We start from the raw sequence: 57671 nt of genomic DNA, 5'->3' as shown, positions 1-57671 counted from the left end.
GGTAGGCATCCTTATAATCGGATAAAGCCTGCTTCATCAAGTCGCTGCCAATTCCTTGGCGCTGATAGCTAGGCAAAACAATCAAATCCTGGACAAAAACGGATGAAAAACCGTCTCCAACTAGACGTACTAAACCAACGATTTCCTCACCATCACGGGCAAGATAAGTCGCTAGCGAATGAGACAGGGCCTGTTCCAACATCTGTGGCTGATTGGTATAGTTTGTCCAACCAACTGCCTGATAGAGATGTAAAACGTCATCAATTGAAACAGATGTTTCTTTTGTAATCTTAATCATAGCAAACCTTTCTAACATTCTCTAAGAGATTTCAACTGATGGCCTTCTTCATCAAAATTCTCAGATTTTAACCACGCTTCCAAACGAGCTTTGACTTTGGGCCAGTCCTTATCAATCATAGACAGCCAATCCGTATCCCTAGTACGCCCTTTATAAATGACTGCCTGACGGAAGGTTCCCTCGTAGATAAAACCCAAACGTTCTGCTGCTTTTCTAGAAGGTAGATTTAGTGCATCACATTTCCACTCATAACGGCGATAGTTGAGCTCTTCAAAAACATAACGAGCTAGCAAATAGTGGGCTTCTGTTCCCATTCTTGTCTGTTTGAGAGCCGGCGAAAAGGTCACTGCGCCAACTTCAACCACGCGATTAGCTTGGTCAATACGCATGAGAGAAAAAGTCCCCAGCGCCTTTCCAGTCACTTTATCGATAATCGTATAATAGAAGCGATCCTTGCGCTCAATCATCTTCTTTAAAGCGACGATTAACTCTTCTAGATTAGCCACAGGTGTTTGAAAAAGGTAGGTCCACATGTCACGAGGGCTATCTGGACCATAAACAGCTAACAAATCCTCCGCATGCTTTTCCACTGAAAGAGCTTCTAGAATCGTATACTGTCCTTCTATCCGTACAAGCGAGGGTAAATCTCCAGGTGTATTATCTACAGGTTCACCAATCATCTGACCATATTCATTTACTGACATATCTTTCTCCTTGTATCACACTTATAAGTTTAAAGATGTGAATAGTATATCACATCTCACAGGTAATCTACAAAAAATCCTCCAGAACTTAGCTCTGAAGGACTTTTAAATTTATTTTGTTACGATATTTACAAGCTTGTTAGGTACACTAATCACTTTCACGATGTCCTTACCGTCAATTTCTGCTTTGACTTTTTCATCAGCCAGAGCGATTTCTTGCAATTCTTCGCGAGAAAGGTCTTTGGCTACCATCAATTTGGCACGGACTTTTCCTTTGATTTGAACGACGATTTCGACTTCGTCTTCAACCAATTTGCTTTCGTCCCATGTTGGCCAAGCTACGTAAGAGATAGACTCACCTGTTGCTGCGACTGTTTGCCAGAGTTCTTCTGCCAAGTGAGGTGCAAATGGTGCGATCAATTGGATAAAGCCTTTGGCGTAGTCTACATAGAGTTTGTCTTCCTTGTTAGCTGCGTTGACAAAGACCATGAGTTGGGCGATGGCTGTGTTGAATTTCATAGACTCGATTTGCTCTGTAACAGATTTAACGGTTTCGTTGTAAACCTTGTCAAGAGCGCCATTGTTTTCCGCAACAATTTCTTTACTTGTAATCAAACGGTAAACACGGTCAAGGAATTTACGGCTTCCTTCCAATCCTTCTTCAGACCAAGCGATGGAAGCATCGAGTGGTCCCATGAACATTTCATAGACACGAAGGGTATCCGCACCGTATTGTTCCACCACATCATCTGGGTTGACAACGTTCTTGAGGGATTTAGACATCTTGGCTGGTGCTTGCTCCAACTCTTCCCCTGTTTCCACATGGAAGAAGGAACCGTCACGTTTTTCAACCTTGTCAGTTGCCACAAGTGCGCCACGGTGGTCGCGGTAGCTTGTTCCCAAGATCATTCCTTGGTTAAAGAGTTTTTGGAATGGCTCCTTAGTTGGAACAACACCGAGGTCATAGAGGAATTTGTGCCAGAAACGAGCATAAAGCAAGTGAAGAACGGCATGCTCCGCACCACCCACATAGATATCTACTGGCAACCATTGTTTGAGAAGGTCCTCATCAGCCAATTTCTCAGTATTGTGTGGGTCAATATAGCGGAGGTAGTACCAGCTTGAACCAGCCCATTGTGGCATGGTATTGGTCTCACGACGACCTTTGACACCATCCTCACGAGTCACTTCCAGCCAGTCTGTCAAGTTGGCCAATGGGCTTTCACCAGTACCTGAAGGGCGGATATCCTTGGTGACTGGCAAGACAAGTGGCAATTCACTTTCTGGAACGGCTGTTGAAGTTCCGTCTTCCCAATGAATGATCGGGATTGGTTCACCCCAGTAACGTTGACGGCTAAAGAGCCAGTCACGAAGACGGTAGGTAACTTTCTCTTGACCACAGCCTACTTCTTCCAACCAAGCCACGATTTTAGAAATAGCGTCTTCTTTGTTCAATCCATCTAAGAAGTCAGAATTAACATGAAGTCCATCTTCTGTGTAGGCAGCCTCTTCAACGTTTCCACCTTCAAGCACTTCTACGATTGGAAGGTCAAATTGTTTGGCAAATTCCCAGTCACGTTGGTCGTGGGCAGGAACAGCCATTACCGCACCTGTCCCGTAACTAGCAAGAACATAGTCCGCAATCCAGATTGGAATTTCCTTGCCATTAACAGGGTTGATGGCATAAGCACCAGTCCAAACTCCTGTTTTTTCCTTAGCAAGGTCTGTACGAGCCAGGTCAGATTTCAAGCTAGCTTGGTGTTTGTAGTCAGCCACAGCTTGAGCCTGCTCTGGGCTTGTAATAGCGTCAACCAAGTCATGCTCAGGAGCCAAAACAGTGAAGGTCGCACCAAAAAGGGTATCAGGACGTGTTGTAAAGACAGTAAATTCCTTGTCAGTCCCTTTCACTTTGAAGGTTACATTGGCACCAGTTGATTTACCAATCCAGTTGCGTTGCATATCCTTGATAGATTCTGGCCAGTCAAGGTCATCCAAGTCATTGAGCAAGCGCTCTGCATAGGCAGTGATTTTAAGCATCCATTGGCGCATTGGTTTACGGACAACTGGATAGCCACCACGCTCAGAAGTTCCATCAGGAAGGACTTCTTCGTTGGCGATAGCTGTACCCAATTCTTCAACCCAGTTTACTGGCACTTCTGCTTCATAAGCCAAACCTTTTTCGTAAAGCTTGGTGAAAATCCATTGCGTCCACTTGTAGTAGTTCGGATCTGTAGTATTAACTTCACGATCCCAGTCGTAAGAGAAGCCAAGCGCATTGATTTGGCGTTTGAAGTTAGCAATGTTTTCTGCCGTGAATTCCGCTGGGTCATTTCCTGTATCCATAGCGTATTGCTCTGCAGGCAAACCAAAAGCATCCCAGCCCATTGGGTGAAGGACATTGTAGCCTTGCGCACGTTTGAAACGGCTGAGGATATCAGTCGCTGTGTAGCCTTCTGGGTGTCCTACGTGAAGACCCGCTCCAGATGGGTAAGGGAACATATCAAGCGCATAAAACTTCGGTTTTGAAGCGTCTGTTCCTGTCTTAAAAGTGTGATGGTCAGCCCAGTATTTTTGCCACTTAGGCTCGATTTCTTTATGATTGTAAAAACTCATAGCGTCTCTCCAATTTTCGTGATGCTCCTATTATACCATTTTTAGGGGAAATATTGTTTCTCTTTTCGTGATTTTATTGTTTTGACCTATGAACACTAGACTATTTTACAAATAAATTCTAAAAATTCTCTAATATATATAATTTATCATTCAATTAATTCTTCATAAATAATATAGATGCAAGATGGGGCTTTTTATGGTAGAATATAGGAAAGTGCTTTCTCAGAAGGAGGGAAATATGGACAAACAAACCATCGCTATTTTAGGGCCTGGTTCTTGGGGTACTGCCTTGTCACAAGTTCTTAATGACAACGGACACCAAGTGCGTATCTGGGGAAATATTCCTGATCAAATTGACGAAATCAATACACAACATACTAACAAACGCTATTTTAAGGATATTGTATTAGACGATAAAATTGTGGCCTATCATGATTTGGCAGAAGTCTTGAAGGGCGTTGACGCTATCTTGTTCGTAGTTCCAACTAAGGTGACAAGATTGGTAGCTCAACAGGTGGCTGCTGTTTTGGACCATAAAGTTGTTATTATGCATGCTTCAAAAGGTCTCGAGCCAAATAGCCACAAACGCCTTTCAACCATTCTAGAAGAAGAAATCCCTGAAGAGTTGCGTAGTGAAATTGTGGTTGTATCTGGTCCTAGCCATGCGGAAGAAACGATTGTACGCGACATCACCTTGATTACGGCCGCCTCTAAAAATTTACAAACTGCTCAATATGTTCAAAAACTCTTTAGCAACCACTACTTCCGCCTTTATACCAATACGGATGTTATCGGAGTAGAAACAGCTGGTGCTCTTAAAAATATCATCGCTGTTGGTGCAGGCGCCCTTCATGGACTTGGATTTGGAGACAATGCTAAAGCTGCTATTATCACGCGCGGCCTTGCAGAAATCACTCGTCTGGGGGTTAAACTTGGAGCAAATCCATTAACTTACAGTGGTCTTTCTGGAGTTGGGGATTTAATCGTTACCGGAACTTCTGTCCACTCACGTAACTGGCGCGCTGGAGATGCTCTGGGGCGCGGAGAAGCCTTAGCAGATATCGAAGCTAACATGGGAATGGTGATTGAAGGAATTTCAACAACCAAAGCTGCTTACGAATTAGCACAAGAACTAGGAGTTTATATGCCTATTACCCAAGCCATTTACCAAGTTATTTATGAAAATATAAATATTAAAGATGCTGTTTCTGAACTCATGAGCAATGAGTTCAAGGCAGAAAACGAGTGGTCTTAAACCACAGTTAGAAAGGAATATCATGATGCAAAAAGTTAGAAAAGCCGTTATCCCTGCTGCGGGACTTGGAACTCGTTTCCTACCTGCAACTAAAGCTTTGGCCAAAGAAATGTTGCCAATCGTGGACAAACCAACCATCCAGTTCATCGTCGAAGAAGCTCTCAAGTCTGGAATTGAAGACATTCTTGTGGTAACAGGAAAGTCAAAACGCTCTATCGAAGATCACTTTGACTCAAACTTTGAGTTGGAATACAACCTCAAGGAAAAAGGAAAAACCGACCTTTTGAAACTAGTTGACGAAACAACTGGCATGCGCCTTCACTTCATCCGTCAAACACACCCACGTGGACTTGGAGATGCCGTCTTACAAGCCAAAGCTTTCGTCGGGAATGAACCATTTGTGGTTATGCTTGGAGATGACCTCATGGATATCACAGATGACAAGGCTGTTCCACTGACCAAGCAACTCATGAACGATTATGAGAAGACTCATGCTTCTACTATCGCCGTCATGCCTGTCCCACATGAAGAAGTTTCTTCATACGGAGTCATCGCTCCTCAAGGTGAAGGAAAGGACGGTCTTTACAGCGTTGAAACCTTCGTTGAAAAGCCAGCACCTGAAGACGCACCAAGTGATCTAGCCATTATTGGCCGTTATCTCCTCACACCTGAGATTTTCGGCATCCTCGAAAGTCAAAAACCTGGTGCGGGAAATGAAATCCAACTAACAGATGCTATCGATACACTCAACAAAACTCAACGAGTATTTGCTCGCGAGTTTAAAGGCTCACGTTACGACGTCGGAGATAAGTTTGGGTTTATGAAGACTTCCATCGAATACGCTCTTAAACATCCACAAGTCAAAGACCACTTGAAGGACTACTTGATTGATCTAGGAAAAGAACTTTCAGGAGAAAAATAAACAATTTGTCAAACAGTCAGATTTAGCTCAAATCTGGCTTTTTTCAATGTCTAAATTTCGAACTCCAATCCCTATCCAAAGCCCTGTTCTAAGCCTAATTTCTTGCAATAATTGCTTTTATGGTATAATAATAATAAAGAGTGAGGAATTCTATGAACAAACATGTAACAAGAATCAAACAAAAAGGACTGGCCTTACTTCGGTCTCTAAAATTAACAGTTTCTAAAATGAATGCAAAGAAAAAGAGTGGAAAAAACTCTAAGCAGAAAAAGAAAACTCAAACACCATTCGATATTTGGACTCTATTGACCAATATCTTACTTGGTATAAAGGCAACTTTTAACACACTTTTCATCCTAGCTTTTATTGGCGGTCTCCTTGGAACAGGGGTTGCCTTGGGTTATGCTGTTTCTCTCTTTGATCAAGTTAGTGTCCCTCAAACGGAGGATTTGATCAAGCAGGTCAATAATATTTCATCCATCTCTGAAATTCGCTATGCAGATGGTTCCATGATTAGCGCTATTGAAAGCGATCTACTTCGCACATCTGTGTCATCAGATGACATCTCAGATAATCTCAAGCAAGCTATCGTTGCAACCGAGGATGAACACTTTGCAGAGCACAACGGTGTTGTTCCTAAAGCGGTTATTCGCGCCAGTCTAGGAAAATTCATCGGACTTGGTTCTTCCAGTGGAGGATCTACCCTAACACAACAGCTCATCAAACAACAAGTGGTTGGTGATGCTCCTACACTTGCTCGTAAAGCCAGTGAAATCGTGGATGCCTTGGCCTTAGAAAGAGCCATGAGCAAGGACGAAATCCTAACAACCTATCTCAACGTTGCTCCTTTTGGTCGTAACAATAAAGGTCAAAATATCGCAGGTGCTCAACAAGCTGCCAAAGGGATTTTTGGGGTGGATGCAAGCAAACTAACCATTCCTCAAGCGGCTTTCCTAGCAGGTTTACCACAAAGCCCTATTTCCTACTCACCTTATGAATCTACTGGTGAGATGAAGAGCGAAGAAGATATTAAACTCGGTATTAAGCGCTCAAAAGATGTTCTCTACAATATGTATCGAACAGGAGTCCTCAGCCAGGAAGACTATGAAACCTACAAGGCTTATGACATTAAGCAAGATTTCTTGCCATCAGAAAATGCTAGCGTTACCTCTAAAGGCTTCCTCTACTTCACTGCACTCGATGAGGCTACCAAGATTATGTATGATTATCTGGTGCAAAAGGACAATGTTTCTGACCAAGAACTACAGAACGAATCTATCCGAAAATCTTATCAAGAATTGGCTGAAAAAGAAATCCAAAACGGTGGTTACCGAATTACAACTACCATCGATAAAACGATTCATACTGCTATGCAAAATGCCGTAACAAACTACGGATACCTTCTAAATGATAGCTCGGGCCAACCTGAAGTTGGGAATGTCTTGATGGACAATCAAACTGGGGCGATTTTAGGTTTTGTAGGTGGACGAGATTATCAGACCAATCAAAACAATCACGCCTTCGATACCAAACGTTCCCCTGCCTCCACTACCAAGCCACTCTTGGCCTACGGTATTGCTATCGACCAAGGGCTTATGGGAAGTGCTAGCATCCTCTCTAACTATCCAACAAACTTCTCTAACGGAACTCCGATCATGCATGTCAACAGTCCTGGAACAGCCATGATAGACCTTAAAGAAGCTCTAAACTATTCTTGGAACATCCCAGCCTACTGGACCTACCGAATGCTCCGTGAAAAAGGGGTTGATGTCCGTTCTTATATGGAAAAAATGGGCTATGAAATCCCAGAATATGGTATTGAAAGTCTTCCTATGGGAGGAGGAATTGAGGTTACTGTAGCCCAGCATACCAATGGATACCAAACACTCGCTAATAATGGTACCTATCATAAGAAATACATGATCTCAAAAATTGAGAAAACGAGTGGTGAGGTTCTCTATGAACATCAGGCTAAACCCATCCAAGTATACTCTAAAGCTACCGCAACCATTATGCAGAGTTTGCTAAGAGATGTGCTTTCATCTCGAGTTACTACAAGCTTCCAAACGGATCTGGCTTCCATCAATTCCAGTCTAGCAGGTGCTGACTGGATCGGAAAAACTGGTACAACCAATGAAGAAGGAGATATGTGGCTCATGGTCTCTACTCCAAAATTAACCCTAGGAGGCTGGGTTGGACATGATGACAACAGTTCTCTAGCCCAGGGAGCTTACTACCGCAATGCAAAATATATGGCTCATCTGGTAAATGCCATTCAGCAAGCAGCCCCTTCTGCTTGGGGTTCAGAACGTTTCAAACTCGATTCAAGTGTCACTTCATCACAAGTCCTCAAATCAACTGGTCAAAAGCCAGGAAAGGTGACTATTAATGGAAAAGAAATTAATCTGAGCGGAGAAACGGTGACTAGCTACTGGGCAAACCAAGCTGGTGCTCCGACTACCACTTATAAATTCGCTATTGGTGGAAGCGATTCAGACTACCAAAGTGCTTGGAACACCATTTTAGGAAGTCTGCCTAAAGCATCTTCTTCCTCATCAAACAATAGCAGTAACAATAGCAGTAACAATAATAATAACAACAATAATAATCGTAATAATACTTCTAATAGTAACGGGAACAGTAATAGTAGCTCTAGTTCCAATAACAGAAGTAGCAATCAACGGCGCTAACTAAACAGCACAATTATTGAGAGTGGGAAAGAAATGATTTTTCTCCACTCTCTTTTTTCTTTCTTCGTTTCATGGTACAATAGCAACATGAATAAATATCAAAAGAATATTTTTAAGGGAACCATTTATTCTCTCCTATCTGGCTTGATCTGGGGGATCTGTGGAATCTTAGGAGAGTACTTTTTTTCACATTATCAAGTCTCTTCAGGGTGGATTACTTCTATGCGTCTACTCGTCGCAGGTAGTTTCGTAATCATCTTATCTAGCCTTAAACTCCGGTTCCAGCTTTTCGATATCTGGAGAAATCGAAACAACTACCTTCCTTTTCTCGCCTATGCTATCTTAGGGATCTTCTCCGTACAATTTTTCTTTTATCTCTGTGTGGAGTACTCCAACGCTACAACTGCAACCATCCTACAATTTATCAGTCCTGTCTTCATTCTTATCTACAACCGCATTATCTACAAGAAAAAAGCTTCTAAAAAAGCGATCTTCTATGTTCTGACTGCTATGCTTGGGGTCTTTTTGATGGCTACCAAAGGCGATTTGTCTAAGCTATCCATCACTCCTCTTGCTTTACTGACTGGACTTCTCAGTGCCCTAGGCGTCATGTTCAATGTCATCTTACCCCAACGTTTCGCTAAAAAATACGGTTTTGTGCCAACTGTTGGCTGGGGAATGATTATCGCTGGACTTTTTAGTAATTTTCTCTACCCCGTTTATAAGATTAGCTTCCAGGTTGATGCCATCAGTATCTGTATTTGTTTGACCATTGCCTTTTTGGGAACTGCCTTTGCCTTTTTCCTATCGATGAAGGCCGTCTCTCTCGTTTCCCCATTGGTGGTCTCGGTCGTTAGCGCAAGCGAACCTCTATCCTCTGCTATCCTCAGTGTCCTTTTCCTTGGCATGGTTCTGGATGGTTTCTTGGTACTAGCCATGATTTTGATTATCATCCCAATGATCTTTCTATCCATTGAAGAATCAAAAAACAAAATGAAAGAACCTTCTTTTAACACTTAAGGCTTCAAAATTAAAGCCTTTTTTGGTAGAATAGTAAGCATTACAAAGAGTGAGGAGACACCTATGACTGCTACAAAAATGAATGCTCAAGAAATTATCCAATTTATCGCAAATGCTGAGAAAAAGACATGTGTAAAAGTGACCTTTGAGGGGCAACTTGTTGGAGCTATCCCTGCTTCTGTTATCAAGCTCGGAAATGTCCTCTTTGGAGACTGGAAAGATATCGCACCTCTTCTTGAAGGACTAACAGAAAACAAGGACTATGTTGTTGAACAAGATGCTCGTAACTCAGCTGTACCTCTCCTTGATAAACGTGATATCAATGCTCGTATCGAGCCAGGCGCTATCATCCGTGACCAGGTTGAGATTGGTGACAATGCTGTTATCATGATGGGAGCGGTTATCAATATCGGTGCTGAAATCGGTGCTGGTACTATGATTGATATGGGAGCTATTCTTGGCGGACGTGCTATTGTCGGTAAAAATAGCCACGTTGGTGCAGGTGCTGTTCTTGCAGGTGTTATCGAGCCAGCTAGTGCCGAGCCTGTCCGTGTCGGTGACAATGTACTCATCGGTGCTAACGCTGTGGTTATCGAAGGTGTTCAAATCGGTAGCGGTTCTGTTGTTGCAGCAGGTGCCATCGTTACTCAAGATGTTCCAGAAAATGTTGTGGTAGCTGGTGTTCCGGCTCGTATCATCAAAAAAATCGATAGCCAAACCCAACAAAAAACAGCGCTAGAAGATGCGCTTCGCACCTTGTAATTAGTAACAGAGGCGGAAATATTTCCAGCCTCTTTATCGTATCAATAGAAGGAAATTAGATATGTTAGATTTAATTCAAACTCGACGCGATCTTCACCAAATTCCTGAGATTGGTTTAGAAGAATTCAAGACTCACGCTTATTTACTCAATGTCATTGAGAAATTAACAGCTGACAAGGATTTTGTTCAGATTCGTACTTGGCGAACAGGTATTTTAGTTTACTTGCAGGGAAGTCACCCAGAACGTACCATTGGTTGGCGGACAGACATCGACGGACTCCCAATCGTTGAACAAACAGGCCTTGCCTTTGCCTCTCAGCACCCAGAACGTATGCATGCTTGTGGACATGATTTTCACATGACCATTGCCCTAGGAAGTCTCGAACGTGCTCTAGAAAACCAACCTAAAAACAATCTCCTCTTTCTCTTCCAACCTGCCGAGGAAAATGAAGCAGGTGGCATGCTCATGTATGAAGATGATGCTTTTGGCGACTGGTTGCCTGACCAATTCTATGGACTCCATGTTCGTCCAGACTTAAAAGTTGGACAGATTGCGACCAATACCCATACACTCTTTGCTGGAACATGTGAAGTCAAGATTCGCTTCAAGGGTAAAGGTGGTCACGCCGCCTTTCCACATCAAGCAAACGACGCTCTGGTTGCAGCTAGCTATTTTGTGACCCAAGTCCAGTCGGTTGTCAGCCGTAATGTCGATCCTATCGAGGGAGCTGTCGTCACTTTCGGTGTTTTTCAAGCTGGTACAACCAATAATGTCATCGCTGATACGGCCTTCTTACATGGAACGATTCGAGCTCTTACACACAGCATGAGCCTCTTGGTGCAAAAACGTGTCAAAGCCATTGCTGAAGGTGTCGCAGCTGCTTTTGATATGGATGTGGAAGTTGAACTCAAACAGGGAGGTTACCTACCAGTCGAAAACAATCCTGAATTAGCTCGAGAATTGATGACCTTCTTTGAGGAAAAAGAAGGAATTGAACTAATCGATATTGAGCCTGCTATGACAGGGGAGGACTTTGGTTATCTTCTATCAAAGGTTCCTGGAGTCATGTTCTGGCTTGGAATTGATAGTCCCTATGCTCTTCACCATCCAAAGATGAGTCCTAAGGAAGAAGCTCTGGCTGTCGGTGTCGAGGCTGTATCAAGCTTTTTAGCCAAGAAAGCTACGGAGTAAACGATGAAAAAAAACTTACGCAAGCAGGTCTTGCAAGAACTCAAATCTCTATCAGCCGAAGAAAAGGAAGTCATGGACGCTTGGTTGACTGAGCAACTACTTCTACATCCCTTCTATAAGGAAGCAAAAACCATCGCCACTTACCTGTCTTTTCCTCATGAATTTCAGACAGCTAGACTGATCGAACAAGCTCAAAAAGATGGGAAGACACTCCTCATTCCCAAAACTTATCCACAAGGGAAAATGGACTTTGTTCTATATGAACCAGAGAAACTCGAGAGAAATTCTTTTGGACTTCTTGAACCTCAAGGAGACTTCACAAACCAGGAACCCTCTCAGATTGACCTGATTCATGTTCCTGGTTTGGCTTTCAATCCTTCTGCTTATCGGATTGGCTACGGTGGTGGTTATTATGATCGCTACTTAGAGCATTTCCTAGGCCACACCATCAGTACACTTTATCCTTGTCAGATTCAGGACTTCCAGCCTGATTCACATGATATTCCCGTTGAGGAGGTACTTATCTATGAAAGAGATTTTTGATCGTCGGTATCCTGTCACGAGCTTCTTTCTTCTCGTGACAAGCCTGGTTTTTATACTCATGTTTTTAACCAGTGGTTTTAACTACACAAGTGCAGCCACCTTGTATAAATTCGGAGCTGTTTATCCCCCAGCAATCAAGGCCATGCCTGAACAAGTCTGGCGCTTATTCTCGGCAACCTTTGTCCATATTGGCTTGGAGCACTTTTTAGTCAATATGCTATCCCTCTACTTCTTAGGACGTCAGATGGAACAAATCTTTGGCTCTAAACAGTTTTTCTTTTTCTACCTTCTATCCGGTATGATGGGAAATCTCTTTGTCCTAGTTTTTAGTCCCAATGCTATAACTGCAGGTGCTTCAACTGCCCTCTACGGTATGTTTGCCTCAATTGTTGTTCTCCGATATGCTTCACGCAATCCCTACCTCCAACAACTTGGTCAATCCTATCTCTCCCTCTTGGTCATCAACCTAGTAGGAAGTATCTTAATGCCTGGCATCAGCCTTGCTGGACATGTCGGGGGAGCTGTCGGCGGTGCATTACTAGCTATCGTCTTCCCAGTTCGAGGAGAACGAAAGATTTACAGCCCAGGCCAACGTGGTCTAGCAACCCTAGCTTTCATTGCTTTGTCAGCTTTACTACTTTTTATCGGACTATTATAAAACAAGAAAAACCATTGGAAAAACTCGAAAAGAATTGAGGTCCAATGGTTTTTTTGAATCTATTTGAAAAGTAGCTTAAAACCCATTATTGTCGCTGAGTTCTTTGAACCAGTGGCCTGATTTTTTCAGGCGACGTTCTTGTGTTTTTAAGTCTAGCTCGACCAAACCATAACGGTTTTTATAGCTATTGAGCCATGACCAACAATCGATAAAGGTCCAGATCAAGTAGCCTTTACAGTTGGCGCCGTCTTCAATAGCACGATGAAGTTCACGAAGATGACCTTTGACAAAGTCGATACGGTAATCATCCTGGATTATTCCATTTTCACGGAATTTGTCTTCACCTTCAACACCCATCCCATTCTCTGTCAGCATCCACTCAATATTACCGTAGTTTTCCTTGATGTTTTGGGCAATGTCATAAATCCCTTGCTCGTAGATTTCCCAACCGCGGTGCGGATTGATCTTACGACCAGGCATGACATAAGGCTCATAGAAATGCTCAGGCAAGAGTGGGCTGTCAGGATGCTTAGCAAAACGCGGCGCCATGACACGCAAAGGTTGGTAATAATTCACTCCTAGGAAATCAACGGTGTTCTCACGAATGAGTTCCAACTCTTCGGCTGTGTATTCTGGTAACAAGTCATGCTCAGACAAAATTTCCACTAACTCTTCTGGATAAGCTCCCAAGACAGATGGATCTAGGAAAGATTGAGCTTGGAAGAGATCCGCAATACGAGCAGCCTTCACGTCGGCAGGATGTTGACTACGTGGATAGGCTGGTGTCAAGTTGAGGACGATCCCAATCTTAGAACCAGGCAAGACCTCATGGCAGGCTTTGACCGCAAGAGTGCTGGCTAGCTGGGTATGATAGGCAACCTTAACTGCCGCTTTGGCATCTACCTTATGAGGGTAATGGGCATCATAGAAATAGCCAAACTCTACAGGAACGATAGGCTCATTGAAGGTAATCCACTGGTCAACCAAGTCTCCATAAGTTTCAAAACAGAAACGAGCATAGTCTTCATAGGCCTTGATGGTTGCCTTATTTTCCCAACCATCCCCATCTTCTTGAAGGGCAAAAGGCAGGTCAAAGTGATAAAGATTGACTAAGAGGCGAATACCCTTGGCCTTGATGACTTCAAATACATGACGGTAGAAAGCCACACCTTGAGGGTTGACTTCCCCACGTCCCTGTGGGAAAATACGAGACCACTGGATAGAAGTTCGAAAGGCTGTGTGGCCAGTTTCTAACAAAAGTTCGATATCCTTTTCCCAGTTTTCATAGAAGGTCGACGTTTTGTCTGGCCCAATCCCATTGTAATAGCGATTTGGCTCTACTTGAAACCAATAATCCCAGAGATTATCTCCCTTGTCGTCACCAGGCACTCGTCCTTCTGTCTGTGGTCCAGATGTTGAGGAACCCCAGACAAAATCCTTTGGAAATTTTAGCATAGCTCTACCTCTTTATTTACTCTTTTGATGTTTATTTTATCTCATTATAAAGAAAAAACAAGGCAAAAACTAGTTACATTTTTGTCTTGTTTTTCTTCTGATTATAGATTTTATTTGTTTGTTAGGATTTCAAGGGTTTCAAGCAAGCTATCTGCGTGAACTTCAATAGTATCTCCTGTCGCCTTGATCTTCACTTCTACGATACCATCAGCTGCTTTCTTACCAACAGTGATACGGATTGGAAGACCAATCAAGTCGCTATCGCTGAATTTAACTCCGACACGTTCGTTACGGTCATCTGTCAAGACTTCGTAGCCTTTGTTGACCAAGGCTTCTTCGATACGATTAGTCAATTCAAGACTTGCTTCATCCTTGACATTAACTGGAATCAAGTGAACATCAAATGGTGCCAATTCTTTAGGGAAATTGATACCCCAAGCGTAACGGTATTCACCTTTAGGAGTTTTGTTAACAAAGAGGCGAGCGTGTTGTTCCATAACTGCTGAAAGGAGACGGCTGACACCGATACCGTAGCAGCCCATGATGATTGGCACAGCACGACCATTTTCATCCAAGACATCTGCTCCCATGCTTGCTGAGTAACGAGTTCCGAGTTTGAAGATGTGACCAATCTCGATACCACGCGCAAAGTTGAGAACACCTTGTCCGTCAGGAGAAATTTCACCCTCACGCACTTCACGGATGTCCACATACTCAGCAGTGAAGTCACGACCTGGGTTTACACCAGTCAAGTGGTAGCCATCTTCGTTGGCACCAACAACAGCATTGCGGCTATCTTGTACCTTGCGGTCTGCGATAATCTTGACATTTTCTGGAAGACCTACTGGGCCAAGTGAACCAAAGTCCGCTCCCAACAATTCTTTCACTTCTGCCTCAGTTGCAGGTTCCAAGAAATCTGCTCCAAGGTAGTTTTTCAATTTGACTTCATTGAGCTGGTCATTGCCGACAAGTAGTGCCACAACCGGCTCCTCATCTGCGATATAAACCAAGGTCTTGATTGTTTGCTCTTCAGAGACATTCAAGAAAGTTGCGACTTCATCAATCGATTTGACACCTGGTGTTTCCACGCGAGCCACTTCAACTTCAGTCACAACACGATTGCTTGGTTTGTACTCGTTGGTTGCCATTTCCAAGTTAGCTGCATAGCTTGATTCACTTGAGTAGGCAATTGTATCTTCACCAGAAACCATCCATTTGAGCAATTCTGCCTTGATTTCTTCTTGCACTTCTGCAGGAATCTCGTCAAATGATGCGACAGACTTATCTAAAACTACCCAACGGTCAAGATCTGTACGAGCAGGTGTGATGGCCATAAATTCTTGGCTATCCTTACCACCCATAGCTCCACCGTCACCGATGATGGCTTTAAAGTCCAAACCACTACGAGTGAAGATACGCTCATAGGCTGCCTTGTACTCATCATAAGTTACATCCAAGCTATCGTAGTTAGCGTGGAAGCTATAACCATCTTTCATGATGAATTCACGCGTACGAAGAAGTCCATTACGTGGACGTTTTTCATCACGATACTTAGGCTGGATTTGATACAAGTTCAAAGGTAATTGCTTGTAAGACTTGACAGAATCACGGACAATAGCTGTGAAAGTTTCTTCGTGAGTTGGACCCAAGATAAAGTCTGACTTCTCACGGTTTTTCAATTTGTACAAGTCCTCACCGTAGGTTTCATAACGGCCAGATTCACGCCAAAGATCTGCACTAAGAAGGGCTGGAGCCAACATCTCAACCGCACCAATCTTGTCAAACTCTTGACGCATGATCTTCTTAGCTTTTTCGATAACACGGTTAGCAAGTGGTAGGTATGAGTAAACACCTGCTGATACTTGACGAACATAACCAGCACGCAACATAAGGGCGTGACTGATAACTTGAGCATCGCTTGGCATTTCGCGAAGCGTTGGGATAAGCATTTTACTTTGTTTCATAATGACTCCTCTATTTCTTAAAAGAAGGTACGCATGATGTCGTTCCATGTCACGGCGAGCATCAAGACGACCATAATGACAACTCCAACCAGAGTGACATAGGTTTCAATTTCTTGTTTTAGTGGTTTGCGACGAATAGCTTCGATGATATTAAGCACGATTTTTCCACCGTCGAGCGCAGGAATCGGAATCAGATTGAAAATCCCGATATTGATGGAAATCATAGCCAAGAAGTACAAGACATTTTCCAGTCCGTTCTTGGCAGCATCGCTACTTGCCTTAAAGATAGCAACGGGACCGCCTAGTTTATTCAAATCTGGTTGGAAGATCAAGCTTTTCAAAGCATTGAGGATGCGCAAAGCTGAATCAGCTGCAGTTGTAAATCCACCCATAAACATAGACCAAATATCAGATTTGAGTCTGGGTTGAACACCCAAGATATAGCGCCCTTGGCTTTCTTCAGGTGTCACACTCACTTGTTTTTCAGTTCCATTTTCAGAGACTGTCACATCCAAAACGGGCGCTGTTTTGTCCTTGGTTTCTGCATCAACCGCCTGGATCAAGTCTGACCAGTTTGAAATCTCATAACTTCCAACCTTAGTGATTTGGGCCGTATTTTCAACTCCAACCTTAGCCAAAGCGCTATCTGGAATAATACTGAAATTGTTCGTTTGCGTATCACGAACGCCACCTTGCATAAAAATCAAAATCCAGAAGACGATAACTCCTAAGATAAAGTTATTCATAGGACCAGCAAAGTTGGTAATCAATTTGCCCCAGACAGTCGCATTCTGATATTGGACGTCTAAGGGAGCGATACGAACTTCCGTTCCATCAGCTTCCACAATGGTCGCATCATGATCTACTGAGAAAGTCTTTTCCTCTTCTAAGACCAAGCCTCTAATAAAGAGTTTATCCTCAAAATCAAACTGAGTGACCTGCATAGGCAGAGCTGTCTGGTCAACCTTTTTACCAGAGAGATTGATGCGTTTGACCTTACCATCCGCTGCCAATGTTAGGCTTGCAGGAGTTCCAGTCTTAATTTCTGTCGTATCTTCACCCCAACCTGCCATCCGAACGTAACCACCAAGTGGCAGGAGACGAATGGTATAAGCAGTTCCATCTTTTCCGATGTGGGCAAAGATTTTGGGACCCATACCGATGGCAAACTCACGAACCAAAATTCCAGATTTCTTAGCAAAGTAAAAATGTCCGAATTCGTGAACCACTACGATAATCCCAAAGACCAGGATAAATGTTAGTAATCCTATCATTTAATTTCTATTTACCTTTCCTTAAAATAAGCCAAAGAGGTGCATAATAGGGAAGACAGCCAGCATGCAATCAAAACGATCCAATACCCCACCATGACCTGGGATAAACTTACCTGAGTCTTTGACACCAAAGTGACGTTTCATTGCACTTTCAATCAAATCACCCAACTGACCAGCTATACTAAAGAAAATAGCAAAGACCATCATTTTGTAAATCCCATAAGGTAAAGCAACGGTACTATCAACTAGCATAAAAATCAAAGTCACTAGCATAGCAGCCAAGATACCTCCCATAGCACCCTCTATGGTCTTGTTAGGGGAAACTCTCGGAGCTAGTTTTCTCTTACCAAACTTCATTCCTACTAGATAGGCTCCACTATCGGTTGCCCAGACCATACACAGTCCCAAAAGCGCCTTATCCAAACCTGCAATACGAGCATCGACCAAAGCATTAAAGCCAAAACCAACATAAAAACTCATGGCAATCGGAAAAACAGCATCCTCAATAGTATAGTTCTTGCTGAAGACTGTTGCCCCTAGTAAAATCAGTATCACGACACTATAAGCAACAACGTTCCCATCCACAGGCAAAAACTTCAGGTAGTTTTCCAAAGGAATAGTCAGAAAAAAGGTTGCTAGTAAAGTCAAGAGTCCTTCAGGCGTCATGGTATTTAAACCCTTCATGCGCAGTAACTCATGTACTCCCAACATAGCCACAATCCCCATGGCAATCTGGAGCCATAAGCCACCAATCGCCAAGATTGGGATAAAGATAGCCAAGGCCAAGATAGCAAAAAGGGTTCTCTTTTGTAAATCCTGTATCATAATATCTCCTAAACTCCTCCAAAACGACGGTTGCGACGATTGTACTCGATGATAGCTTCTTTCAAGGCTTCCTCATCAAAGTCAGGCCACAAGACATCCGTGAAATAGAGCTCGCTATAAGCAGCCTGCCATGGCAAGAAATTACTCAAACGAAGTTCACCGCTGGTCCGAATAATCAAGTCAGGATCACGCAATACTTTTGGCAAATGACCCGTAAAGAGATATTCCCCAATCAACTCCTCGGTGATATCACCAGGATTGATCTTAGCATCTAAAACATCCTGTGCAATCAACTTGACCGCTTGTGTAATCTCAGCTCGTCCACCATAATTAAGGGCAAAATTAAGAATCAATCCTGTATTTAACTTAGTCAGCTCTTCTGCCTTTTTAAGAGCATCAAAAGTCTGCTTCGGCAAACGATCAGTCTCCCCAATCATTTGAATTTTCATGTTCTTCTGATGCAATTCAGGAACAAACTTATCATAGAATTCAACTGGCAGGTTCATGATAAATTTGACTTCCTGATCTGGACGGGTCCAGTTTTCAGTTGAAAAGGCATAGACTGTCAAGGCTTTGACGCCCATATCACTAGCAGCAATAGCTACCGTTCTCAAAGCATCCATCCCAGCCTTATGCCCAAAGACACGCGGCTGCATCCGTTTTTTAGCCCAACGGCCATTCCCATCCATGATAACACCGATGTGGTCTGGCACCATTGTGGGAGCTTCTGTTGCTTTATCTTTTTTTAAAAATCCAAACATGATTGTATCCCTATTCAAAAATCTATCGTTTCATTATACCATATTTTTCAATTTTCTTCTATTATCGTCTATCATTCTACGGTGAAATTTCCCATATATCTCCTATATTTCCAGTATATCAAGCCTTGCATTTCCTAAAGAAAGTTGATACAATAAAACCATAGAGATTCGATCCTTGTTCAGCCACAGGGATTTTTTATTGAAAGGATTTTATCATGTCAAAGACACTCCAACGTAAAAAACAATTGAGAAACAACCTACGTCGCTCAGGTGCATTTTCAAGCACTGTAAACAAGGTTGTCGAAGAAACAAAAAAAGTTGTAAAACATGCTGAAAAAGCAGCAAGCGATGCAGGTAAAGCTGTCTCTAAAAAGGTTGAAAAAACTGTAGAAGCAACCAAAGAGCAAGCTCAAAAAGTTGCTACTTCTGTAGAAGATTTCGCAGCTAACCTAGGGGGACTTTCAGTTGACCGCGCTAAGACTTTCTACGATGAAGGTATCAAGTCTGCTGCTGACTTCAAAAACTGGACAGAAAAAGAACTCCTTGCCTTGAAGGGAATCGGTCCAGCTACTATCAAGAAATTAAAAGAAAACGGCATCAAGTTCAAGTAATCTTTCTTGTTCCTTGCTTTTCCGTCAAAAACTTGTTAAAATAAAGCCATTAGAGGTGTTTTGAGTCCCACATTTTACAGAAAGTGGCGGTGCTGAGAAGTCCACAAATGTGTCAAAACTGGTTGCTAATGGATGAAATTAAAAATTGAAATATAAATCTTTTTGTTTCCTTTTAGGACTAGACAGCGAGTTGCAGGCTGTACTCAAGTACGGCAAGACGAGCTAACGACGTCATAAAAGAGAAACAAGAAGATTAAAGTTGCGGGCATCTGCCCGAAATTGGGTGGTACCGCGGATTAACACATTCGTCCCTGTCAGATTGATGGCAGGGGCGATTTTTATTTTAGACCCCTAGCCAAAGGAGGTTGTCATGAAACAATCTTTTAACACCAGCAAGCTCTACTATGGTTTTCCTATCTTCATCTTGGGATATCAGGACAAGAACTTTGGGCACAATATCACGACCTGCAGTTCCTCTTATAGCCTGGGAGATTGGCTGGTCATCGGTGTTGGCGCTGAGGAAAATGCGGCTGACCAGATTAAGCATTATCAACAGTTTACCGTAAACATCCCTGATGAAAACTTCATGCTCGAAATGGAGCAGGCTGGTTTTATCAGCCATCGGGAAAAGTTAAAACGCCTAGGGCTTGACTACGAAATTTCTGTACGGACTCAGGCCCCGATTTTAGAGGCATGTCCAGTCGTATTGGACTGTCAGGTGGATCGGATTATCGAGGAAGATGGCATCTGCCATATCTTTGCCAAGATTCTCGAGCGACTGGCTGATCCAGAGCTCTTGGACGATAAAGAGCATTTTAAAAATGACCGCTTTGCCCCAACTTACTTTATGGGGGACGGTCATCAACGCGTTTACCGTTATCTGGATGACCGAGTCGATCCCATGGGAAGCTTCATCAAAAAAGCGAGGAAGAATAATGACAAGAGCTGAACTGCCAGAACAAATCGAAACGGAGCGTCTGGTCTTACGAGTCCGTACCGTGGCGGATGCCGAGGTTATCTTTGACTATGCTAGTCGTCCAGAGGTTTCTTACCCAGCAGGCTTCCCACCCGTCAAGAGCTTGGAAGATGAGATTTATTATCTAGAGCATATCCTTCCTGAGCGCAACAAAAAAGAAAATCTCCCAGCTGGCTATGGGATTGTGGTCAAAGGGACTGATAAGATTATTGGGTCTGTCGATTTCCCCCGTCGTTACGAAGACGATGTACTGGAGATTGGCTATATCTTGCACCCATACTATTGGGGGCACGGTTATGTTCCCGAAGCAGCGCGTGCCTTGATTGATCTGGCTTTTAAAGAATTGGGTCTTCACAAGATTGAGCTGACTTGTTTTGGCTATAATGTCCAAAGTCAACGTGTCGCTGAGAAGCTTGGTTTCACCCTCGAAGCTCGCATCCGAGACAGAAAGGATGCTCAAGGAAACCGCTGTGACAGTCTCATATATGGCTTGCTGAAGAGTGAATGGGAGGTAATTTGATGCATCTTTTCATCATTGGGGCTCCGGCTTCTGGGAAAATGACGATTGGTCAAGAGTTATCTCGACTGACAGATGCTACCCTCTTTTATAACCATCAAGCCATCGATTTTGCACTAGAAATCTATCAGGACTTTACAGAGGAAATGTGGGAATTTGTTCGTGGAATCACCTTTTCTTTCCTTGGAGCAAGTGCAAGAAATCAGCGATCAGTAATTTTAACTGACGTAATTGATTTTTCAAATCAGTACCAGCTGATGTATTTAAAGCAAATTCAGGATTTATTGGATAACTTTCATCAAGAGATTCTGTTTGTTGAATTGGAAACAAGTCTTGAAGAGCGTTTACGTCGAAATCGAACGGAGAACCGGTTGAAGCACAAGCCCTTGAAACGGCATATTGAGATATCTGAAAGAGAAATTTTAGAGACCGCTGAAACACTTCAATTAAATTTCCAACATCAACCGAATGAGTTGCACCACTACCTTAAAATAAATAATACGAATCTGTCTGCAGAAGAAGCTGCTAAGCAGATTCAAGAAAAAATGAAAACAATAGAGAAAGGACACACACATGTCTAAAGAACTTTCACCTAAATACAATCCAGCCGAGGTTGAGGCTGGTCGTTACCAAAAATGGCTTGACGCTGATGTTTTCAAGCCTTCAGGAGATCAAAAGGCTAAGCCTTATTCAATCGTGATTCCACCACCAAACGTAACTGGTAAACTTCACCTTGGTCACGCTTGGGATACGACTTTGCAGGATATCATCATCCGTCAAAAACGAATGCAAGGTTTTGACACCCTTTGGCTTCCAGGTATGGACCACGCGGGGATTGCCACTCAGGCTAAGGTTGAGGAGCGCTTGCGTGGTGAGGGTATTAGCCGTTATGACCTGGGTCGTGAAAAATTCCTCGATAAGGTTTGGGAATGGAAAGACGAATATGCCACTACCATCAAGGAACAATGGGGCAAGATGGGGCTCTCTGTAGACTACTCTCGTGAGCGTTTCACCCTTGACGAAGGTTTGTCAAAAGCCGTTCGCAAGGTCTTTGTGGACCTTTACAAGAAAGGCTGGATCTACCGTGGTGAGTTTATCATCAACTGGGATCCAGCAGCTCGCACAGCCCTTTCTGATATCGAAGTTATCCACAAGGACGTCGAAGGTGCCTTCTACCACATGAACTACATGCTAGAAGACGGCTCACGCGCCCTTGAAGTTGCCACTACTCGTCCTGAGACTATGTTTGGGGACGTTGCCGTTGCGGTCAATCCAGAAGACCCACGCTACAAGGACTTGATCGGTAAAAATGTCGTCCTTCCAATCGCTAATAAATCAATTCCAATCGTTGGAGATGAGCACGCTGATCCTGAGTTTGGTACTGGTGTCGTGAAAATCACACCTGCCCATGATCCAAACGACTTCTTGGTTGGTCAACGCCACAACTTGCCACAAGTCAACGTCATGAACGACGACGGAACCATGAACGAGCTTACCTTCGAATTTGCAGGTATGGACCGTTTTGAAGCTCGTAAGGCAGTCGTTGCTAAGCTAGAAGAAATCGGTGCTCTTGTTAAAATCGAAAAACGTGTTCACAGTGTTGGTCACTCAGAACGTACAGGTGTTGTAGTTGAGCCACGCTTGTCTACGCAATGGTTCGTGAAGATGGACCAATTAGCTAAAAATGCCATTGCCAACCAAGATACAGAAGACAAGGTAGAATTCTACCCACCTCGTTTCAACGATACCTTCCTCCAATGGATGGAAAATGTCCACGACTGGGTCATCTCTCGTCAGCTCTGGTGGGGTCACCAAATCCCTGCTTGGTATAATGCTGAGGGTGAAATGTACGTCGGTGAAGAAGCCCCAGAAGGTGACGGATGGACTCAGGACGAAGACGTCTTAGACACTTGGTTCAGTTCTGCCCTTTGGCCATTCTCAACCATGGGCTGGCCGGATGTCGACTCAGAAGACTTCAAACGTTACTTCCCAACTTCAACCTTGGTAACAGGTTACGACATTATCTTCTTCTGGGTATCTCGTATGATCTTCCAATCATTGGAATTCACTGGTCGTCAACCATTCCAAAACGTCCTGATCCACGGCCTTATCCGTGATGAGCAAGGACGCAAGATGTCTAAGTCACTCGGTAACGGGATTGACCCAATGGATGTCATCGAGAAATACGGTGCGGATGCCCTTCGTTGGTTCCTTTCAAACGGTTCTGCACCAGGTCAAGACGTGCGCTTCTCTTACGAGAAAATGGATGCATCATGGAACTTCATTAACAAGATCTGGAACATCTCTCGTTACATTCTCATGAACAATGAAGGATTGACTCTTGAGCAAGCAACTGCCAATGTGGAAAAAGTTGTTAACAAAGAAGCTGGAAATGTCACAGACCGCTGGATTCTCCACAACCTCAATGAAACGATTGGAAAAGTCACTGAAAACTTTGACAAGTTTGAGTTTGGTGTTGCAGGTCATATCCTCTACAACTTCATCTGGGATGAGTTTGCGGACTGGTACGTTGAGTTGACCAAGGAAGTGCTTTATAGCGACAACGAAGAAGAGAAAGTCATTACACGTTCTGTTCTCCTTTATACTTTGGACAAGATCCTTCGTCTCCTCCACCCAATCATGCCATTCGTGACAGAGGAAATCTTTGGACAAATCTCAGAAGGCTCTATCGTTACAGCAGAATACCCAACTGTTAACCCAGCTTTTGAAGACCTTGCAGCTCATACTGGTGTAGAAAGCCTCAAAGACTTGATCCGTGCTGTTCGTAATGCGCGTGCGGAAGTAAACGTAGCACCAAGCAAGCCTATCACCATCCTTGTTAAGACAAGCGATAGCGACTTGGAAGCCTTCTTTAACAGCAATGTCAACTACATCAAACGCTTCACAAATCCAGAACACTTGGAAATCGCATCAAACATCCCTGCACCTGAACTCGCTATGTCAAGCGTCATCACAGGAGCAGAAATCTACTTGCCTCTCGCAGACCTCCTCAATGTCGAAGAAGAGCTCGCTCGTCTTGACAAGGAACTGGCTAAATGGCAAAAAGAACTGGATATGGTTGGTAAGAAGCTCTCTAACGAACGCTTCGTAGCCAACGCCAAACCAAAAGTCGTCCAAAAAGAACGCGACAAACAAGCCGACTACCAAGCCAAATACGACGCGACCGTCGCACGTATTGATGAGATGAAGAAGTTGGTGAAATAAAACAATATGTACTTAATAGACAATTTATACCTCTGCTCTGCTTTTTTACGTAGTTTATGATAAAATGATGGTGAAAGTCCTATTTTAAAAGGAGATAATACATGAAGCTAATAATAGATAATATAGGGAACGTTGAACATGCAGAAATTGAAATAAAAGGAATTACAACTATTGCCGGGTATAATGGGACCGGAAAGAGTACAATTAGCCGTTCTTTATTTTCGATATTTAGTGCTAACTATGATGTAATTAATAAAATTTCTAGCGATAGAACTAAATCAATTAATCGAATTTTGTCAAATTATTTATCAGATGTTGAGGTGAATTGGGAAACTTCTTCTGCAAGAGGACAAGTTAGAAGAAGAATAGCCCCAAGACGTATTTTTAGTGAATTAATAAAAACAATTTCAAAAAATTTATTACTTATTATTGATGAAAATATTGGTGAACTTTATAGTAATACTATAAAAAATAGTATTACCAATTCAATAATTGAGTTTAATGAAGATAATGTTAGATATCAGATTTCGAACATTGAAGATTTAGACTTAGATGTTATTTCTAAAAGCATTGAAGGAGTATTATCTCAGTCGGATCAATCTATTTCTAATCAAATTTTGACAAAGCATTTGAAAGATGAATTTAATAATCAAATAAATAATATATATGATTCAGTAACGGGAATGATTTCCTTACAAATAAAAGAGGAAAAAATAAATGTTGAAATTAATCAAAATATAGCTTCTTCAGATAAATTGATAAATTTTAAAACAGATGTGGTTTATATTGATGATGCAGCTGCTATAGTTGATAATTTTTATTTGAATAATTTTTGGTTTGAAATTAATTCAAAATTGGATCATAATTCTCACTTGATAGAACAAATGAATGACAAAAGTTATGATACATATACATTACGAGCTAGAACAACAGATAGATTAAACTTAGTGTTTAGGAATATTAACAACCTATTGAGAACAGAGTCTGTAAATAGTTCAGAAGATGAGGAGGATGAAAAAAAACTTAACATAGTTAATTATTCTTCGGGTATGAAAACTTTTTACTTAATTAAATCTCTTTTGGAAAAAGGAGTAATTAGAGAAAATGGAACACTGATATTAGATGAACCTGAAGTTCATTTACATCCCGAGTGGCAATTAAACTTTGCTGAAATTATCGTATTACTCCAGAAGGAATTTGGATTGCATATTCTTATCAACACTCATAGTCCTTATTTAGTTGAAGCAATTGACATATTTAGTAAGAAAAATGGTATAAATAATTCTGTTAAGTATTATCTTGCAAAAAATGATATTAAAGATGTTACCGAATCAATTGATGAAATTTATGAGCAAATGTATGTTCCTTTAAATCGCCTTGAGGAGTTGGCGGAGGATTTTGATGATGAGTAAAAAAATTAGCTGTATATTGCATGATTTCAACAATAGATTTTCTGAATGTCGTAGCGACATTAAAACTTGCTCATATGATTCTCATTCTAAGCATTATTTTGTAAACTCTGAGTATACTTGTTATAATTTTGATAAGATTTCAGAAGTTATTTTTAAAGAACATAGCTTTGAAAAATGGCAATCTGTAGATACAATTCTACCTCTTCTTCCTGTAGATGTTGATAGTAAATTATATTTAATAGAGTTTAAGAATTCAAAAGATACTCCATATGCTGTTGTTAGAGCTAAAATATTATCGAGTTTGTTTCTATTAGAAAATTTTTATGATTTACAAAAAGATGATTATAAAAGAATAGTGACAGTTACTGTAGTTAAATCACGAAAAAGAAAAAAATATTTAGAAAATATTAGACAACATCAGGCAAAAAGAAGTGGTGAATCACTTTATAAAGTTGAAAATTTTAGGGCTTTAGAAGAGTTTTACGGAATTGAATCTTTTAAATATACCCCTGAAAAATTTATAGAATTTATAGAGAATAATAGCTTAGTCAGTTAGAATTTAAATATTAAAATTTTATAGCTTTATATTTTAGAAAGCAGGTTACTACATGACAAATTCTGTAAGTTCGAACCGACCTGAGAAGTACAACATTGCAGCTTTCTTCTCAGGTGTTGGGGGAATTGAGTTGGGATTTGAACAGACCAACGAGTTCAGAGTGGTGTATGCTAATGAATTTGATAAGTATGCGCGTCAGACTTATCAGTTAAACCATCCAGATACCTATTTGGATGGTCGTGATATTCACGATGTTCAGCCAGAGGATATTCCAGCTGAGCGCGTGGATGTGATTATGGGAGGTTTCCCTTGTCAGGCCTTTAGTATTGCAGGTTATCGCAAGGGCTTTGATGATGATCGTGGGGATCTTTTCTTTGAATTGCTTCGCATGATTGAGGGATGCAAACCTCGAGCTATTTTCATCGAAAATGTCAAAAACATGGTCGGTCATGACCACGGAAACACCTTCAAGGTTATTCGTGAAGCCTTGACTGAAAACAACTACTTTATCAAGTGGAAAGTTCTCAACGGGAAAGACTATGGAAATATCCCACAAAACCGTGAGCGGATCTACATTGTTGGCTTTGATACCAAGGCAGCTTATGACTTGTTTGAGTTCCCAGAGGAAATCAAGCTGACAACGACTCTTCAAGATGTGATTAACTTTGGTGATAAGCTAGATGAGGTCTACTACTACCGTGAAGGCAAGCAGAATTTCTATGATCAGTTGAAGTTTGAGGTGACCAGTCAGGATACGGTTTACCAATGGCGCCGTCAATATGTCCGTGAAAATAAAAACGGAGTTGTCCCTACCCTAACAGCAAATATGGGAACAGGCGGCCACAACGTTCCATTGATTTTGACAGACAGCGGTGAGATTCGTAAGCTGACACCGAAAGAAACTTTTAACGTTCAGGGATACCCTAAATCCTTTAAAATACCAGAAGGGGTTTCTAATGGTCAGCTCTATAAACAAGCTGGAAACAGCGTGGTTGTTCCTGTTATTAAACGCATCGCGGAGAATGTTGCCAAGGCCTTAAACGAAAGCCAAGGTCAATCTCAACTTGACCGCTCAGGAAAATTTGCCATTATCTACACCAAGATGAACGGCCAGTTTGAAGGGCAATCCTATGTCAAGGATTTTGTGGATAGCTATGACCAGGCTCTTAAAAAAATCAAGTCTTATGACGATGGTTTAGCCGTTTTATCAGACGAAGAGTATTTGAGACTTGTAAAAAAACAAGGCAAACTCGAATTTTACAGTATAAATTAACGAATATATAAGAGGATTAGTGAAAAACTAATCTTCTTTTGATATACTGAAAATAGAAAAGAGGGTGCTTATGTGGGAACATCTAAAGTCTGAACAAAAAGAAAAATACAAAACCTTAATTACCAACTTCGCTAGCTTGAGCCAAGCTTTCTCTCAAAAGGCAGAATCCGAAGACGAGGGACAAACAGAACATTCTGTCGCTCCTATCGTCAACTCCAAGTTTCAGGAGACTGTTTTTCAAAAAGCTTTTAATGCCGTAGGGGAAGATATCGCCAATACTTCCTATGATGCTTCCGTCATTGTGGATGAAAATCATAAATACTTAGTGGGTATCAAGTCTTTTGGGATTAATTCTGGAGACCAAAAAATTGCCCAGTTCAAGAAAGATTCTCAATCTTGGACAGACTTGTTGGGTGATATTAAGTTCCATGCCGATATTTCAGCTGATAAAGAAGCTGCAGACAAGGAAAACTATCAGCGCTATGAAGAGTTGGCACGAAAGATTGCGATCTTAAGAAATCAGAGAATCGAATCCTCTAAGGCGCAAATCAAGGGATTTAGCTCAGACTCGGTCAATGTTGAAGCTGTTTACCACGTCTTGATGCCAACCCCAAAAGGAGAAAATCCTAAGATTTTTGTTGGTGAAACATCTTATTTACCAGTTGATATTGATAATCTGGTCATTGAAGGGTCAACTACCAAAAACAATCCAACTAATTTTCAATTTACGGATGGGCAACACCACTACAAGTACACGGCAGCTGACAGCCAGCTCCATATGACTTTTAACAATAAAGACATTGTGGTAGATACTTGGAACGTTCATTATATTGAAGATCCTTTTTCTCTCTTTGAAAATCTTCATTTACTGACCGCTGAAAAGGAACAATCCGATATCCTAGAAACAGTATCTTGGGTTATCACAGACAAACATGGAAATGTGGAAGAAAACTCTGGTTTCAATGCCTTTAACGGTGCTTCAAAACTAGCTAAGAAAGACCGCTTGCCACGGATTCTAAAGATTCAGGATAAATTTAAGGACGGTCTGGCTCCAGAAGAACTAGCTTTTGTGACCTTCTCTTTAGAAGAAATCCTCTTGAAAAAGTGGACTAGTAAGGAAGAGAAAGATCAGATGAAGGCTATTCGTGAGGACTTAATTCACTTTGTCCACAATACTGGCAATAAAAAACTCATCAAAGAGATTGAACAACTCGTCTATCGTCCAGTCAGTGAAGTTTATATTCCTCTGCCTGACTCCAAGAACTTCCATGATAAAAGACCAGACTTCTTTGGTCCTGGATTTGGAACTTTTGAACCTGGCACTAAAAAACTAGCTCTATCCAAAGAAGAAAGAACCTTTAAGCTACGATTTTTACCTTCTGGAGATGTCATTAATGCCTATATCAACCAAGAAGCTGGTAAGGCGATTCAGTCAACTGATAAGCAAGAAATTCTTGGAAATTGGATCTTGCGTGGTGTATTCCAGTTGCAGGAACGAGAAGTCTTGACAGGTCAACGACTCAATGAGCTGGAAATCAACGGTATTCGATTGACCAAATTTAAAAATGGTGAAATCGGGATTGAATTCATCTGGATTGACACTGAAAATCCACCAAGCGATGCCATCGGTTGGGTAGCCAAATAGACTTGAATAATACAAAAAAATCTCTTAGATCATTTCTAAGAGATTTTTACTTACTTATCGCCCCTCACAACCAGCCTTCTTCTTCGGCAGTTTTGGCTGCTTCGGTTCGGTTGCTAGCGTTTAGTTTGGAGAGGATATTAGTCATGTAATTACGGACCGTGCCGTTTGAGAGGTAGAGCTTATCCGCAATTTCTTGGTTGGAGAGCCCCTGTGCAACTCCATGCAAAACAGCGACTTCTTGCTCGGTCAAGGGATTGGGATGGGTCATCATGACTTCCATCAGCTCTGGAGAATATTCCTTGCGTCCCTCTAACACCGTATGCAGGGTTTGCATGAGTTCGGCGATGCTTCGCTCTTTCAAGACATAGGCGTCGACTCCTGCTTTGACCGCTCGTTCAAAATAGCCTGGACGTTTAAAGGTTGTAACGATAACCACCTTTGTTTCAGGCACTTCTTGTTTGATCCACTCGAGCGCTTCTAGTCCCGTCTTGACTGGCATTTCGACGTCAAGGATGGCAATATCTACTGCTTCTTTCCCCAAAACCTCGATAGCGTCGGCTCCATTTTTCGCCTGCAAGACATCCTCCACATCTGGTTGAAAGCTCAAGAGTTGACACATGGCGTCTCTGAGCATACTTTGATCTTCTGCGACTAATACTTTCATCTACTTTCTCTCCTTATAAGGCAGATGCACGCGCACCTCTGTGGGATCTTTCAAACTGACCAGCTCTACTTGACCTGAGAAGGCTGCCGCACGGTCACGGACTGTATGGAGTTCATTCCCTTTTACAGTTGCAAATCCTTTCCCGTCATCTCTAACTGTCAGGACCAATTCCTGATCTGTACGTTCCATTTTTAGATAGGCTTTTTTAGCTCTGGCATGCTTGATGATATTGGTCACCAGTTCTAACAAAATCATAGCAGCTGTCGACTCCACATCCTGGGTCAAGCTAGCCTTGTCCAACTGATTATCAACCTCAACCTCAATCCCAGCAATCTCCAGCATCTTCTTAACAGTCTCAAGCTCTGAAGCTAGGGTCCGTGATTTCAGATTTTCCACGATAGTTCGCACTTCATTCATGGAATCCTTGCTGATCTGGTGAATTTCTTTTAATTCCTTTTCCACCTGTGGATAAGCCTCCATCTGAAATAACTGCAAGGCCAAATCTGTCTTGACACTCAGCATAGCAAAGGTATGTCCCAGACTATCATGCAAATCCTGACCGATACGACTACGTTCATTTTCAGCAAGCAATAGATTTATCTGGGCATTTTGCTTGGCCTGAGCTTCTTTCAAATCCTCCACAATACGAATCCGAACCAAGCCCAATGTCATCAAATCCACAAAAGTAAGAATTCCAAGCTCAAAGGCTACAGCCTCAGTTTCGACAGACTGAAACATCATGAGTTGTCCAACAACAAGAACTTGAGCAAGGAGAAAAGTCCAGACATGAAGTGAACGTAGGCTACGCACTCTAAAATGATAAATTAAGAGATTGGAAAGGAAAAAGAAGAACCAGATATAATTTACAGCAACAAAGGCAGTATTCCCAACTACATAGACCAGCATGATGCCCCAATATAGCCAAGATAGGCGCTGGCTCTTAGTTGTTAAAACACCCAAATACGCCACTACAAATAGAATATCAGTCAATAAATGCCAGACAGGAAGCCACCCAGTCACTACAGGTAGGATGGGGAAAATCATAAAAATTAAACTGACCCAGAACATATAATGTATGCTTTTCAGTCTTTCAAGCATTAAGCATTCTCCTTATGACCTTGAAGGTAAATGGTCAAACCAAACAAAACAGCTGAAAAAACAAGTAGATAAATTGTGGCTGATAGATTGATGCCACCCTCATTTAAGAAGGTCTTGATCAATTCCATCAACTGATAGCTTGGTAGGCGCTTCCCGATTGCTTGCATCCAGTCTGGAAATAAAGAGACAGGCATCCAGAGTCCGCCTAAAACAGCCAAGCCAAAGTAAAGAAGATTGCCCACGACAGACATCAGCTGACTGGACGGTAAGAGAGTCAAGGTCAATCCAAGTGCTACAAAGGCAACACTTCCTACTATCAGCAAGAACGCAGCCCCAATCCAGCTTCCTAAAGGCATATCCACACCTCTGACCAAGTGTCCAACTGAGAAAACAACCAGGATTGAGACCAAATAATCAACCATCATACTTGTTATCTTTGATAAATAATATTCTACCATATTTACAGGAGTATGGCGTAATGTTTTCTGCCAGTTGTTGATTTTATCGGTATGTAAAACAGCTGGGAATGAAAACATTGCTGTTGACATCATGGAAAAGGCTGTCATGGAGATGAGGTAATCACGCATAAAATTAGCTGGTCCACCAGGTGTGTCCTGGTACATGCCTGAAAAGAATAAATAGAATGCTGTCGGCATCCCTACGGATAATAGATAATAGACTAATTGTCGTTTGGTCAATAGAAATTCTATCTTATTTAGTGCGATCCATCGTTTCATCTTAGTCATCTCCCTTTTGTGTTTCTTCAAAGATTGTATCTAGCAAACTACGATTATTGACTTCAATTTCTTGAATCCTACATCCTGCTCGGACTAACAGTTTCCAGAAATCATCCGCTTCACGTGTAACTACTTGCAAAGCATCTTGTTTTTGTGACCAGTTTTCAACCAAGTTTGACTGCTCAACGACTTCCTTGAATGCTAGAGGAAGGATAAAGTGCTTTTCAATCTCCTCACTGCGCATGGCTAGAGGTGTTGTATCGCGAATCAACTCTCCCTTATTCAAGACCAAGATTCGGTCCGCTGTATGCTCTACCTCTTCGATATAATGGGACGAATAGAGAATGGTGACTCCTTGGGATTTTAGGTCCTGGACAATTTCCCAAAAACGTTGACGGGTTGAAGTATCCATGGCAGCAGTTGGTTCATCTAAAAAGACTAGCTTTGGTCGTCCAATCAAGGTCAAGACAAAAGAGAAGAGACGCTTTTGCCCACCTGACAATTTTTCTGCGAATTGTTCTTTTTGTTGCTTGTCAAACTGCAATAGTTGATCGATTTCCTGGTTGCTCAAGGGATTTGGGTAAATACTTTGAAAAAAAGCAATTAACTCTTTGACCTTTAATTTCTGAACGATTACATTTTCTTGAGGGAGGTAGGATCTTGTGTAGTCTAACTTAGAGCTCGTCACTGGCAAGCCTTGGATGGATACTTGACCGCTGGTGACCAGTTTATCTCCTAGCAAACAGTCCAAGAGTGTGGTCTTCCCAGCACCATTTGGCCCAATCAATGCGACGCATTCACCTTCAGCTACCTCAAAGGAAATACCCTTCAAAATAGCCTTGCCCTTGATGTTTTTATTTAGGCTTTCTACCTTAATCATGTTCATGGTATTCTCCTTTCAGCCACTCCTTTCCCATCGGAAAGGCGATAAAAATCATAAATCCTAATCCCCAGGCACCGCGAATGGCTTGGTGAAGGAAGGCTTGATCAAACCAACCAGTAAACATTTCTACCAACCATACCACTAGTGACAGTCCAATAAAAAGAAAGAGAATCGCTTTTTTCATTTTTCAAACTCCTTTTTCACATCTGAGACCAATTTCAAGCTTTCTCGTATCAACCAAGACATGATTCCAAAGCTTGCAAACAACTCCCAAGGAAAATGATAGAAGCCTTCATCCAATCCTGAAAACATGAGATAAGTCATGACTCCTGCTGCTACTAAACTCATTGCGACAATTACTTTATGTTTCATTTTTTTCTTCCTCCATTTGATACATCTAGTATAATTCTTTGAAGGTAGAATCACTAGAAGCTTCTGTCATGAGGAGATATGACAAATGTCATTAAAAATGATGGAACAGAAATTACTAGATTGGATTGATTTTCTAGCACCAATCAGCTACTGGGTCCAAAACTCATTGCAAACCAAAAAGATCGGGAATCTTTTCCCGACCTCTTTCGTTTTCTATTTCATTCTTATTCCACACTGAAAAGATATGGATACACTGGTTGTTGACCTTGGTGGATTTCTACTTCAACATCTTCGAATTCTTCTGCGATTTCTTGGGCGATTTGGTTAGCCAATTCTTCACTTCCATCTTCACCGATATAGAAGGTTACGATTTCACTGTCTTCATCCAACATATGTTTCAAAGTTTCAGTCAAGGTTTGGTGCATGTCAGGGTTTGATACGAGGATCTTACCATCTACCATACCCAGATTGTCATTTTCATGGATTTCCAAACCATCGATAGTCGTGTCACGAACGGCTGTTGTTACACTACCGCTGACCACATCACCAAGGGCTGCAGTCATGCGTTCTTTATTTTCTTCGATAGACTTACTTGGATCGAAGGCAAGAAGACTAGTCAATCCTTGAGGAAGGGTACGTGCTTCTACCACAACAGCTGGTTGTTCCAATACTTCTGCAGCAGATTGAGCTGCCATAAAGATGTTTTTGTTGTTCGGCAAGAAGATGATGTTGCGAGCATTCACTTGCTCTACAGCCTTGATAAAGTCTTCTGTCGAAGGGTTCATGGTTTGTCCACCTTCGATAACATAGTCCACACCTTGAGCACGGAAGATGTCTGCCAAACCTTGTCCAGCTACCACTGCGATAAGAGCATATTCTTTTTCTTCAGCTGGTTTGCTGACTTGAGCTGCTTCTTTTTCCACTTGTGCTTCGTGTTGGTTACGCATGTTATCGACTTTAACCTTAACCAAGCTACCATACTTGAGTCCTTCTTGCATGACAAGACCTGGATCTTCTGTATGGACGTGAACTTTAACGATTTCATCGTCATTGACAACAAGCAATGAGTCCCCAAGTTCGTTCAAGTAGTTACGGAATTCTTCGTAGTCAAAGTCTTTTGCATAAGTTGGGCCTTGCTTAAGGGCAACCATGATCTCTGTACAGTAACCAAAGGTGATGTCTTCTGTTGCCACATGTCCAGCTACAGACTTGTGGTGTTCAGCATTGATCATTTCACTCATATTCGCTGGAGTGGCAACAAAGTCTTCAGACGCACTGTATTCACCAGTAAGAGCTGAAAGGAAGCCTTCATAGATAAAGACCAAACCTTGACCACCTGAGTCTACAACTCCAACTTCCTTCAAGACTGGAAGCATATCTGGTGTCTTCGCAAGGGCTGTTTTAGCTCCTTCCAAGGCAGCGCGCATAACCTCAATGGCATCGTCTGTCTGCTCGGCTTTTTTCTTAGCACCAATGGCAGCACCACGTGATACGGTCAAGATTGTTCCTTCAACTGGCTTCATAACGGCTTTGTAGGCTACTTCAACACCAGATTGGAAGGCAAGAGCTAGGTCTTTCCCTGTTAACTCTTCTTTTGTCTTGATGGCTTGCGAAAATCCTCGGAAAAGTTGAGAAGTGATAACTCCTGAGTTTCCACGCGCACCCATCAACAGACCTTTAGCCAAGATACTCGCAGCCTCACCAACAGTTGAAGCTGGTTTGTCTGCTACTTCTTTAGCACCATTTTCGATAGTCATTCCCATGTTTGTTCCTGTATCTCCATCTGGAACTGGGAAGACGTTCAATGAGTTGACATATTCAGCTTGCTTGTTCAAACGAGTAGATGCAGCCTGTACCATTTCTTGAAATAAGCTTGTAGTAATATTTGACACGATTATTCTCCTACAACTTTGATATTTTGAATATAGACATTCACAGTTTGAGCAGTGATGCCAAGTTGGTTTTCCAAACTAAAGCGTACACGCTCTTGGATGTTTTTTGAGACTTCACTGATTTTTGTACCGTAGCTCAACACGGTATATACATCAACTGCAATGCTACCATCTTCGGCCGCTTTTACAACGACACCTTTAGAATAATTTTCCTTCCCAAGGAGGGCTTGGAAATTATCTTTGAGGGCTTTCTTACTTGCCATACCGACCACACCAAAAATCTCAGTTGCTGCACCGCCTACAACGGTAGCAATCACTTCATCTGTTAGTTCGATTTGACCATCTTTTGTATTAATTTTTACAGTCATTTTTTCTACCTCAACTAGTTGATACTCTATTTTATCATATTTCAAGCCAAGTGTAAAAGCAGAATACTGTATCGGCGGATATTTGCTCCTTTGACGAGACTTTTTGAGCTTAGAGCAAAAGAAAAAGACCTGATGGCCTTTTACTCTTTATTAAACACGTTCTACTTTACCTGATTTCAAAGCACGAGCTGAAGCCCAAACTTTTTTAGGTTTACCATCGATAAGTACAGTAACTTTTTGAAGGTTTGGTTTTACGGCACGTTTTGTTTGGTTCATCGCGTGTGAACGGTTGTTTCCTGATACAGTCTTACGACCTGTAAAGTAACATACTTTAGCCATTTGTGTTTTCCTCCTATTAGATCTAATATAGCGGATGTGCTAGCACCACATACTGTACTATGTTATCACACTTTCTCTTTTTTGGCAAGGGGATTGGAAGATTTTTTTATTTAACGTAAACAACTCCTAGTTTCCCAAAAGCTACATCTCCACGGATAATCAAAGTTTTGCTGGTTGGGGCTACAGGGGCATCTGCCTTGGCTGCTCCACAAAAAGTCTCTACCTTTAGATCTACTCTCCAGTGTTGAGGCACGTAGATAACTGCATTCCCAAAACCGACTTCGATATTCAGAGTAGCAAAATCACCTAACATCTCTGCATTGTCATAATAGATTTTGGCATTCCCAAATCCGACTTCAAACTCGTCTTCTACCAATTCTTGGTCTTGCTTGTAAAATGTACCCGCCCCAAAAGCGACTTCCTTGTCTGTCAGAATGGTCTTTTCACCGTCATACCACCATTTTTTTCCATTCCAAGTTCTGTTAGAATGAGTGAGTGCGCTGACACCCATTACGATTAAAATACTTGCCCAGAACAATGATTGATTTGGAATCGGTAAAATGTCATAAAAATGATTAGCAATCATGAGGGCCACTAGGGCTGTAAAAGAAGCTGATGTCAGATGACGACGAAGCAAAGCTTCAATTGATTGATAGGCAAAAAATCCAATCCCAATCAAAGGCCAAATGTGCCCTCCCAGAGAAGGGATTCCAAAATTCCCCTGCAATAACACTAAAGCTGCCAATACTAGCAACACAATACCAAATGCTTTCTTTTTCATGTTCTTACCTCATGTTTCTTAGATTTTCTTTTAGGAGGGATTGGTAGTGCCGTGACACGTGAACCTCCTTGTGGGTCTGATAAAAGGAAATAGTGCCTGTCCCTGAGAAGGACTTGTCCACTGAGTAGACCTGCCGAAGATTGGCTATGGTCGACTTGGATACCCGACTGAAATAGCGGGGCAGGATGGACTCTAACTCATAAAGCTTGAGTCGAACCTCGTAGGCTTCTTTCTGGGTGTGGGCATAGATTTTACTACCTTCTGTCTCAAAAAAGAGAATTTCCGCCAAGTCTAAGTAGTACTCACCCGTCCCCTTGTAAAAGATCAACCTAGGAGCTTTGGTTTCTTGCAAGAGTCGTTGCAAGTCAGCTATTTCATCTGTCAGGGCTGCAGCCTTGATGACAATCTCTGTCTCAGTTAATTCACTATCAATCTCGATTCGTAACTTCATCCTATCTCCTTTCTGCATCTACTATACCAAAGCCTAAAAGACTTTACAAGGGCAAAAAAGCAAGTGGTCATTTTTGCCCCGTAAGTGGTTACGAGGCCAAGCCCACTTGCTTTGCTTTTTAGAAAATAAAGAAAAGAATTCCCCAGAGGAGGCCACAGGCGTAGCCAACTAGAACATCCTTGGAATAATGAACACCCCCTAAAACTCGCACAAGACCGAGAAGAGCTGAAAAAACCAACAAAATCAACCCCACAGGCAAATTTGCATGCAAGCAAGCCATGGAGATAATGGTTGCTGAAAAAACATGACGGCTGGGCATTGAATGACCAGAACTGTCCTTGTCTAGTAGCGGGGCAATCCTCCAAGTCTCATAAGGACGCGGTTGATTGATCCACTTACGAACGAGCGTCAATAGGACAAACCCCAAAGCTGGCACCAAAATATAAGCAGCAAGGTCTTGCCCCAAGCCCTTGCTTATAAAACTTGTTCCCAACAAGGTCATGTAAACTAAGGGCATCAGCACTGTCATCATGCGATTAAAAATTCGCATCAGTTGCAATAGTTGTGGATGTCGAAGGAGGCTTGATTTCCTTTTATCGTACCACTCTTGATAGTTTTTCATTTCTATTTCTCATACTTTTCTAGGACCTGCTGGGCTGTTTTCCCCTTGGCAAGCCAGTCCACTAATTTGTCCAGACGACGGATTTCCTGCATCAGAGGATCATCAATTTCCTCAATACGAACACCACAAACCTTTCCTGTTACGGTAATCCGTTCAGGAGCATAAGACGGTGCCTGTCGAAAAAAATCTCCATAAGTAAGGTCTTTATTCAGACAAGTGAGGATGTCACTCACTTCATAACCTGTCAGCCAACTGGTCACTCGGTGAACGGATTCTGCCCTTTCACCCTTTCGCTCAACCTTTGCGATCAAAGCTTGATAGACCGCAGAAAATTTCATATTGTATAATTTTTGACTCATACTTCCCTCTTTCTATTATACCAGTATAAAGAAGAAAAAGAAGGCCGTCAAGCCTTCTGAGATTTATTCTTCTACTTCATCTTCTGTGAATTGACTATTGTAGAGGTCTGCATAGAAACCACCTTGAGCCATGAGTTCTTCATGATTTCCTTGTTCGATGATATTACCATCTTTCATAACTAGAATCAAGTCAGCATTACGGATCGTTGACAAGCGATGGGCAATGACAAAGGATGTGCGTCCTTCCATCAAACGGTCCATAGCCTTTTGAATCAACTCCTCTGTACGTGTGTCTACTGAGGATGTCGCTTCGTCCAGAATCAAGAGCGGAGCATCCTTGAGCAGGGCACGAGCGATGGTCAAGAGTTGTTTTTGTCCTACTGAAAGAGTTACTGTATCATCCAAGACGGTATCGTATCCATCTGGTAAGGTTGTGATAAAGTGATGGATTCCTACTGCTTTGGCAGCTTCAATCACGCGCTCATCACTAATTCCTGTTTGATTGTAGATGAGATTGTCTCGAATGGTTCCTTCAAAGAGCCAGGTATCCTGCAAGACCATTGAAAAGGCATCGTGTACTTCTGAGCGCTTCATAGCCTTGGTATCCACACCATCAATGCGAATACTTCCCTTATCAATCTCATAGAACTTCATCAAGAGGTTAACAATGGTCGTCTTCCCAGCACCAGTTGGTCCAACAATGGCAACCTTTTGACCTGCATGAGCTATCGCAGAAAAGTCATGAATGATCGTTCGCTCCGGTGTGTAGCCAAATGAAACTCTGTCAAAGACCACTTCACCCTTCATGTTGGTCAATTGTCTTTCCTTATGAGATTCATCTTCCATTTCTTCTTCACCAAGAAATTCGAAGACACGAGTCATGGCTGCACTAGCTTGTTGCAAACTTGTAATCCCTTGGGCAATCTGTGATAAGGGTTGCGAGAAGGTTCGAACATAAACCATGAAGGCTACGATAATCCCGATACTGATATGACCTTCAAGAGCCAAGGCAGCACCGACGATAATGACCAAAACATAACTAAAATTTCCAACAAAGAACATAGCAGGCATCATGATACCAGAAATAAACTGAGATTTCCATATACTATCATGTAAATCTTGGTTTAGACTAGCAAATGTTTCTTTTGTTGGCTCCACAGCATTATAGCTGGTCACCACATTGTGGCCAGAGTACATTTCTTCCACATAGCCATTTACAGCTGCTAGGTTATTTTGTTGAGCTTTAAAGTAGCCCTGCGACTTGGCCATAATTACGGAAACCGCCGTAAATCCAACAAGGGTTGAAACAACGGTTACCAGTGCCAAAATCCAGTTCATACCAAACATGGTAATCAAAACTGCAATCAGCAAGAAGCTAGCTGAGATAACTGTCCCTAGACTTTGATTGAGTGACTGAGCCGCCGTATCGACGTCATTGGTTACACGAGAAAGAGTGTCCCCTTGAGAATGACGGTCAAAATAAGCAAGTGGCAAGCGATTGATTTTCTCAGCAATAGCTGTCCGCAAACGTTTTGAGAAATGTTGGATACTAGTTGAAAAAATGTAGGCTTGCGTATAGTTCAGGATAATCCCAAGCACATAGAGGATAACCAAAAAGCTAGCAATACTTGAGACAGCCTCTAGGTCAATCTCTGTCATTAACCCATCTGAAATCAAATTGGTAATTTCTTTGATTTTAGTTGGTCCATAAACCGTGATAATACTTGAACATATAGCCGCCACAACTGCGATTAGTAGGGGAAGTTGGAGACCTGCTAGAAAAGGTCTACACTGTTTCCATAAGGACATTTTCTTATTTTCCATGTTCCAATTCCTCCTTCGATAGTTGTGAATAGGCAATTTCTTGGTAAACTTCATTGCTTGCAAGAAGTTCCTTGTGGGTGCCTTGTCCCACGACTTTACCTTGATCCAATACTAAGATAAGGTCTGCATCCATAATGGTTGAAATGCGTTGAGCAACGATTAACTTGGTCATGGATTGTGTTTTTTCAGCTAATACTTGACGCAAGATACGATCTGTCTTGTAGTCCAAGGCTGAGAATGAATCATCAAAAATGAGAATCTCTGGTTTACGAGCCAAGGCGCGTGCAATGGCCAGACGTTGTCTCTGTCCACCTGAGAAATTGGTCCCGCCTTGAGCTACTTCTGAAGCTATACCTGCTTCCTTATCTTCTATAAAGTTTTTAGATTGAGCCAATTCCAAAGCTTGCCACATGGCCGTATCACTTAGTGGCGTTTCTTGACTCTTACCAAAGTCGAGATTGCCCTTAACATCTCCAGAAAAGAGCACAGCTTTTTGAGGGATATAACCAACTTTATTACGCAAATCTTCTAAGTCATAATTCTGAACATTGACGCCGTCTACTAGAATTTCTCCCTCTGACACATCATAAAAACGGGGCAAGAGGTTCACAAGCGTAGATTTACCAGAACCAGTTGAACCGATAAAGGCAATGGTTTGCCCTGCTTCTGCCTTGAAGCTGACATGTTCTACTACTGCCTCTGAGTTTTTAGAGTAGCGGAAGGTTACGTCGCGGTATTCCACTTGACCTTGAATAGAAGAATCTGCCGTCTGTGGGTGACTAGGATTTTCAATAGAGGAATGAAGATCTAGCACTTGATTGATACGTCCTGCAGAAACCAAGGTACGAGGCAAGACGATAAAGAGAGCACCCATGAGTAAGAAGCCCATTACCACTTGCATAGCATAGGACATGAAGACCACCATATCGCTAAAGAGTGGTAGACGCTCTGTCAAGCTAGCGTCGTTGATAAGATAAGCACCAAGCCAGTAAATGGCAAGGACCAAGCCGCTAGAAATCGCCATCATAATAGGATTCATAATAGCCATTAAGCGACTGACAAAGAGATTGATTCGTGTGACTTCATCATTGGCTTCTTCGAATTTCTTATCTTGGTATTCCTCAGCATTGTATGCACGAACAACCCGAATCCCTGTCAAGCTTTCACGGGTGATGCTATTAAGTTTATCTGTCAATTTTTGAATGACAGATTGTTTAGGAAAGGCTAGAGTCATGAGAACAGTTGTCATCAAGACATTGACGATAACAGCCACCACTACTGCCCAGAGCCAGTATTCTGACTTGCCAAGGATTTTCCCAATAGCCCAAAGCGCCATGATAGGTCCGCGAGTGACAACCTGAAGTCCCATGGTAAAGAGCATCTGAATCTGCGTAACATCATTGGTCGTCCGAGTTAAAAGGCTGGGGATTGAAAAACGTTTAATTTCTGTTTGGGAGTAATCCAAAACACGATTAAAAATATCGCTTCGTAGATGAGCCGTATAGGATGCTGCAACTCGAGCGGCAAAAAATCCAACTGTTACAGATGATAGGAAGGCTAAGAATGACAAACCCATCATCTTAGTTGCTGGCGACCAAAGGTCTCCCAACTCCGTACCTGGCGTTCCGAGTAATTCTGTTATTTTTGAAACGTAAGTCGGTACTTCTAACTCTAGATAGACCGAGCAACAGGTAAAGAGAACAGTTATTAGAATCATGCCCCACTCTTTTCCTGTGATACGCTTAGCGAGTTTCTTCATTCTTACCTCCTATTTTCTCTACATTTGCTTGTAGTTGGCCCATGACTTCTTCAAAAATAGCGAGATTCTCTTCGGAAATGCCATCAAGCAAACTACGGTTCATTCGATCAAAGAATGATTTGATTTGTTTCATCTGAGAGCGTGATTTTTCGGTCAACTGAACAAATTTCGCCCGTTTATCACTTGGACTCACCTCCAACTCTACCAAACCATTTTGCACCATACGCTTGACCAAATTACTAGCAACTGACTTGGTAATATTGAATTCTTGTTCAATATCCTTGATGAGTGTTAATTCTTGTTCATGCTCACGACGATCTAAAAAACGAATGACCTGCCCTTGCGGACCACCCATAAATTCAATACCACAACGCTTGGCTTCCTTTTGTACCATCAGATGTAACTGGTGACCAAAACGTTTAAAGACCAACATCGGCTTATCCATGATTGCTCCTTTTTACACATAAATAGTTCTCACGAGAACCAATTGGTTTTCATGAGAACTATTTTATCACTTTCAAATAGGATGTCAAGAAAAAAGTTTCCTTGAGAACTATCTAAGCAGAAATTGACATAAGCTCTTATTTTATCTATAATAAACACTATCTCACAAAGATACGAATCCAGTTTACTAGAAATGAGAAATTCACACATGAAACAAAAAGAACAGAAAATCTTAGGAATTCTTGCCATCATCTTTGGAGCCCTGGCGCTTCTTGGTTCTTGGATACCTATCGTCAACATCCTATCATTTTTCCTTGCCATTACCACTTTGATTTTAGGAGTTTTTGGTATTGCCATCAATATCAGAAACCGTAAAACATTGGCTATCATCGGAACAACCTTAGGTCTTATTTCCATTGTCCTTGTTTTAATAACTCAAGTTCTATCTACTAATATCTTTACTGATTTCGCCAGAACCTTTAGTCACCCCTATAGAAACATCACTTCTTCAACTGATACTGAGGATTATGGTGAACTTCCTGATAGTAGTACAGACGAGGGGGATGACGAGGAGGATACTGAATTCTTCACTTGGAGTCAGGAACAGTTCGATGCCTTGGTAGAAGGTGATACTTCTGATAGCGGGAAAGGTGGCAGCAACTACAAAGATATTATCAGGAAACACGGAATCCCAGATTCAGAAACAGATTCAGTTATGGGAGACTATGAAATAAAAAGAATCACCTATCTCTCCATCAGTTCAGACCCTAAGACAGTTGTGCTCACGTTTGTTAAGCAGGAAAATGGCCAGTTTCTTCTAATCCGTAAATTTGCTGTCGGACTGGACCGAAAAGAACAATCTGATTCTGGAGTGAAAGTTTAACATAACTAAAAAGGTGCCGGGAATAGCAATCGGTAGACCAAGTCTCGATTTCTAAACCCCAGCACCAGGATATTTCCACAATCCATTGGATTATGGACAATTATAGATTACTAATAACGTTTTGAGCAAAAGAAATTTTTGTCTCTTTCCTGCCCCTTTTGTCATCACAGGATAAACAAACCCCTTGAAAACACTGAATTTTCAAAGGGGTTATTTTTATTCTTAGAATCCATCTACGTTTGTGTAGATTTTTTGTACGTCTTCGTCGTCTTCAAGGACTCCATAGAGTTTTTCAAATGTTTCCAAATCTTCACCTGACAACTCAACTTCTGATTGAGGAATCATTTCCAATTCAGTTACTTGGAATTCTTCAATACCAGATTCACGCAAAGCAACGATAGCCTTGTGAAGGTCAGTTGGTGCAGTGTAGACAGTGATTGTTCCTTCTTCTGCTTCTACATCATCTACATCAACATCTGCTTCAAGCAAGAGTTCAAAGATAGCATCAGCATCTTCACCTGCAAAGACGATAACACCTTTGTTGTCAAAGAGGTAAGATACAGAACCTGAAGCTCCCATGTTCCCACCGTTTTTACCAAAAGCAGCACGCACGTTGGCAGCTGTACGGTTAACGTTTGAAGTCAAGGTATCAACGATCAACATTGAACCATTCGGCCCAAATCCTTCGTAACGTCCTTCTGTAAAGGTTTCGTCTGTGTTTCCTTTTGCTTTATCAATTGCCTTATCAATAACGTGTTTTGGCACTTGCGCTTGTTTAGCACGGTCGATAACGAATTTCAAAGCAGTGTTTAGTTCTGGATCTGGCTCACCTTTTTTAGCTGCTACATAGATTTCTACACCAAATTTTGCATATACTTTAGAGTTAGCTCCATCTTTAGCCGTTTTCTTAGCTACGATATTGGCCCATTTACGTCCCATTAGGAATCTCCTTTTTTCACATTTTAATCTTTCTTATTATAACACAAGTCTATCCGATTTTCACTAGAGGAAATGGATTTTTCTTTTGTAAATTAAGCTAGGATTTCCCGCCAGTAGCCAAGAGTTTTTTGCCTTCTTTGATCCATGGATGTTTGGAAAGTGAGAAGTAAAGTTGGGCAGTCATAACTAGCCAGAGAAGGGGCTCACATAGAATCACACCTGTATAACCTGTCCAAGGAATAATCCAAGCCACGAAAATAATTTTACCAAAAAACTCGATAAAGCTTGATACAAGTGGCAAGAATTTTTGACCGAGACCCTGCAAGCTATTTCTATAGATCAATAAAAGACTCAAAAACGGATAGAATACAGAACTGATGCGTAGGTACAAAGCCCCATTTTCAATCAAGTAACCGTCTGTCGAACTTGCCAGGAAAGAAACTAGGCTAGGACTTGCAAAAAATAGGAATACACAAGCAAAGCTTGCCCAAGCCATACTGATATAACTCCCTAGTCGAAGACCGTGGACAATGCGATCTGGACGTTTTGCACCAAAGTTTTGAGAGATAAAAGTCGTCATCGATGCTGAGATAGCCGTCATTGGCAATAAGGCAAAGGCCATGATTCGGCGTGCTGCTGTCTGAGCACTGATAATGACTGCTCCAAAACTATTGACAGAGGATTGCAAAATAACACTTCCGACAGAGACGATTGAACCCATCAAGCCCATGGCTAGCCCCTGCTCTAAGAGATCGACATAGAGGGCCTTATTCCATTTAAAATCCTTCAACCTAGGAAGGAGCTCTGGAACACTCTTTCGGATATAGAAATAACAAAGGATAGCTGACAAACCCTGGGAGATAATGGTTGCAAGACCAGCAGATTGAACACCTAACTGCAATTGTGTAATAAAATACAAATCCAGAATGACATTAACGATGGCTGAGAAAATAAGAAAACCAAGCGCAGCAAGACTATCACCAACAGAGCGTAGCAAACCTGCAAAAAGATTATAAGCAAAGCTCACTCCCACACAGCTAACAATCATGGAGATATATTCATAGGACTGAGGGAGAATTTCTGCAGGTGTTTCTAGGTACTGTAAGAGTGGATAAAGACCAAAAAAGCCCATCAACATGACAAGCACACTCAAGATAATCCCTAAAATCCAAGTTGCTGCGACAGCTTCCTTAATCTTTTCAAAATTACGAGCGCCGTAGAGACGTGCAATAACAACACCCATCCCATTTCCAACACCGAGGGCAAAGCCGATAATCAAATCAAAAATGGCTGTCGTTGCTCCGACTGCCGCCAAGGAATCTTGCCCTAAAAAACGCCCAACAATCAAGATATCAGCTGTATTGTAAAGTTGCTGAAAGATATTGGACAGTAGAATCGGTAATGCAAAACTAATTAGCGCGGGAAGGATGGGACCATGAATCAGGTTCACCGTTGATTTTTTATTCATAAGGCTATTATATCAGCTTTCCAGTAGGGGAACAAGGGAGCTTGGATAAGAAAGCGTTGCCTAGATACAAACAATCTGGTATAATCGTGACAGAAAAGGAGGCTATGTATGAGCTTAACCAGCCAGTTAATTACAGATGTATTCCCAGACCTTGAGAAAGTTGACCAATTAAACAAGGAAGCCTTTCCTGAAGAAGAACGGGTCCCTTTGGAAGAATTTTTAAGTTACCAGGATAGAGATGATGCTCACTTTTTCGCTTTCTATAACGAGGAAGAATTTGTCGGCTTCGCTTTTGCCATTTCCAACCAAAAAGCTTTCTACATTAGCTTCTTTGCCATTATGCCCCATCTCCGTAGTCATGGCTACGGGAGAGAAATCATTGAAAAACTCATTGATTTTTACCAACGTACCATGATTCTTGAAGTGGAGCGTTTGGACGAAGATTGTGATAACCTCGAACAACGAAAAGCTCGCATGGACTTCTACCTACAAAATGGTTTTAAAACTGCCAACGCTCTTTTAGAATACGAGGGTATGAGCTTTGAAATTCTCTATCGCGGTGACCATTTTGATGAAGAAGCCTATCGGAATATCTTTCAAAAATTGCAAGAAGAGAATTACTTCGACTTTCGCATCGAATACCGACGTTTTAGTGAACACTAATCTAGATTGCAACCTTGAATCTCCATTAAAGATTTGTAATTTTCTCTATAACCGATATGCAATCACCTGTTGCAGGTGATTTTTTATTTTTCCCAAAGAAGATGAAAATTTGGAAAAAACTATCCCTAGCTCATAATAAATAAGGCTGAAACAATTTTGTCTCAGCCTTATCATGATTTATATTATAAAGATGCACTAAGTTTACGCTTCTGTTCCAGCCTCTGGCATGATGAGCCAAAGAATGAGGTAAGCAAGAATTCCTGATCCACCTAGCAATGTGAAGAGAATCCAAATAGCACGAACCAATGTTTGGTCCATATCTAAGTAGTCAGCAAGACCTGCACAAACACCAGCAATTTTTTTATCTTGAACATTACGAACTAAACGTTTTTCCATAATAATCTCCTTATACTAATTTTTCTTTTAATTTATTTTATCATCAAATCAAATCTTTTTCAATAGTCTTTCTACTTTTTATCCGAAGATGCTAGTTTTAGCAATTCTTAAGCTCTCATTGTTTCAGTTCTTTATACTGAAAATCAAATTCAAACCACGTCAGCTTCGCCTTGTCGTACTCAAGTACAGCCTGCGGATCGCTTCCTAGTTTGCTCTTTGATTTTCATTGAGTATTAGCCCACGATAACAGAAAAAGTGGGGATTCCTCCACCACTTTTACTTTCTAATCTTCAATTTCGATTTCAAGATCATCGCCAAGGTCAAGAGTCACTTCTTGATTAGCTACTTCTGATTCCACAGGTGCAACTTTTTCATCGGCCACTGCATCATCTTCAATCAAGCCAAACTTGACACGAACTTGGTGGTCAATTTCATCAAAGATTTCTGGGTGATCCGCCAAGTATTTCTTAGCATTTTCAGAACCTTGTCCGATTTTTTCGTCTTTATAAGAGTACCATGCTCCTGCTTTCTTGATGATGTCAAGATCACTTGCAATCTTCAAAAGCTCACCAGTTCTTGAAATCCCTTCACCATACATGATTTCAACAAAGGCTTCTTTAAATGGTGGAGCCACCTTGTTTTTAACAACCTTAATCTTGGTTTCCTTACCTACGCTCGTATCTTTTTGGTCACCAGTTCCCTTGATTTGTGTGCTTCCACGAACATCCAAACGGACAGAAGCGTAAAATTTAAGGGCACGTCCACCAGGAGTTGTTTCTGGATTACCAAACATAACCCCTACTTTTTCACGCAATTGGTTGATGAAGATAGCAATTGTCTTTGTCTTGTTAATAGAAGCCCCGAGTTTACGCATAGCCTGGCTCATCATACGAGCTTGAAGACCAACGTGGCTATCTCCGATATCCCCATCGATTTCCGCACGAGGCACAAGAGCTGCAACTGAGTCGATAACAACAAGGTCAACCGCACCTGAGTCAATCAATTTCCCAGCAATTTCAAGACCTTGCTCCCCTGAGTCTGGTTGTGACAAGAGCAATTCATCGATATTAACTCCAAGCGCTGCTGCATAGGCTGGATCAAGAGCGTGCTCTGCATCGATAAAGGCAGCAATTCCGCCTTCTTTTTGGGCTTGCGCTACCGCATGAAGGGCTACTGTTGTCTTACCTGATGACTCTGGTCCGTAGATTTCAATGATACGTCCCTTTGGATAACCACCTGATCCAAGAGCAATATCCAGAGCCAAAGATCCTGAACTCATCACTTGGACTTTTTGCTCTGCACGTTCACCCAAGCGCATGATTGATCCCTTACCGAAGTCTTTTTCAATCAATTTAAGGGCATCGTTTAGGGCTTTTTCACGATCAGCACCAAATTTTTTGCCAATTTCGTCTAATTTTTTTGTTGGTTTTTTCGCCATTTTGTTCTCCTATATTCTAATAGTCCTAAGACCTTCTTCTATTATAACAAATCTCCAGCACTTAATAAAGCTTTGCGAACTAGGTTAAAGGCATGTAGGACTGCAATTTCTCGCACATCTCCACGACTTCTACCTGCGATATTGGCCTGGATAACTTCTGTACCCGAAGCTTGTGCCAAAGCGATAAAGACTGTACCTGCTGGATGTCCTTCTAGGCTGTCTGGTCCAGCCACTCCTGTCAAACTAATTCCAAAATCTGACTGGGTTTTGATGCGCGCCTGTTCAGCCATTTTTTCAGCAGTAAAAGCCGATACAACTCCATATTTTTCCAATTCAGCCTGTGGAATATCAAGCATTTTTGCTTTTTCTTCAAGGCTATAAGTCACAAAACCACCTTTAAAAATAGCAGATACACCTGAAAAATCTGCCAAAGTAGCTTGAAAAAGACCTGCAGTCAAGCTTTCTGCTGCAGTGATGGTTTTCTTTTGCTTTTTCAACTCTTCTAGCACCAGGCTAGCCAAGCTGGTTTCTTCCCCATAGCCATAGCAAACTTCTCGAAGTGAAACACCCTCAAAGGTTTCTCTTTCAAGGATTTTTTGTTCTAGAGCATCTAGAACACGATCCGCTTCTTCTTGACTCTTAGCCTTGGTCGATAAGCGAAGGGTCACTTCCCCAGTTTTAGCATAAGGTGCCAAGGTTGGATCTGTCTGCTGGTCAATTAAATCTGATAGAATGGTCACTAACTGACTCTCACCAATCCCAAAGAAACGCAACACACGTGAATAGAGTTTAGAGCCCGTTGTCAATCTCGGAAGCAGCTCATTTAAGACCATAGGTTTCAATTCACTTGGAGGTCCTGGTAGAACGACGTATGTTACCCCAGCCACTTCAATCATGCCACCTACTGCTAGCCCTGTTTCGTTTGGTAATGGAGTTGAACCTTGAACAATTTGAGCCTGGCGTTCATTATTTGGAGTTCGAGCATAGTCTGGTCGGTGAGCAAAAAAGTCATCCAGCTTAGCCTGAGCCTGAGGGTCAAAAGTCAAGTCACGTCCCAAAAATTGGGCTAAAGTTTGCTTAGTCAAATCATCTTCCGTTGGCCCCAAGCCACCTGTTAAAATAACTAGACTACTGCGATTCTGAGCAATTTCTAACAAGGATAAGAGACGAGCCTCGTTATCTCCTACAGCCGTCTGAAAATAGACATCTACACCGATTTCAGCCAACTTTTCAGACAAGAATTGCGCATTGGTATTGACAATCTGACCTGTCAAAATCTCTGTTCCCACAGCTATAATTTCTGCTTTCATTTTTTCCTCCTACTTACCTATTCGGATTTCTTTGAAAAAATCGCAGGATAATTCCTACGATTTGATGAATAGTTTCCTATTATTCTAATTCTTCTACTGCAACACTAGTAGATTGAGGCAACTGACCCTGACCATAAAGATTCTCATACAAGACTACATTAGTCTCCAAATTCGTAACCTCTGGTTGCCCGAGCGAACGGCGTAAAAGATTTTGCATCTCTAACATATGCTCAGATGTCACGATTTGGTAAGATGTCCCTTGAAGCATTGCATCTTCTCCACGCAATTGTTGAGACTCAATATTTTTAAATGAATCTTGATAACCCATCAACTGAGGAATCGTTGTCGTTGTAATTTCGATATTTGTCTGCATATTATCGCTAAGAGCCTTCAGAATCTCTTGATAGTGACTCACACTATTCAAACTAAGAATCTTCTCGACAACTTTTTGAATCACTTCACGCTGACGTTTTTGACGACCATAGTCTCCTTCTGGATCCTGATAACGCATACGTGAATAAACAAGGGCTTCTTCACCATTTAGCTTCTGTTCGCCAACACCGATAGAAATCGTGTTAAATGGTTCCTGATCTTGGATAGAGATTGGGAAACCTAGAGTGTTGTTCACTGTAATACCACCCACAGCATCAACCATTCTTTGAAGTCCATGCATATTGACCATCACATAGCGGTCGATATGGATATTCATCATTTTTTGAATCGTTGAAATAGACAACTCTGCTCCACCATTGGCATAGGCGGCATTGAGTTTAGCCTCTATTACACTACCATCTGGCTGCTGGATTTGTGTGAGAATATCTCGCTCTAAACTCATCATGACTGTCTTCTTAGTTTTAGGATTCACTGTGACCAAGATCATTGAATCACTATTACCAGCCCATGGATCTGTACGTTCAACATTCCCTGTGTCCACGCCCATAAGCAAAATCGTCAGAGGTTCGGTCGCTTCAATGACCTTGGTTTCTTCACCGATTTTTTTATAGGTTTTAGCCAAAGTCTGTGTACTCTGTTGGTAGATCGTATAGGCATAAGCTCCCACACCAAGTACTGTCACAAGAACAAAGCCTAAAAACATTCCGATTATCTTTTTTGCCATACTTTTATTCATCTATCAGTTGACCCATCAGGTAAACATCTAGAAACTCTCCTCCTTCTATACAAGCGCCACGTTCCTGTAATCCTTCTATGATAAAGCCCATTTTTTCATACAGATGCACCGCAGCAAGATTTCTTTTTTGAACTGTCAATTGTAGACGTCGAATACTATCACTTGATTTGGCCCATTCAATAGCTTCTTCCATCAGGACACTACCGAGACCATTTCCCCAGTAAGCTTTTTTTATTCCTAAAAAGACATCTCCAATATGACGGACTCGTGGACGTTGATCAGCTGTTATATTGATGATTCCTACTAACTCATCATTCAAAAAAGCGAGTAGGGTAATTTGATTATCCGACTGGGCCTGCTTGTCCAAAAAATGTTGCATCTCAGACTCAGTCATTGCAATTCCATTTTCATCCAGACTGGTAAAATTAGACTCTTGACCAATCTGATCCAAGAGAGCAATGACTTCTGAAGCATCCTGGGTTTCCGCTTCACGGATTAAAAGATCATACTCCATCCGTCAATCCTTTCAAAAGTTCTGTTGCCCTTTGACCATGAGCATGAAAGACCATTTCTCGCCCCTCATCTTTTTTTAGGATTTCTAACTCCAGATAATCTGAAGGGAGATCCTCACCCAATAGATGTCCCCACTCAATAACCGTTACACCTGAACCAAAAAGAAATTCATCCAAGTCGATAGAATCTGCATCCCCTTCGATACGATAAACATCTAAGTGATACAGAGGTAGACGTCCTTCATATTCTCGAACAATGGTATAAGTAGGACTCTTAATCATTTGATGAATGCCTAATCCTTTAGCTAGACCTTTTGTTAGTGTTGTTTTCCCAGCACCTAACTCACCAGTCAAAATCAACACATCATTTTTTTCTAACAAGTGCCCTAGCTTTTCCCCAAGTGCAATCAACTCATCTTCATTTTTTGTGTACATGTACTTATTATACCAAAAAGTTTTATTTTGTGATATTTCCATCAACAAAAAAAGGGGAGACTCCCCTCTTTTTTTAGTTTTTGTCATTAGTTAAGAGCCATACTAATGTAGTTCAAGATAAACAAGGCATCCAAAATCCAAATCATGACATGCACATCTTTCACTTGACCTTTGACAACCTTCGTCAAAGTATAAGTTAAGAAACCAACGGCAATCCCTTGTGTAATTGAGTAGCTGAATCCCATAAAGATAGATGTGAAGAAAGCTGGAACAGCTTCAGCCATATCATCCCAAGGAATGTTTTTCAAGTTAGAGAGCATCATAATTCCAACGATAATCAAAATTGGTGCAGTTGCAGCTGTTGGAACGATTGCTAGAAGCGGGCTAAAGAAGCTTGATAGAGCAAAACAGATAGCAACAACTAAGGCTGTCAATCCAGTACGTCCACCAGCACCGATACCCGCTGCAGACTCAATATAAGTTGTAACGTTTGAAGTACCTGCAATGGCACCTACTGAAGTTGCAACCAAGTCAGAGTAAAGAGCCTTATCCAATTTAACTGATTCGTGGTTTTCACCACTTGTCGCAATGATACCAACTTTTTCACCAGTACCGATAAGAGTACCGATAGTATCAAAAATATCTGTCAATGAGAAGGCAAGAATGGCCATCAAGGTTTCTGGCAAACGAGAGGTGTTTGAAATCAAAGATCCCAATCCTTCTGAACCAAGAGCAGCACCAAACAAAGTTCCTAGGTCGTTAACTGCTGATGAAAGATTGTTGCTTGCAAAGTCAATGCTAGACAAATCAACAAGACCAACAGCAATCGCAAGAACTGTCGTTGTCAAAATAGAAAGGATGATACCGCCTTTGATTCCCTTAACAACGAAGAAGATAGTAATGGCAAGACCTGCAAGAGCTACCAAGACAGCTGGAGTGTTGAAGTCTACCAATCCTGGAACAGCTGCTGAGTTTGCAGTAAGTGCTGCTTGAGCCTTATCTGCTCCTTCACCTGCTACTGTATAAGTACCCGGGTCAATCGAGAATTTCAAGAGACCAGCATTCTTAATTCCAACATAAGCAAGGAAAACCCCAATACCAGCTGAAATCGCTGAACGAAGTGTTGTAGGAATAGACTCAATAATCATTTTACGAACATTGGTCAATGTAATAATCAATGAAATAATCCCACAGATGAAGACCATTCCAAGGGCTTCTTGCCATTTATAACCCATCCCAAATACGACGGTAAATGTGAAGAAGGCATTTAGTCCCATACCTGGAGCTTGCGCATATGGCAAGTTAGCATAGAAGGCCATCATCAAAGTTCCCACAACAGAACCAATAATTGTCGCCAAGAATACACCCTGAACAGGCATTCCTGTTTGTGAAAGCATTTGAGGGTTTACAAAGAGAATGTAACTCATTGCAAAGAAAGTTGTTAAACCAGCAAGAACCTCTGTACGGACATCTGTCCCGTGCTCTTTTAGTTTAAATAGTTTGTCCATTTTTAATCTCCTTTGTCATTTTACGAACAATACTACCATTATATCACCAATCATTCATCTTTTCAAGATGTTTTTTCTAATTTTAAAAATTCTTATGAGATATTATTGTCTCTATTTTCGCTTATTATCAGCTTTTCTAGTCACTTTCTGATATAATAGAAAACATCTTATCTGAAACTAGATTCGGGAGGATTTTATGACTAAAAAAATGATTGCCGTCGATTTGGACGGAACCTTGCTCAACTCTGAAAGCAAACTTTCTGATTTTACTATTGAAACGATTAAGAAAATTTCTAAAAAAGGCCACCAAGTTGTTATCGCAACTGGTCGCCCTTACCGTATGGCCAAAGATTTTTATGACCAACTTGAACTTGAAACCCCTATGATCAACTTCAACGGTTCACTCACTCATCTGCCAGGTAAGACTTGGAAACATGAAAAGTGTCTGACTGTGGACAAAAAATACCTCTTGGATATCGTGAAACGAAAAGAGGATATTGAGGCAGACTTTATCGCAGGTGAATACCGTAAAAAGTTTTACATTACAGCCCCGGACAAAAAAATTGCCAACCCTAAATTATTTGGTGTTGAAAACTTTCGCCCTGAAAATCAATTTCAGTCTGATTTAGTGACCAAGGGGCCTAACTGTATTTTATTACAAACTAGGGCAGACGATAAATATGCACTGGCTGAAGAGATGAACAGCTTTTACAAGCACCAACTCAATATTAATACTTGGGGTGGCCCCTTAAATATCCTTGAATGCACTCCCAAAGGAGTTCACAAGGCCTTTGCCCTTGAATATCTTCTCAATGTCATGAACATAGACAAACAGAATTTAATTGCCTTTGGTGACGAACACAATGACCAAGAAATGCTTTCTTTTGCAGGTAAAGGATATGCCATGAAAAATGCAAATCCTGCTCTGTTACCTTTCGCAGACGAGCAATTACCATTGACCAACGAAGAAGATGGCGTCGCTCAGTTTTTACAAGAACGATTTCTTTAATTTCACTCATTCTATACTTTTGTGGTAGATATTAGCTACCTTAAAAGTATGGAATTTTTTTGAGCTCAAAGTCAATGAAAAAAGGATTTGAATCCGTCTTTTACAGATCCAAATCCTTACAGAATATCTATTTTTTTAAGACAATACGATCAGAAACGCCGCGGCCCATGTCATCGATAATAATCTGGTTCTCTTCTGCCACATAAATCTTGACATCATCACCGATGATGACTTTCTGATTTTCTGGTTCGAAGGTCACCTTCTTAACCTCTTGATCTCCGTCCGCTTCAACTTCTGTCCACGTTCCGGTATTTCCAGTGACTACAAGAGTAATGCTATCACCCTCGTCTTGGCCCTTGTAGGTCCCATCTATATTAGTAGTTGTGTCAGTCTTTGTACTAGTAGTAGAACTAGAAGCACTGGTTTCTGATACTTGACTAGTGCTCGCTTCAGAGCTAGTGCTTGCTTGGGATGAAGGTGTCGACTTAGTTGTTGACGAACAAGCAACTAAAAGACTAAGACTTGCTACAGTAGCAAGAGAAAGTGTAAATTTTTTTAGTGACATAATGTCTCCTTTCTTTCAGGAGCTAAAGGCAGAAAAACTGCAGAACTATTCTACTTATACTATATCAAATAAAGGAAACAAGGTCAATCAAGCAACTATGTTTTTATAAGGTAGGCACGAACTTCAGATATAAAATAGAGGGAACCTGTAACAAACAGTAAGTCTCTCTCCCCTGCAGACTTTTCAAAATCATCTATAAAGTCTCGATAGGAAGCAACTCTATGATAGTCACTCAAATCTTTCTCCTCCAAAGATCCCTGATAGTCAAAACTCGTCACATAGAGAGCTGTATCAGGCAAATGATCTGTCAGATAACCAAGCATGCCACTGTAATCTTTACGCTTTAAAGCTCCAAAAAGGATTTGAGGGTGATAACCTTGCTGAATTTTTTCCTGGATAAATTCAACTAACCGCTCCAAGGCTGGTAGATTATGGGCTCCATCTAGATAAATGTGCTCCGTAACAGCTTCTAGCCTCCCAGCCCAGCTGGTTGTTTTTAGAGCACACCGGACAGCTTTCTCATTGACCTTTTCACCTCTCTCTGTCATAAACAACAGAAATGCCTGCAAAGCAAGGGTGGCATTTTCCTCTTGATAAGCTCCTTCCAATCCTAGTTTTAATTGGGTCAAATCCGCTAGAGAAGAAGAAGAAAAATTTCCTGATTTGAAAGAAAAATCTCGGTCAGCTTGGTAGAGAGCTACATCTAAATCTTCTGCTATCTTTTGACAAACGAGCAGGGCTTCAGGAGCTAAGTTTGCAATCACTGCTACTCTTTCTGGCTTAAAAATTCCTGCTTTCTGTTCAGCGATTTCTTCCAGACTATTGCCCAAGGTCTCCTGGTGATCTAGGCCGATTGATGTAATAACTGCAATCTCTCCAGTCACCACATTAGTCGTGTCAAGTAAGCCACCAATTCCAACTTCTAATAGAACTAGATCCACCCCTTGTTCTTTAAAATAAAGCAAAGCAATCACGGTTAACAACTCAAAAAAAGACAATTGATCATGTGTCTCTAGCAGTCTTTGCTCCATTTCCTTAACTTGATTTGCCAAACGGATAAAGTCTACGTCCGATATGGGTTGACCATTGATACAAATCCGATCATGGATGCTAACAATGTGGGGTGAAGTAAAGGTCCCCACCTTCTTACCATGAGAAAGAAAGAGTTCTCTCATAAAGGCAATGGTTGACCCCTTGCCATTAGTTCCTGTAACATGGATAATAGGATAGGCTTGCTCAGGGTTCCCCAGCAAATCTACCGCTCTCTGCATCCGCCCCAAACCTGATCTAAAATTTAAACCGATTCGACTATGAAGCCATTTTTCTACTTCAAACACGCTTAATCTCCTTAATCCTTAACAAAAAAGCGAAGAGAATCTTCGCTTTTCACTGAATTAGCTAGTACTTAGCTATATTTTATTTCAATACGGGCTAAAAACGTCCACTGGACGTTCCAACTCTCTCCAGTTTCTGGGAGTTGGGGTAAAAACGTTCCCCGAACTCGCCAGCTCTCTCTTATTTCAAGGAACTGGGCTGATACAGTCTCCCAGACTTACTTACGGTCTTTACTTTTAGCGTAAGGCTAAAAACGTTCCCCCCGACTTACCAACTCTCTCCAGCTTCTAGGAGTTGGGCTAAAAACGTCCCCCAAACTCGCCAGCTCTCTCTTATTTTAAGGAACTGGGCTAAAAACATCCACTGGACGTTCCTGCTTTTTCTTATTTCTAGAAGCAGGGCTAAAAACATCCCCCGGACCGACTTGCGATCTTCATTTCTATCGCAAGGGTAAAAACGTTCCCCGGTCTCACCAGTTCTCTCTTATTTCAAGGAACTGGGCTGATACAGTCTCCCAGACTACCTGCATTTCCAATTTCTAGCGCAGGGCTAAAAACATCCACTGGATGTTTTTACTCCTCCATAAAGCTGTTGAAGACTTCTTCAATCATGTTCCATTCATCTTCTGAATCTTCAGGGATTGGTTGCAATTCGCCTTCTGTTCCATCTTCGTTTTCGATGAATGAGTATGCTTGGATTTCAACTTCGCCGTTTTCATCTTCTTCTGCATTAACTGGTACAAGAAGGACATAGTTTTTACCAAATTCTTCTTTTCCGTCAATAGTCAAAAGGATTTCAAATAAAGTTTCGTTTCCTTGCTCATCTACAAGTGTAATAAGTTCACGTTCTTCGTGATCGTGGTTGTGATCGTGTGACATAGTTTCTCCTCTGTCTTAAAATTTTCTATCTAAATAATTTTGCAAAATTAATTGAGCAGCTAGTTTATCAATAACTTTTTTACGCTTATTGCGACTAATATCTGCTTGCTCAATCAACATACGCTCTGCAGCGACCGTAGTTAGGCGTTCATCTTGATACTCTACTGGTAGACCAAAGAGTTCTTCTAGTTTAGCTCCATAGGCTTGACTGGCTTCCACGCGCGGTCCGCTGGTATTGTTCATGTTTTTAGGCAAACCAACAACAAAACGGTCTACCTTATAGGTTTCAACGAGTTCCTTGAGGCGTTCAAAACCAAACTGACCTTGATCTTCATTGATTTGGATGATTTCAAGCCCTTGTGCCGTAAAACCTAACGGATCGCTAATCGCTACTCCTACCGTTTTGGAACCAACGTCCAATCCCATAATTCTCATAGATTATAGATCGACTCCTTGTCCTTTAAGGTAGTAGCGAACCAGTTCTTCAACGATTTCATCTCGCTCATACTTACGGATTTGATTTCGTGCATTGTTATAACGAGGAACGTAAGCTGGGTCTCCACTGAGAACATAGCCCACGATCTGGTTAATAGGGTTATAGCCCTTTTCATTCAAAGAAGCATAGACATCTGTCAATGTTTCACTGATTTCTTTTTTATTGGAATCGTCCAATTTAAAACGTACGGTTTCTTCAGTAAATCCCATTCTAACACCCTCTTTCCTTAGAATAGTACTATTATAGCACATTCGCGGTCGTTCTACAAATCACACAGTCTGATTCTGCTGATTTTCTCTGACTTTTTACTGGACTGTTGCCCCATTTGCAACACGATTAGCAATATAGTCCTCTGGTTCGTTTTTCAATAGATTTTCCAGTCCAACATTCTTCAAGTATTCGTTTTCACTTGCTTTTTTGAGATCCAGTGTTTGGAAATCATAGCTAGTCTTGGTTTCCATTTCTTTCTCATTTAAAAGAGTCGTTTCAATGGTAAATCCTGAAATTTTTCGAGCCGCTTGAACAGACTCATCCTTGTCCTCAGCTTCTTTAAGAGCTTTTTTAGCTTCATCTAATCCTCGCTCAGAAATATAATTTTTTAAATCTTCTGATACAGGACGCTTTTGCTGAATGGTCAAGCTTAAAAATTGATTGCCTTTGTAGGTAATGATTTGAGTTTGCTGTGCTCCACTCTCATCAGCTGGCAAAACCAAGGTCTTGGTAACAACTGTATTCTTGGTTGCATTTTCTAATACGGGCAAGGTAGACTGTAGAGCTTCTTGAGAACTCTCAGTAGTTGAAGCTGCTGTTTCTTTTTTCTGACCACATCCAACGAGCAAAAATAGTGCTGCGAATGTTCCAATGACTAACTTTTTCATAAATCCTCACATGTTATCCAATTTGTACTCAATGAAAATCAAAGAGCAAACTAGGAAGCTAGCCGCAGGCTGTACTTGAGTACGG

The 57671-nt window shown here is 41.5% G+C and carries 59 protein-coding genes (1 of these 59 running past the window's edge); 20 read left to right on the top strand and 39 right to left on the bottom strand.

The features are described from left to right. The 3 genes from ADM33_RS01610 to leuS form a co-directional block, all read right to left on the bottom strand. On the bottom strand, positions 1-298 hold the 5' portion of the coding sequence (locus ADM33_RS01610; RefSeq protein ID WP_049502896.1) for a GNAT family N-acetyltransferase. 125 nt of this gene lie to the left of the window's left edge; 298 of the gene's 423 nt are visible here — the first part of the coding sequence; the start codon lies at positions 296-298; its stop codon lies off the left edge, out of view. 11 nt (positions 299-309) lie between these two features. After that, positions 310-1002 (bottom strand): GNAT family N-acetyltransferase, encoded by a 693-nt coding sequence (locus tag ADM33_RS01605; protein ID WP_049502892.1) that lies wholly within the window; start codon positions 1000-1002, stop codon positions 310-312. Between the two features lie 111 nt (positions 1003-1113). Continuing rightward, on the bottom strand, positions 1114-3615 hold the full coding sequence (gene leuS, locus ADM33_RS01600) for a leucine--tRNA ligase (RefSeq protein WP_049502891.1): 2502 nt from the start codon (positions 3613-3615) through the stop codon (positions 1114-1116). A 238-nt stretch (positions 3616-3853) separates the two neighbouring features. On the opposite strand from leuS, the gene ADM33_RS01595 reads away from it, so the two are divergent. The 8 genes from ADM33_RS01595 (at position 3854) to ADM33_RS01560 (ending at position 12657) form a co-directional block, all read left to right on the top strand. Then, positions 3854-4870, top strand: a complete 1017-nt coding sequence (locus ADM33_RS01595) for an NAD(P)H-dependent glycerol-3-phosphate dehydrogenase (RefSeq protein WP_049502890.1) — start codon at positions 3854-3856, stop codon at positions 4868-4870. Between the two features lie 25 nt (positions 4871-4895). After that, a complete protein-coding gene (galU, locus tag ADM33_RS01590) occupies positions 4896-5792 on the top strand; it encodes a UTP--glucose-1-phosphate uridylyltransferase GalU (RefSeq protein ID WP_161801447.1) in 897 nt (298 codons plus the stop codon). A gap of 152 nt (positions 5793-5944) precedes the next feature. Further along, a complete protein-coding gene (pbp1b, locus tag ADM33_RS01585; protein WP_080982674.1) occupies positions 5945-8482 on the top strand; it encodes a penicillin-binding protein PBP1B in 2538 nt (845 codons plus the stop codon). 87 nt (positions 8483-8569) lie between these two features. After that, positions 8570-9502 (top strand): DMT family transporter, encoded by a 933-nt coding sequence (locus ADM33_RS01580; RefSeq protein ID WP_049502888.1) that lies wholly within the window; start codon positions 8570-8572, stop codon positions 9500-9502. Between the two features lie 63 nt (positions 9503-9565). After that, positions 9566-10264, top strand: coding sequence for a 2,3,4,5-tetrahydropyridine-2,6-dicarboxylate N-acetyltransferase (gene dapD, locus ADM33_RS01575; protein ID WP_049502887.1), 699 nt, complete (start codon positions 9566-9568; stop codon positions 10262-10264). Positions 10265-10325: 61 nt separating this feature from the next. Continuing rightward, a complete protein-coding gene (locus ADM33_RS01570) occupies positions 10326-11456 on the top strand; it encodes an N-acetyldiaminopimelate deacetylase (RefSeq protein WP_049502886.1) in 1131 nt (376 codons plus the stop codon). Positions 11457-11459: 3 nt separating this feature from the next. After that, a complete protein-coding gene (locus ADM33_RS01565; protein ID WP_049502885.1) occupies positions 11460-11999 on the top strand; it encodes a 5-formyltetrahydrofolate cyclo-ligase in 540 nt (179 codons plus the stop codon). After that, on the top strand, positions 11983-12657 hold the full coding sequence (locus ADM33_RS01560; protein WP_049502884.1) for a rhomboid family intramembrane serine protease: 675 nt from the start codon (positions 11983-11985) through the stop codon (positions 12655-12657). The genes ADM33_RS01565 and ADM33_RS01560 overlap by 17 nt, the downstream gene beginning before the upstream one ends. 75 nt (positions 12658-12732) lie before the next feature. Here the strand turns inward: ADM33_RS01560 and ADM33_RS01555 are convergent, their stop codons facing one another. The 5 genes from ADM33_RS01555 to ADM33_RS01535 form a co-directional block, all read right to left on the bottom strand. Then, complete coding sequence (locus tag ADM33_RS01555; protein WP_049502883.1) at positions 12733-14112, bottom strand: glycoside hydrolase family 1 protein; 1380 nt, start codon at positions 14110-14112, stop codon at positions 12733-12735. 110 nt (positions 14113-14222) lie between these two features. Beyond that, entirely contained in the window at positions 14223-16076 is a 1854-nt protein-coding gene (locus ADM33_RS01550; RefSeq protein ID WP_049502882.1) for a proline--tRNA ligase, read from the bottom strand. A 17-nt stretch (positions 16077-16093) separates the two neighbouring features. Beyond that, positions 16094-17350 (bottom strand): RIP metalloprotease RseP, encoded by a 1257-nt coding sequence (rseP, locus tag ADM33_RS01545; protein ID WP_049502881.1) that lies wholly within the window; start codon positions 17348-17350, stop codon positions 16094-16096. Positions 17351-17371: 21 nt separating this feature from the next. Further along, complete coding sequence (locus ADM33_RS01540; protein WP_000613843.1) at positions 17372-18175, bottom strand: phosphatidate cytidylyltransferase; 804 nt, start codon at positions 18173-18175, stop codon at positions 17372-17374. Between the two features lie 8 nt (positions 18176-18183). After that, positions 18184-18936, bottom strand: coding sequence for an isoprenyl transferase (locus ADM33_RS01535; RefSeq protein ID WP_049502880.1), 753 nt, complete (start codon positions 18934-18936; stop codon positions 18184-18186). A 215-nt stretch (positions 18937-19151) separates the two neighbouring features. Here ADM33_RS01535 and ADM33_RS01530 point away from each other — a divergent pair, with 215 nt between their 5' ends. The 9 genes from ADM33_RS01530 (at position 19152) to ADM33_RS11390 (ending at position 29151) form a co-directional block, all read left to right on the top strand. Further along, complete coding sequence (locus ADM33_RS01530) at positions 19152-19547, top strand: helix-hairpin-helix domain-containing protein (RefSeq protein WP_049502879.1); 396 nt, start codon at positions 19152-19154, stop codon at positions 19545-19547. Positions 19548-19917: 370 nt separating this feature from the next. Beyond that, positions 19918-20496 carry a flavin reductase family protein gene (locus ADM33_RS01525; protein WP_049502878.1) on the top strand — a complete coding sequence of 193 codons (579 nt, stop codon included), beginning with the start codon at positions 19918-19920 and terminating at the stop codon, positions 20494-20496. After that, positions 20483-21043: a GNAT family N-acetyltransferase gene (locus tag ADM33_RS01520; RefSeq protein WP_049502877.1), complete on the top strand. Its 561-nt coding sequence runs from the start codon at positions 20483-20485 to the stop codon at positions 21041-21043. The genes ADM33_RS01525 and ADM33_RS01520 overlap by 14 nt, the downstream gene beginning before the upstream one ends. After that, positions 21043-21621, top strand: coding sequence for an AAA family ATPase (locus ADM33_RS01515; protein WP_049502876.1), 579 nt, complete (start codon positions 21043-21045; stop codon positions 21619-21621). Before ADM33_RS01520 ends, ADM33_RS01515 begins: the two co-directional genes overlap by 1 nt. Further along, positions 21614-24265: a valine--tRNA ligase gene (locus ADM33_RS01510; protein WP_049502875.1), complete on the top strand. Its 2652-nt coding sequence runs from the start codon at positions 21614-21616 to the stop codon at positions 24263-24265. The genes ADM33_RS01515 and ADM33_RS01510 overlap by 8 nt, the downstream gene beginning before the upstream one ends. Before the next feature lie 101 nt (positions 24266-24366). Beyond that, complete coding sequence (locus ADM33_RS01505) at positions 24367-25677, top strand: AAA family ATPase (RefSeq protein ID WP_049502874.1); 1311 nt, start codon at positions 24367-24369, stop codon at positions 25675-25677. Beyond that, a complete protein-coding gene (locus tag ADM33_RS01500) occupies positions 25667-26233 on the top strand; it encodes a hypothetical protein (protein ID WP_049502873.1) in 567 nt (188 codons plus the stop codon). Before ADM33_RS01505 ends, ADM33_RS01500 begins: the two co-directional genes overlap by 11 nt. 52 nt (positions 26234-26285) lie before the next feature. Beyond that, the gene (locus tag ADM33_RS01495) at positions 26286-27506 is read left to right on the top strand and encodes a DNA cytosine methyltransferase (protein ID WP_049502872.1); all 1221 of its coding nucleotides are present in this window, start codon (positions 26286-26288) and stop codon (positions 27504-27506) included. Positions 27507-27576: 70 nt separating this feature from the next. Then, entirely contained in the window at positions 27577-29151 is a 1575-nt protein-coding gene (locus ADM33_RS11390; RefSeq protein ID WP_049502871.1) for a hypothetical protein, read from the top strand. Positions 29152-29215: 64 nt separating this feature from the next. Here ADM33_RS11390 and ADM33_RS01485 read toward each other — a convergent pair whose 3' ends face one another. The 16 genes from ADM33_RS01485 to ADM33_RS01410 form a co-directional block, all read right to left on the bottom strand. Then, a complete protein-coding gene (locus ADM33_RS01485; protein ID WP_049502870.1) occupies positions 29216-29815 on the bottom strand; it encodes a response regulator transcription factor in 600 nt (199 codons plus the stop codon). Beyond that, positions 29816-30913 carry a sensor histidine kinase gene (locus ADM33_RS01480; RefSeq protein ID WP_049502869.1) on the bottom strand — a complete coding sequence of 366 codons (1098 nt, stop codon included), beginning with the start codon at positions 30911-30913 and terminating at the stop codon, positions 29816-29818. It abuts the gene before it with no gap. Then, positions 30913-31650, bottom strand: a complete 738-nt coding sequence (locus tag ADM33_RS01475; RefSeq protein ID WP_049502868.1) for an ABC transporter permease — start codon at positions 31648-31650, stop codon at positions 30913-30915. The genes ADM33_RS01480 and ADM33_RS01475 overlap by 1 nt, the downstream gene beginning before the upstream one ends. A gap of 1 nt (position 31651) precedes the next feature. Further along, positions 31652-32536: an ABC transporter ATP-binding protein gene (locus tag ADM33_RS01470; RefSeq protein ID WP_049502867.1), complete on the bottom strand. Its 885-nt coding sequence runs from the start codon at positions 32534-32536 to the stop codon at positions 31652-31654. After that, positions 32523-32717, bottom strand: a complete 195-nt coding sequence (locus ADM33_RS01465) for a hypothetical protein (RefSeq protein WP_049502866.1) — start codon at positions 32715-32717, stop codon at positions 32523-32525. Before ADM33_RS01465 ends, ADM33_RS01470 begins: the two co-directional genes overlap by 14 nt. Next, positions 32714-32905, bottom strand: coding sequence for a hypothetical protein (locus ADM33_RS01460; protein WP_049502865.1), 192 nt, complete (start codon positions 32903-32905; stop codon positions 32714-32716). Before ADM33_RS01460 ends, ADM33_RS01465 begins: the two co-directional genes overlap by 4 nt. 224 nt (positions 32906-33129) lie before the next feature. Further along, positions 33130-34797 carry a DAK2 domain-containing protein gene (locus tag ADM33_RS01455; RefSeq protein WP_049502864.1) on the bottom strand — a complete coding sequence of 556 codons (1668 nt, stop codon included), beginning with the start codon at positions 34795-34797 and terminating at the stop codon, positions 33130-33132. Between the two features lie 2 nt (positions 34798-34799). Beyond that, positions 34800-35165: an Asp23/Gls24 family envelope stress response protein gene (locus ADM33_RS01450; protein WP_000216431.1), complete on the bottom strand. Its 366-nt coding sequence runs from the start codon at positions 35163-35165 to the stop codon at positions 34800-34802. Between the two features lie 150 nt (positions 35166-35315). Continuing rightward, on the bottom strand, positions 35316-35504 hold the full coding sequence (gene rpmB, locus ADM33_RS01445; protein ID WP_001140948.1) for a 50S ribosomal protein L28: 189 nt from the start codon (positions 35502-35504) through the stop codon (positions 35316-35318). Positions 35505-35610: 106 nt separating this feature from the next. Then, on the bottom strand, positions 35611-36285 hold the full coding sequence (locus ADM33_RS01440) for a LiaF transmembrane domain-containing protein (RefSeq protein WP_049502863.1): 675 nt from the start codon (positions 36283-36285) through the stop codon (positions 35611-35613). A 4-nt stretch (positions 36286-36289) separates the two neighbouring features. Further along, positions 36290-36736, bottom strand: a complete 447-nt coding sequence (locus ADM33_RS01435; protein ID WP_006155797.1) for a LytTR family DNA-binding domain-containing protein — start codon at positions 36734-36736, stop codon at positions 36290-36292. A gap of 118 nt (positions 36737-36854) precedes the next feature. Continuing rightward, a complete protein-coding gene (locus ADM33_RS01430) occupies positions 36855-37358 on the bottom strand; it encodes a phosphatase PAP2 family protein (protein ID WP_049502862.1) in 504 nt (167 codons plus the stop codon). A 2-nt stretch (positions 37359-37360) separates the two neighbouring features. Continuing rightward, positions 37361-37717 (bottom strand): DUF2200 domain-containing protein, encoded by a 357-nt coding sequence (locus tag ADM33_RS01425; RefSeq protein ID WP_049502861.1) that lies wholly within the window; start codon positions 37715-37717, stop codon positions 37361-37363. Positions 37718-37780: 63 nt separating this feature from the next. After that, positions 37781-39541, bottom strand: a complete 1761-nt coding sequence (locus ADM33_RS01420; RefSeq protein ID WP_049502860.1) for an ABC transporter ATP-binding protein — start codon at positions 39539-39541, stop codon at positions 37781-37783. Further along, the gene (locus ADM33_RS01415) at positions 39531-41300 is read right to left on the bottom strand and encodes an ABC transporter ATP-binding protein (RefSeq protein WP_049502859.1); all 1770 of its coding nucleotides are present in this window, start codon (positions 41298-41300) and stop codon (positions 39531-39533) included. Before ADM33_RS01415 ends, ADM33_RS01420 begins: the two co-directional genes overlap by 11 nt. Then, the gene (locus ADM33_RS01410; RefSeq protein ID WP_049502858.1) at positions 41284-41745 is read right to left on the bottom strand and encodes a MarR family winged helix-turn-helix transcriptional regulator; all 462 of its coding nucleotides are present in this window, start codon (positions 41743-41745) and stop codon (positions 41284-41286) included. The genes ADM33_RS01415 and ADM33_RS01410 overlap by 17 nt, the downstream gene beginning before the upstream one ends. A 207-nt stretch (positions 41746-41952) precedes the next feature. Between ADM33_RS01410 and ADM33_RS01405 the strand changes: the two genes are divergently transcribed. Continuing rightward, positions 41953-42627 (top strand): CD20-like domain-containing protein, encoded by a 675-nt coding sequence (locus tag ADM33_RS01405; RefSeq protein ID WP_049502857.1) that lies wholly within the window; start codon positions 41953-41955, stop codon positions 42625-42627. Positions 42628-42849: 222 nt separating this feature from the next. Here ADM33_RS01405 and ADM33_RS01400 read toward each other — a convergent pair whose 3' ends face one another. Next, the gene (locus ADM33_RS01400) at positions 42850-43566 is read right to left on the bottom strand and encodes a YebC/PmpR family DNA-binding transcriptional regulator (protein ID WP_045762594.1); all 717 of its coding nucleotides are present in this window, start codon (positions 43564-43566) and stop codon (positions 42850-42852) included. A gap of 97 nt (positions 43567-43663) precedes the next feature. Continuing rightward, on the bottom strand, positions 43664-45034 hold the full coding sequence (locus ADM33_RS01395) for an MATE family efflux transporter (RefSeq protein WP_049502856.1): 1371 nt from the start codon (positions 45032-45034) through the stop codon (positions 43664-43666). 108 nt (positions 45035-45142) lie between these two features. On the opposite strand from ADM33_RS01395, the gene ADM33_RS01390 reads away from it, so the two are divergent. After that, positions 45143-45697, top strand: a complete 555-nt coding sequence (locus tag ADM33_RS01390; RefSeq protein ID WP_049502855.1) for a GNAT family N-acetyltransferase — start codon at positions 45143-45145, stop codon at positions 45695-45697. Positions 45698-45898: 201 nt separating this feature from the next. On the opposite strand, the gene ADM33_RS01385 is transcribed toward ADM33_RS01390, so the two are convergent. The 7 genes from ADM33_RS01385 to ADM33_RS01355 all read right to left on the bottom strand — a co-directional run bounded on the left by ADM33_RS01385 (position 45899) and on the right by ADM33_RS01355 (position 52425). Next, positions 45899-46093, bottom strand: coding sequence for a PspC domain-containing protein (locus ADM33_RS01385; RefSeq protein ID WP_049502854.1), 195 nt, complete (start codon positions 46091-46093; stop codon positions 45899-45901). A gap of 283 nt (positions 46094-46376) precedes the next feature. Then, positions 46377-47531 (bottom strand): recombinase RecA, encoded by a 1155-nt coding sequence (gene recA, locus ADM33_RS01380; RefSeq protein ID WP_049502853.1) that lies wholly within the window; start codon positions 47529-47531, stop codon positions 46377-46379. Between the two features lie 41 nt (positions 47532-47572). Next, positions 47573-48841, bottom strand: coding sequence for a competence/damage-inducible protein A (locus ADM33_RS01375; RefSeq protein ID WP_049502852.1), 1269 nt, complete (start codon positions 48839-48841; stop codon positions 47573-47575). Positions 48842-48920: 79 nt separating this feature from the next. Beyond that, positions 48921-49958 (bottom strand): biofilm formation/cell division transcriptional regulator BrpA, encoded by a 1038-nt coding sequence (brpA, locus tag ADM33_RS01370; RefSeq protein ID WP_049502894.1) that lies wholly within the window; start codon positions 49956-49958, stop codon positions 48921-48923. 4 nt (positions 49959-49962) lie between these two features. Further along, on the bottom strand, positions 49963-50484 hold the full coding sequence (locus ADM33_RS01365; RefSeq protein ID WP_049502851.1) for a GNAT family N-acetyltransferase: 522 nt from the start codon (positions 50482-50484) through the stop codon (positions 49963-49965). Next, positions 50474-50917 carry a tRNA (adenosine(37)-N6)-threonylcarbamoyltransferase complex ATPase subunit type 1 TsaE gene (gene tsaE / locus ADM33_RS01360; RefSeq protein WP_049502893.1) on the bottom strand — a complete coding sequence of 148 codons (444 nt, stop codon included), beginning with the start codon at positions 50915-50917 and terminating at the stop codon, positions 50474-50476. Before tsaE ends, ADM33_RS01365 begins: the two co-directional genes overlap by 11 nt. A gap of 86 nt (positions 50918-51003) precedes the next feature. Further along, positions 51004-52425, bottom strand: coding sequence for an NCS2 family permease (locus ADM33_RS01355; RefSeq protein ID WP_049502850.1), 1422 nt, complete (start codon positions 52423-52425; stop codon positions 51004-51006). A gap of 196 nt (positions 52426-52621) precedes the next feature. On the opposite strand from ADM33_RS01355, the gene ADM33_RS01350 reads away from it, so the two are divergent. Continuing rightward, a complete protein-coding gene (locus ADM33_RS01350) occupies positions 52622-53434 on the top strand; it encodes a Cof-type HAD-IIB family hydrolase (RefSeq protein ID WP_049502849.1) in 813 nt (270 codons plus the stop codon). A 127-nt stretch (positions 53435-53561) separates the two neighbouring features. Here ADM33_RS01350 and ADM33_RS01345 read toward each other — a convergent pair whose 3' ends face one another. From ADM33_RS01345 to ADM33_RS01320, 6 genes are all read right to left on the bottom strand, one after another. Next, the gene (locus tag ADM33_RS01345; RefSeq protein WP_049502848.1) at positions 53562-53999 is read right to left on the bottom strand and encodes an SP_0198 family lipoprotein; all 438 of its coding nucleotides are present in this window, start codon (positions 53997-53999) and stop codon (positions 53562-53564) included. Between the two features lie 95 nt (positions 54000-54094). Continuing rightward, positions 54095-55336, bottom strand: a complete 1242-nt coding sequence (locus ADM33_RS01340; RefSeq protein WP_049502847.1) for a bifunctional folylpolyglutamate synthase/dihydrofolate synthase — start codon at positions 55334-55336, stop codon at positions 54095-54097. Between the two features lie 570 nt (positions 55337-55906). After that, positions 55907-56212 (bottom strand): DUF1292 domain-containing protein, encoded by a 306-nt coding sequence (locus tag ADM33_RS01335; RefSeq protein WP_000017624.1) that lies wholly within the window; start codon positions 56210-56212, stop codon positions 55907-55909. 15 nt (positions 56213-56227) lie between these two features. Beyond that, on the bottom strand, positions 56228-56647 hold the full coding sequence (gene ruvX / locus ADM33_RS01330) for a Holliday junction resolvase RuvX (RefSeq protein ID WP_049502846.1): 420 nt from the start codon (positions 56645-56647) through the stop codon (positions 56228-56230). A 3-nt stretch (positions 56648-56650) separates the two neighbouring features. Then, positions 56651-56917 (bottom strand): IreB family regulatory phosphoprotein, encoded by a 267-nt coding sequence (locus ADM33_RS01325; RefSeq protein WP_000507060.1) that lies wholly within the window; start codon positions 56915-56917, stop codon positions 56651-56653. Between the two features lie 96 nt (positions 56918-57013). After that, the gene (locus tag ADM33_RS01320; RefSeq protein WP_000737513.1) at positions 57014-57586 is read right to left on the bottom strand and encodes an SP0191 family lipoprotein; all 573 of its coding nucleotides are present in this window, start codon (positions 57584-57586) and stop codon (positions 57014-57016) included. Positions 57587-57671: the final 85 nt, after the last annotated feature.

This window comes from Streptococcus oralis (genome assembly GCF_001075875.1).
Lineage (GTDB): Bacteria > Bacillota > Bacilli > Lactobacillales > Streptococcaceae > Streptococcus > Streptococcus oralis_I.
This window is presented reverse-complemented; position numbering and strand designations above follow the sequence as displayed.

Bases quoted from the DNA above. Each gene is read 5' to 3' on its own strand.
- ADM33_RS01550 (WP_049502882.1), bottom strand. From the start codon at position 16,076: ATGAAACAAAGTAAAATGCTTATCCCAACGCTTCGCGAAATGCCAAGC.
- dapD (WP_049502887.1), top strand. From the start codon at position 9,566: ATGACTGCTACAAAAATGAATGCTCAAGAAATTATCCAATTTATCGCA.
- ADM33_RS01435 (WP_006155797.1), bottom strand. From the start codon at position 36,736: ATGAAGTTACGAATCGAGATTGATAGTGAATTAACTGAGACAGAGATT.
- ADM33_RS01555 (WP_049502883.1), bottom strand. From the start codon at position 14,112: ATGCTAAAATTTCCAAAGGATTTTGTCTGGGGTTCCTCAACATCTGGA.
- ADM33_RS01525 (WP_049502878.1), top strand. From the start codon at position 19,918: ATGAAACAATCTTTTAACACCAGCAAGCTCTACTATGGTTTTCCTATC.
- ADM33_RS01420 (WP_049502860.1), bottom strand. From the start codon at position 39,541: ATGGAAAATAAGAAAATGTCCTTATGGAAACAGTGTAGACCTTTTCTA.
- galU (WP_161801447.1), top strand. From the start codon at position 4,896: ATGCAAAAAGTTAGAAAAGCCGTTATCCCTGCTGCGGGACTTGGAACT.
- recA (WP_049502853.1), bottom strand. From the start codon at position 47,531: ATGGCGAAAAAACCAACAAAAAAATTAGACGAAATTGGCAAAAAATTT.
- ADM33_RS01520 (WP_049502877.1), top strand. From the start codon at position 20,483: ATGACAAGAGCTGAACTGCCAGAACAAATCGAAACGGAGCGTCTGGTC.
- ADM33_RS01480 (WP_049502869.1), bottom strand. From the start codon at position 30,913: ATGCTTGAAAGACTGAAAAGCATACATTATATGTTCTGGGTCAGTTTA.
- ADM33_RS01460 (WP_049502865.1), bottom strand. From the start codon at position 32,905: ATGAAACATAAAGTAATTGTCGCAATGAGTTTAGTAGCAGCAGGAGTC.
- ADM33_RS01395 (WP_049502856.1), bottom strand. From the start codon at position 45,034: ATGAATAAAAAATCAACGGTGAACCTGATTCATGGTCCCATCCTTCCC.
- rpmB (WP_001140948.1), bottom strand. From the start codon at position 35,504: ATGGCTAAAGTATGTTACTTTACAGGTCGTAAGACTGTATCAGGAAAC.
- ADM33_RS01350 (WP_049502849.1), top strand. From the start codon at position 52,622: ATGACTAAAAAAATGATTGCCGTCGATTTGGACGGAACCTTGCTCAAC.
- ADM33_RS01410 (WP_049502858.1), bottom strand. From the start codon at position 41,745: ATGGATAAGCCGATGTTGGTCTTTAAACGTTTTGGTCACCAGTTACAT.
- ADM33_RS01495 (WP_049502872.1), top strand. From the start codon at position 26,286: ATGACAAATTCTGTAAGTTCGAACCGACCTGAGAAGTACAACATTGCA.
- ADM33_RS01415 (WP_049502859.1), bottom strand. From the start codon at position 41,300: ATGAAGAAACTCGCTAAGCGTATCACAGGAAAAGAGTGGGGCATGATT.
- ADM33_RS01475 (WP_049502868.1), bottom strand. From the start codon at position 31,650: ATGAAACGATGGATCGCACTAAATAAGATAGAATTTCTATTGACCAAA.
- tsaE (WP_049502893.1), bottom strand. From the start codon at position 50,917: ATGTACACAAAAAATGAAGATGAGTTGATTGCACTTGGGGAAAAGCTA.
- pbp1b (WP_080982674.1), top strand. From the start codon at position 5,945: ATGAACAAACATGTAACAAGAATCAAACAAAAAGGACTGGCCTTACTT.
- ADM33_RS01405 (WP_049502857.1), top strand. From the start codon at position 41,953: ATGAAACAAAAAGAACAGAAAATCTTAGGAATTCTTGCCATCATCTTT.
- ADM33_RS01375 (WP_049502852.1), bottom strand. From the start codon at position 48,841: ATGAAAGCAGAAATTATAGCTGTGGGAACAGAGATTTTGACAGGTCAG.
- ADM33_RS01510 (WP_049502875.1), top strand. From the start codon at position 21,614: ATGTCTAAAGAACTTTCACCTAAATACAATCCAGCCGAGGTTGAGGCT.
- ADM33_RS01470 (WP_049502867.1), bottom strand. From the start codon at position 32,536: ATGAACATGATTAAGGTAGAAAGCCTAAATAAAAACATCAAGGGCAAG.
- ADM33_RS01325 (WP_000507060.1), bottom strand. From the start codon at position 56,917: ATGGGATTTACTGAAGAAACCGTACGTTTTAAATTGGACGATTCCAAT.
- ADM33_RS01390 (WP_049502855.1), top strand. From the start codon at position 45,143: ATGAGCTTAACCAGCCAGTTAATTACAGATGTATTCCCAGACCTTGAG.
- ADM33_RS01430 (WP_049502862.1), bottom strand. From the start codon at position 37,358: ATGAAAAACTATCAAGAGTGGTACGATAAAAGGAAATCAAGCCTCCTT.
- ADM33_RS01425 (WP_049502861.1), bottom strand. From the start codon at position 37,717: ATGAGTCAAAAATTATACAATATGAAATTTTCTGCGGTCTATCAAGCT.
- ADM33_RS11390 (WP_049502871.1), top strand. From the start codon at position 27,577: ATGTGGGAACATCTAAAGTCTGAACAAAAAGAAAAATACAAAACCTTA.
- ADM33_RS01465 (WP_049502866.1), bottom strand. From the start codon at position 32,717: ATGAAAAAAGCGATTCTCTTTCTTTTTATTGGACTGTCACTAGTGGTA.
- ADM33_RS01560 (WP_049502884.1), top strand. From the start codon at position 11,983: ATGAAAGAGATTTTTGATCGTCGGTATCCTGTCACGAGCTTCTTTCTT.
- ruvX (WP_049502846.1), bottom strand. From the start codon at position 56,647: ATGAGAATTATGGGATTGGACGTTGGTTCCAAAACGGTAGGAGTAGCG.
- ADM33_RS01320 (WP_000737513.1), bottom strand. From the start codon at position 57,586: ATGAAAAAGTTAGTCATTGGAACATTCGCAGCACTATTTTTGCTCGTT.
- leuS (WP_049502891.1), bottom strand. From the start codon at position 3,615: ATGAGTTTTTACAATCATAAAGAAATCGAGCCTAAGTGGCAAAAATAC.
- ADM33_RS01565 (WP_049502885.1), top strand. From the start codon at position 11,460: ATGAAAAAAAACTTACGCAAGCAGGTCTTGCAAGAACTCAAATCTCTA.
- ADM33_RS01540 (WP_000613843.1), bottom strand. From the start codon at position 18,175: ATGATACAGGATTTACAAAAGAGAACCCTTTTTGCTATCTTGGCCTTG.
- ADM33_RS01605 (WP_049502892.1), bottom strand. From the start codon at position 1,002: ATGTCAGTAAATGAATATGGTCAGATGATTGGTGAACCTGTAGATAAT.
- brpA (WP_049502894.1), bottom strand. From the start codon at position 49,958: ATGGCAAAAAAGATAATCGGAATGTTTTTAGGCTTTGTTCTTGTGACA.
- ADM33_RS01580 (WP_049502888.1), top strand. From the start codon at position 8,570: ATGAATAAATATCAAAAGAATATTTTTAAGGGAACCATTTATTCTCTC.
- ADM33_RS01535 (WP_049502880.1), bottom strand. From the start codon at position 18,936: ATGTTTGGATTTTTAAAAAAAGATAAAGCAACAGAAGCTCCCACAATG.
- ADM33_RS01400 (WP_045762594.1), bottom strand. From the start codon at position 43,566: ATGGGACGTAAATGGGCCAATATCGTAGCTAAGAAAACGGCTAAAGAT.
- rseP (WP_049502881.1), bottom strand. From the start codon at position 17,350: ATGATAGGATTACTAACATTTATCCTGGTCTTTGGGATTATCGTAGTG.
- ADM33_RS01365 (WP_049502851.1), bottom strand. From the start codon at position 50,484: ATGGAGTATGATCTTTTAATCCGTGAAGCGGAAACCCAGGATGCTTCA.
- ADM33_RS01515 (WP_049502876.1), top strand. From the start codon at position 21,043: ATGCATCTTTTCATCATTGGGGCTCCGGCTTCTGGGAAAATGACGATT.
- ADM33_RS01355 (WP_049502850.1), bottom strand. From the start codon at position 52,425: ATGGACAAACTATTTAAACTAAAAGAGCACGGGACAGATGTCCGTACA.
- ADM33_RS01450 (WP_000216431.1), bottom strand. From the start codon at position 35,165: ATGACTGTAAAAATTAATACAAAAGATGGTCAAATCGAACTAACAGAT.
- ADM33_RS01530 (WP_049502879.1), top strand. From the start codon at position 19,152: ATGTCAAAGACACTCCAACGTAAAAAACAATTGAGAAACAACCTACGT.
- ADM33_RS01345 (WP_049502848.1), bottom strand. From the start codon at position 53,999: ATGTCACTAAAAAAATTTACACTTTCTCTTGCTACTGTAGCAAGTCTT.
- ADM33_RS01500 (WP_049502873.1), top strand. From the start codon at position 25,667: ATGATGAGTAAAAAAATTAGCTGTATATTGCATGATTTCAACAATAGA.
- ADM33_RS01335 (WP_000017624.1), bottom strand. From the start codon at position 56,212: ATGTCACACGATCACAACCACGATCACGAAGAACGTGAACTTATTACA.
- ADM33_RS01485 (WP_049502870.1), bottom strand. From the start codon at position 29,815: ATGAAAGTATTAGTCGCAGAAGATCAAAGTATGCTCAGAGACGCCATG.
- ADM33_RS01570 (WP_049502886.1), top strand. From the start codon at position 10,326: ATGTTAGATTTAATTCAAACTCGACGCGATCTTCACCAAATTCCTGAG.
- ADM33_RS01440 (WP_049502863.1), bottom strand. From the start codon at position 36,285: ATGAAAAAGAAAGCATTTGGTATTGTGTTGCTAGTATTGGCAGCTTTA.
- ADM33_RS01385 (WP_049502854.1), bottom strand. From the start codon at position 46,093: ATGGAAAAACGTTTAGTTCGTAATGTTCAAGATAAAAAAATTGCTGGT.
- ADM33_RS01505 (WP_049502874.1), top strand. From the start codon at position 24,367: ATGAAGCTAATAATAGATAATATAGGGAACGTTGAACATGCAGAAATT.
- ADM33_RS01595 (WP_049502890.1), top strand. From the start codon at position 3,854: ATGGACAAACAAACCATCGCTATTTTAGGGCCTGGTTCTTGGGGTACT.